Genomic DNA, 54,473 nt, shown 5'->3' with positions numbered 1-54,473 from the left:
GCGGAATGTTGGCGTCGATGGTTTTCGAGGTGAACGGCTGCAGGATGCCCATTTGCTCGGCCTGCCAGAGGTTGCCGACGTCGACGGTTCGCACATCCGTACCCTGCTGCTGACCTTCTTCTTCCGTCAGTTGCCGGAGCTGATCGAGCGCGGTTACATCTACATCGCTCAGCCGCCGCTGTACAAGGTCAAGAAAGGCAAGCAAGAGCAATACATCAAAGACGACGACGCCATGGAAGAGTACATGACGCAGTCGGCCCTGGAAGATGCGAGCCTGCACCTGAACGAAGAAGCCCCGGGCATCTCCGGTGAAGCGCTGGAACGTCTGGTGAATGACTTCCGCATGGTGATGAAGACCCTCAAGCGTCTGTCGCGCCTGTACCCACAGGAACTGACCGAGCACTTCATCTACTTGCCGGCTGTCAGCCTGGAAATGCTTGGCGACCACGCCAGGATGCAGGACTGGCTGGCCCAGTACGAAGTCCGTCTGCGCACCGTCGAGAAGTCGGGTCTGGTCTACAAGGCCAGCCTGCGTGAAGACCGTGAACGTGGCGTGTGGCTGCCCGAGGTCGAACTGATCTCCCACGGCCTGTCGAACTACGTCACCTTCAACCGCGACTTCTTCGGCAGCAACGACTACAAAACCGTCGTCACCCTCGGCGCTCAACTGAGCACTCTGCTCGACGAAGGCGCGTACATCCAGCGTGGCGAGCGCAAGAAGGCGGTCACCGAGTTCAAGGAAGCACTGGACTGGCTGATGGCGGAAAGCACCAAGCGCCACACCATTCAGCGATACAAAGGTCTGGGCGAAATGAACCCGGATCAGCTGTGGGAAACCACCATGGACCCAAGCGTGCGCCGTATGCTGAAAGTCACCATCGAAGACGCCATTGGCGCAGACCAGATCTTCAACACCCTGATGGGTGATGCGGTCGAACCTCGCCGTGACTTCATCGAGAGCAATGCGTTGGCGGTTTCGAACCTGGATTTCTGATCCCGGTTTGCGTCAAACAAAAAGGCCAACGCATTGCGTTGGCCTTTTTATTGGCAGATCAAAATGCGTTACTCAGACGCCGCAGATACACTCTCCAACCGATACCCATACCCATAAATCGTCAGCAACTGCCACCCTCGATCTGCCGTCAGCCCGAGCTTGTTGCGCAGCCGATAGATATGCGTATCCAATGGCCGCGACGACGCGATCTCCTCATGCGGCCAAAACCGCTCATACAGATAATCCCGCGACAACGGCCGGCCCAGATTGCTGAACAGGCATCGGGCCAGGCGATACTCGCGCTCGGTCATGACTATCGGTTTGCCCTCGCGGGTGACGGTCAGTTCGGCGTCATCGAAGGTCAGGTCATTGAAGGTCAGCATTTCCGTCGCGGCCGCACGTTGCTGGCTGTGCCGACGCAGCACGGCGGTAACCCGCGCCTTCAGCTCATTCGGTCGGAACGGTTTGCTCACATAATCATCGGCGCCCGCATTCAACGCCTGGACGATGTCGCTCTCGCCGTCGCGACTGGTGAGCATGATTGCCGCCGGTGGGGCTTCCATATGTTCGCGAGTCCAACGTAGCAGCGCCAGGCCGGTGAGGTCTGGGAGTTGCCAGTCGAGGATCAGCAGGTCGAAGGTTTCCCGGCGTAGCTGTCGCAGCAGGTCTTCACCGCGTTCGAAGCTGTGCAGTGACCACGGCTGTTCACCAGCATCGGCCATTTGCTGCAGGGTTTGCTCGACCCGGCGCAGTTCGGCGGGTTCGTCGTCCAGTATCGCAACGCGCATTCGCGGTGGTTCCTTGTTGCTGGGGCAGTTGGTGGACAACGATAGTCGCACGGCCTTCGCTGTGAAAGTAGGCGGCCCGCCGTTGGTCGACGTCCGCTATGATTCTCCGGGTCTACGTCTCAGACCTGTGGCCCATGAAACCATTCACCCTGCCCTGCCGTTTTTCCACATGAACAATAATCGTCGGCGCGAAAGCCGTGAACCCAGCCAGGTGCAGCGACTGTTTAGACAGTTGGTGCGCGAGTGGTTGTGGATAAGTCTGGTGCTGTTGCCGCTGACGGCATTGTTGTCCTATCGCGCGCAGATCAACCTGCACGATGCGACTCCCGCTATGGGCGCACTGTTGTCGGTTGTGCTGGTGGCCTGCATTCTCGGGCTGCTGCTCTGGCGTCCGCGTTGGGCGCTCTGGATAACGTTGGTCGGCATGGCGTGCGCACTGCTGACGAGTGCAGGATTGGCTGAGATACGCCGCTGGTGGTCGCCTACCCCGGCAGTGCTGGGGATGTTGTTCGGTTATTTGATCTGGAACTGGCGGCGCCTGAGCGTGGTGCTGACCTATTTCGGTTGGGAACTGGCGCGGCTCGACAGCGAACCGAAGGTATTCCCCGAACGTCGACGCTCGCAGTTTACCGGGGCTGACCGCCTGCAGGGCCAGATCATGGCGCTTGAGCAGGCCATGAGCCGTACCCGCGATACGCGGCGTTTTATCGCCGATGGCCTGGAATACCTGCCCGTGGCCACACTGATAAGTGATCCCAAAGGGCAGATCCTTCTGGGTAACCGCAAGGCTCGCGCATTATTCGATGATCCCTTGGTGGGCGACGATGTCCTTGGCCAACTTGCCCGTTTGGGCTATCCGGAATTATCAACAGCACAGCGCCCGCTATTATCCGCCCTTCCTCTTTTGGAGTTTCGCGATCATAAGGAACGCAGTCTGCGTCTGGAACGTGCTGCCCTGCTGCCGGTGGACGGTGACACGCCGATTGGTTGGCTGCTGAGCCTCACGGATCTGAGCGCTGAACGTGCGGCCGAGGAACAACGCAGCGTATTGCTGCGCTTTCTGTCCCACGACTTGCGCGCCCCGCACTCGGCGATCCTCGCTTTACTCGATGTTCACCGTCATCAGGCCGGGGCTGATGCGCCTTTGTTCAATCAGATTGAACGTCAGGTGCGCCGCGCGCTGGATCTGACCGACGGTTTTGTGCTGCTGGCGCGTGCAGAATCAGAGTCTTACCACTTTCAGCCGACGCTATTTGCGATGCTGGTACTCGACGTGATGGATCAGGCGTTGCCCATTGCCCAGCAAAAACGCATCGAACTGCTGAATGACATGGATGAGCAATCCCAGGAACACTTGATCAATGCTGACCAAGGCTTGCTGACACGCGCCCTGTTCAATTTGCTGGAGAACGCGATCAAGTACAGCCCGGCCGACACAACGATCACGCTGAACGTACGTTGCGACGAGGAATGGCTGCGCTGTGAACTGACTGACCAGGGCAAAGGCATCGCCGCCGAAGAATTACCCGACCTTTTCACCCAGTATCGGCGCTTTTCCTCCGCCCAAGGCATCGATGGCGTAGGTCTGGGCCTGTCGATGGTTAAAGCAGTGATTGATCACCATGGCGGTGTAATTGAATGCCGGAGCGTGGTCGATCAGGGCACCACGTTTGTGCTCGAATTACCGTTGATCGCCGAGTAAACGGGCACAAAAAAACCGGCTATATCAGCCGGTTTTTTTACTTCCGAAAAAAACTTATGCACCTTTTACGGCGTTTTATGAGCTTGAGAAATATATAGGTAAATCAATCACTTAATTTCAATATTCAAGCGTTTTCATCAAAACCGTACACAGGTTATCCACAAATTCTCAGACAACCACCTGATCACTTGCGGCAGGTGCCTGCGGGGCCGGCGGCAGCGAACCCATTTCGCGCTGAGTCTTTTCGTTCCAGGCTTGCACCCGGTCGTTCAACTCGGCAATGGCGCGCGGTCCTGTGCCTTCGGCGTACATCGGTTCGCCGATGACCACAGTGATCACGCCAGACTTCTTGCCCCAACCGATTTTCGGCCAGAACTTGCCGGCATTGTGTGCAATCGGCAGCACTGGAAGCGCCGCATTCACCGCCAACGCACTGCCACTGCGAGAGAACTTGCCGACAGTGCCAAACGGCACACGTGTGCCTTCCGGGAAGATCAGCACCCAAACGTTATCTTTGAGCAGTTCATCACCCTTGGCCGCGACTTGTTTCAGCGCCGCTTTCGGGTTGTCGCGATCAATCGCGATCGGCCGCAGCATGGCCATGGCCCAGCCGAAGAACGGCACATACAGCAGTTCGCGCTTGAGCACTTGGCTCAACGGCGAGAAATAAGCGGAGAGAAAAAACGTCTCCCAGGTGCTCTGGTGGTTCGATTGAATCACGCAGGGCCGGTCAGGCACGTTTTCCGCGCCTTTGACTTCGTAACGGATACCGAGGAACACCTTGGTCAACCACAAGGCGCAACGGCACCAGTACACGTTGATAAAACGATAACGCGCCTTGAACGGCAAAAACGGCGCGATAAAAAAACTCAAGCTGCACCACAGCAGGGAGGTGGTGCCCAGCAGCAGGTAAAAGAGAAAAATCCTGATGGCCCGCAGTATCGACATAGTGACGTTTACCGTTACGGGGCAATGCCCGACTGTTCAAGCGCACTCCCGATCAATCCCTGGTCAGGAACTTCAGAAGTACTCTAGTTGTGGATAAGTTCTGCGGCAATCGCCGCCAGATCGTCAAAAATCAGAGTGCCAACCGGCAGGGTTTTGCCCTGAGTCTTTGCGCCTTTTCCGGTCTTTACCAAAACTGGCTGTGAATCGACGGCTTTGGCGGCCTCCAGGTCACCAAGGCTGTCGCCGACGAACCAGACATTCGCAAGCGTGACGTTGTAATGCGCCGCGATGGTTTTCAACATCCCCGGTTTCGGCTTGCGACAATCGCAGCCTTCGTCCGGCCCATGCGGGCAATACACGATCAGCCCGACTTCACCGCCCTGCTCCGCCACCAGCTCGCGCAGGCGCGCGTGCATGGCATCCAGGGTGGCGAGGTCGTAATAGCCGCGAGCAATGCCCGACTGGTTGGTGGCCACCGCCACCGTCCAGCCGGCCTTGCTCAACTGCGCAATCGCTTCGATCGAGCCGGGCAACGGAATCCACTCCGCCACCGACTTGATGTAAGCGTCGGAGTCGTGATTGATCACTCCGTCCCGATCGAGAATCAGCAGTTTCAACAGCAATCCCTCAACCCAGCAGCGAAATGTCGGCAACACCGAGGAACAGACCACGCAGACGCGCGAGCAGCGCGTAACGGTTGGCCCGCACATTGGCGTCGTCGGCATTGACCATCACCGCGTCGAAGAACGCATCCACCGGCTCACGCAATGCCGCCAGGCGTGCCAGCGATTCGTTGTACTGACGCGCCGCGGCCATTGGCTGCACCGCTTGATCCGCTTGCTGGATCGCCGAGTACAGCGAGAACTCGTTGGCGTTGTCGAAGTACTTGGCTTGCACCTCGGTCGGTACCGCGCCTTCGAGTTTGCTCAACAGGTTCGACACACGCTTGTTCACCGCCGCCAGCGCTGCCGCTTCCGGCAGTTTGCGGAAGGCTTGCACCGCTTGCACACGCTGATCGAAATCCAGCGCCGAACCTGGCTTCAGGGCACGTACCGACAGGTAAGTGGCCACTTCGACGCCTTCGTCTTCGTAACGCGCACGCAGACGGTCGAAGATGAATTCCAGCACGGACTCGTTGAGGCCGGCAGCCTTGACCTTGGCACCGAACGCATTCACCGCGAATGCGACGGCGTCGTTCAGGTCGAGATCAAGTTTCTTCTCGATGAGGATACGCAGCACGCCGAGTGCCGCACGGCGCAGGGCATACGGGTCTTTGCTGCCGGTTGGCAGCATGCCGATACCGAAGATACCGACCAAGGTGTCGAGCTTGTCAGCGATCGCGACGGCCGCGCCGGTCAGGGTCGCCGGCAGTTCTGCACCGGCACCGCGTGGCATGTACTGCTCGTTCAGCGCCAGCGCGACGTCTTCCGGCTCGCCGTCATTGATGGCGTAGTAGTAGCCGGCGACACCTTGCATCTCCGGGAACTCGCCGACCATTTCGGTGGCCAGGTCGCACTTCGACAGCAGGCCAGCGCGAGCGGCCCACGAGGCGTTGCCGCCAATGCGTGCGGCGATGTACGCAGCCAGCTTGGAAACGCGCTCGGCCTTGTCGTAGACGCTGCCGAGTTTTTCCTGGAACACCACGTTCTTCAGGCGATCATTGAAGGCTTCGAGTTTCTGCTTCTTGTCTTGCTTGAAGAAGAACTCGGCGTCGGTCAGGCGTGGGCGAACCACTTTCTCGTTACCGGCGATGATCTGTTGCGGGTCTTTGCTTTCGATGTTGGCCACAGTAATGAAACGTGGCAGCAACTTGCCGTCGGCATCCAGCAGGCAGAAGTACTTCTGGTTGTCCTGCATGGTGGTGATCAGCGCTTCCTGCGGCACGTCGAGGAAGCGTTCCTCGAACGAGCACACCAGCGGCACCGGCCATTCAACCAGCGCGGTCACTTCGTCGAGCAATGCCGGCGGAACGATTGCCGTGCCTTCCTGACGGGTGGCCAGTTCTTCGGTGCGCTTGCTGATGATCTCGCGACGTTCGTTGGCGTCGGCCAGCACGTAAGCGCCACGCAGGTCGGCGAGGTAGCTCGACGGCGAACCGATGCGCACGCTTTGCGGGTGATGGAAGCGGTGACCACGGGAATCACGGCCAGCCTTTTGCGCGAGGATGGTGCAGTCGATGACCTGGTCACCGAGCAGCATCACCAGCCATTGGGTCGGACGCACGAACTCTTCCTTGCGCGCACCCCAACGCATGCGTTTCGGGATTGGCAGGTCGTTCAGCGAATCTTCGACGATGGTCGGCAGCAGGCTCGCAGTCGGTTTGCCGGCGATGCTTTGGCTGTAACGCAGTTTCGGGCCGCTCTGATCGATTTCGCTCAGATCAACGCCGCACTTCTTGGCGAAACCCAGCGCTGCTTGCGTTGGATTGCCTTCAGCGTCGAACGCCGCCTGACGTGGCGGGCCATCGAGGTTGATGCTGCGATCCGGCTGCTGGGTGGCCAGCGCGGTGATCAGCACAGCCAGACGACGCGGCGCGGCGTAGACGGTTTTGGTCTCGTAGCTCAGGCCAGCGGCTTGCAGGCCCTTGTCGATACCGGCGAGGAACGCCTCAGCCAAGGTGTTCAGGGCTTTCGGTGGCAGTTCTTCGGTGCCCAGTTCAACCAGAAAATCTTGCGCACTCATTGTGCAGCCTCCAGCTTGGCCAGTACTTCGTCACGCAGGTCCGGGGTCGCCATCGGGAAGCCCAGCTTGGCGCGTGCCAGCAGGTAGGCTTGCGCAACGGAACGCGCCAGGGTGCGTACGCGCAGAATGTATTGCTGACGTGCGGTCACCGAGATCGCCCGGCGCGCATCCAGCAGGTTGAAGGTGTGCGACGCCTTCAGGACCATTTCGTAGCTCGGCAACGGCAGCGGCTGATCAAGCTCGATCAGACGCTTGGCTTCGCCTTCATAGAAGTCGAACAGTTCGAACAGCTTGTCGACGTTGGCGTGTTCGAAGTTGTAAGTGGACTGCTCCACCTCGTTCTGGTGGAACACGTCGCCGTAGGTGACTTTGCCCATCGGGCCGTCAGCCCAGACCAGGTCGTAGACCGAATCCACGCCTTGCAGGTACATGGCCAGACGCTCGAGACCGTAAGTGATCTCGCCGGTCACCGGGTAGCACTCGATGCCGCCCGCCTGCTGGAAGTAAGTGAACTGAGTCACTTCCATGCCGTTCAGCCAGACTTCCCAGCCCAGACCCCAGGCGCCGAGGGTCGGCGATTCCCAGTTGTCTTCGACGAAGCGAATGTCGTGAACCAACGGGTCCAGGCCGACATGCTTGAGCGAGCCCAGGTACAGTTCCTGGAAGTTGTCCGGGTTCGGCTTCAGAACCACTTGGAACTGGTAGTAGTGCTGCAGACGGTTCGGGTTTTCGCCGTAACGGCCGTCAGTCGGACGGCGGCTTGGCTGCACGTAAGCGGCGTTCCAGGTTTCCGGGCCGATGGCACGGAGGAAGGTCGCGGTGTGGAAAGTGCCGGCGCCTACTTCCATATCGTAGGGCTGAAGTACCACGCAACCTTGCTCGGCCCAGTATTGCTGGAGCGCGAGGATCAAGTCTTGGAAGGTACGCACGGCTGGCGTAGGCTGGCTCACGAAATTCACCTGTTTCTTGGGCTGCGATTTAAAGAGCGGGAGTATACCCGATTCATTGCTGCGCACGCCCCCTGGAGCCTTATGCCACGCTGCTTTTGGTGTACCGAAGACCCGCTGTACATGGCTTATCACGACCAGGAGTGGGGCACGCCGCTACGCGATGCGCAGGGTTTGTTCGAGTTGCTTTTGCTCGAAGGGTTCCAGGCCGGGCTGTCGTGGATCACCGTGCTGCGTAAACGTGAGCGTTATCGCGAGGTGTTGTTCGGCTTCGATGTGCAGCGCGTGGCGCAGATGAGCGACGCCGAAATCGACGAATTGATGCTCGATCCGGGGATCATCCGCAACCGCCTCAAACTCAACGCCGCCCGGCGCAATGCCCAGGCCTGGCTGGCGCTGGAGGATCCGGTGGGGTTTCTTTGGTCGTTCGTGAATGACCAACCGATCATCAATCATTTCAAGGATCGCAGCGAAGTCCCGGCGATCACCCCCGAAGCGCTGGCGATGAGCAAAGGCCTGAAAAAGGCCGGGTTCACGTTCGTCGGACCGACCATTTGCTACGCGTTGATGCAAGCCTCCGGCATGGTCATGGACCACACCCGCGACTGCGACCGCTACGCGCAGCTCGTCAACGGCGGTTAGAATAGCCGCCTCGCGCACCGCACAAGATCAGGAGTGACCTGTGGAAAAGTTTAAAGGCGCCTTGCTGGTAGGCGCTCTGCGGCTGTTTGCCTTGCTGCCATGGCGGGCCGTGCAGGCCGTGGGTTCGGCGATCGGCTGGATCATGTGGAAAACCCCCAACCGCTCCCGCGACGTGGTGCGGATCAACCTCGCCAAATGTTTTCCACAGATGGATCCGGCCGAGCGTGAACGATTGGTCGGGCAGAGCCTGAAAGACATCGGCAAGTCGCTGACCGAAAGCGCCTGCGCGTGGATCTGGCCGGCGCAGCGTTCGATTGATCTGGTGCGCGAAGTCGAAGGCCTCGATGTGCTGAAAGACGCCTTGGCCTCGGGCAAAGGCGTGGTCGGCATCACCAGCCACCTCGGCAACTGGGAAGTGCTCAACCACTTCTATTGCAGCCAGTGCAAACCGATCATTTTCTACCGTCCGCCAAAGCTCAAGGCTGTGGATGAATTGCTGCGCAAACAGCGCGTGCAACTGGGCAACAAGGTCGCCGCCTCCACCAAGGAAGGCATCCTCAGCGTCATCAAGGAAGTGCGCAAGGGTGGTGCAGTGGGCATTCCCGCTGACCCGGAACCGGCCGAATCCGCCGGGATCTTCGTGCCGTTCTTCGCCACTCAAGCGCTGACCAGCAAATTCGTACCGAACATGTTGGCCGGTGGCAAAGCCGTCGGCGTGTTCCTGCATGCGCTGCGCTTGCCCGACGGTTCTGGCTACAAAGTGATCCTCGAAGCCGCGCCCGAAGCCATGTACAGCACCGACACCGCCGAATCCTGTGCGGCAATGAGCAAAGTCGTCGAACGCTACGTCGCCGCCTATCCAAGTCAGTACATGTGGAGCATGAAGCGCTTCAAGAAACGTCCACCGGGCGAAGAGCGCTGGTATTGAAATAATTGGCATGATCTGTGGATAACCTCACTGACAAGGTTATCCACAACCGTTCATCAAAGGGCGCAACAAGATGTCCGAACAACGCAAATCCTTCCGCATCAAAATCACCCACGACAGCTTCGGCGAATGCCTTGGGCAGACACGCAACCTGTCGCCTACCGGGGTGTTCGTGCAGCATCCGACCTTGGCATCGTTGCCCAAAGGCGCGGTGGTCTATGGCCAAGTGCAGGGTTTACCCACAGGCGCACCGAGCGTACGAATGGAAGTGGTGACGGTGGATGCCGACGGTATCGGTCTTCGTTACCTCTGAATCACTGCGCCTGACGATCGAGCTTCTTCAGAAATACCGTCATTTCCTTCTCGGCCTGCTTGTCGCCATGGGCACGGGCTGCTTCCAGACCTTGTTCCCACGCATTACGCGCGGCGGCGGTGTCGCCCAGCGCCAGCTGCGCCTTGCCCAACAATTTCCACGCCGCTGAATACTTCGGGTCGAAACCGACACAGCGCTGGAAATGCTCGGCGGCTTTGGCATTTTCGCCCAGATCCAGATAGCCCTTGCCCAGGCCGAAGCGCAGCAGAGAGTTATCCACACCCTTGGCGAGCATTTTTTCCAGGGATTCGAGCATTTTTTTGCACCCTCGCTTCAGTCTGATCGTTCCCACGCTCTGCGTGGGAACGCCTCAATGGACGCTCTGCGTCCGCTCTTGGGACGCAGAGCGTCCCGGGCTGCATTCCCACGCAGAGCGTGGGAACGATCAACCTCAGAAGAAGCTCAACCCCACATGAAACAGCTTCTCCACATCGCGAATATGCTTTTTATCCACAAGGAACAAAATCACATGGTCGCCCGCTTCGATCACCGTGTCGTCGTGGGCGATGATCACTTGTTCGTTGCGGATTACCGCACCGATCGTGGTGCCCGGTGGCAGTCCGATCTTTTCGATAGGCTTGCCGATGACCTTGCTCGACTTCGCATCACCATGAGCAATCGCCTCGATCGCTTCCGCCGCACCGCGACGCAATGAGTGCACGCTGACGATGTCGCCACGGCGCACGTGGGCCAGCAGGGTGCCGATGGTCGCCAGTTGCGGGCTGATGGCGATATCGATGTCGCCGCCCTGAATCAGGTCGACGTAGGCCGGGTTGTTGATGATCGTCATGACCTTCTTCGCCCCCAGACGTTTGGCCAGCAGCGACGACATGATGTTGGCTTCGTCATCGTTGGTCAGCGCGAGGAAGATGTCGGCATCGGCAATATTCTCTTCCAGCAGCAAATCGCGGTCGGACGCGCTGCCCTGCAAGACCACGGTGCTGTCGAGGGTGTCGGAAAGATAACGGCAACGCGCCGGGTTCATCTCGATGATCTTCACCTGATAACGGCTTTCGATGGCTTCGGCCAGCCGTTCACCGATCTGCCCGCCGCCAGCGATGACGATGCGTTTGTAGGTTTCGTCGAGACGGCGCATTTCGCTCATCACCGCACGAATGTTCTCGCGAGCGGCGATGAAGAAGACTTCGTCATCGGCCTCAATCACTGTATCGCCCTGCGGCAGGATCGGTCGGTCACGGCGGAAAATCGCCGCAACGCGGGTCTCGACATTCGGCATGTGTTCGCGCAACTGCCGCAGTTGCTGACCCACCAGCGGGCCGCCGTAATAGGCCCGTACCGCCACCAGTTGCGCCGCGCCTTCGGCGAAATCGATCACCTGCAAAGCGCCGGGATGCTGGATCAGGCGTTTGATGTAGTTGGTCACCACTTGCTCGGGGCTGATCAACACATCGACCGGAATCGCTTCGTTCTGGAACAGTTGTTCCTCGCGATTGAGGTAGGACGCTTCGCGCACCCGGGCGATTTTGGTCGGGGTGTGGAACAGCGTGTGGGCGACCTGGCAGGCGACCATGTTGGTTTCGTCGCTGTTGGTTACCGCGACCAGCATGTCGGCGTCGTCGGCACCGGCCTGACGCAGCACCGATGGCAGCGAGCCACGGCCCTGCACGGTGCGGATGTCGAGGCGGTCGCCGAGGTCGCGCAGGCGCTCGCCGTCGGTATCGACCACGGTGATGTCGTTGGCCTCGCTGGCCAAATGCTCGGCCAGCGAACCGCCGACCTGTCCCGCACCGAGGATGATGATTTTCATCCAGTCACTCCATTGAATCCGTTTAGCCGCGCGCGGCAGCGATCTTGATCAGCTTGGCGTAGTAGAACCCGTCATGCCCGCCCTGCTGGGCCAGCAGTTGGCGACCATGGGGCTGTTTGATTCCCGCCGTGGTGGCCAGATCCAGTTCGCGAGCGCCGGGCGTGCGCTCAAGGAACGCGGCGATGACTTCGGTGTTTTCGGTCGGCAGGGTCGAGCAGGTGGCGTAAAGCAGGATGCCGCCGACCTCGAGGGTTTTCCACATGGCGTCGAGCAACTCGCCTTGCAATTGCGCGAGGGCGACGATGTCGTCCGGCTGACGGGTCAGCTTGATGTCCGGGTGGCGGCGAATCACGCCAGTGGCCGAACACGGCGCGTCGAGCAGGATGCGCTGGAACGGTTTGCCGTCCCACCATTTCTCGGTGTCGCGCCCGTCGGCGGCGATCAGTTCGGCATTGAGGCCGAGGCGTTCAAGGTTTTCCTTCACGCGCACCAGACGCTTGGCTTCGAGGTCCACCGCCACCACGCCGGCCAGCGCCGATTCGGCTTCGAGGATGTGGCAGGTCTTGCCGCCGGGCGCGCAACAGGCGTCAAGCACGCGTTGGCCCGGCGCCAGATCGAGCAGGTCGGCGGCCAGTTGCGCGGCTTCATCCTGCACGCTGACCCAGCCTTCGGCGAAACCCGGCAGGCTGCGCACGTCGGCAGCGGCTTCGAGGATGATGCCGTCGCGGCTGTAAACGCAGGGCGTTGCGGCAATGCCCGCCTCGGTCAGCAGATCAAGGTAAGCGTCGCGGCTGTGATGGCGGCGATTAACCCGCAGGATCATCGGCGGATGCGCGTTGTTCGCTGCGCAGATGGCTTCCCACTGCTCAGGCCAGAACGCCTTGAGGGATTTTTGCAACCAGCGCGGGTGAGCAGTGCGCACCACCGGATCACGTTCCAGTTCGGCGAAAATCGTTTCGCTTTCGCGCTGGGCGTTGCGCAACACGGCGTTGAGCAGGCCCTTGGCCCAGGGTTTTTTCAGCTTGTCGGCGCAACCGACGGTTTCGCCGATGGCAGCGTGGGCTGGCACGCGGGTGTAGAGCAATTGGTAGAGACCGACCAGCAGCAGCGCTTCGACATCGGCGTCAGCAGCCTTGAACGGTTTCTGCAGCAGCTTCTCGGCCAGTGCCGAAAGACGTGGCTGCCAGCGCGCGGTGCCGAAGGCCAGATCCTGGGTGAAACCGCGATCGCGATCTTCGACCTTGTCCAGTTGCGTGGGCAGTGAGCTGTTCAACGAAGCTTTGCCGCTGAGGACGGCTGCGAGTGCCTTGGCGGCGGCCAGACGCGGGTTCATTGCGCGTCCACCGCTGCGCCGAGCACGGTGCCGACGGCGAACTTCTCACGACGGCTGTTGAACAGGTCGCTGAAGTTCAGCGCTTTGCCGCCGGGCAATTGCAGACGGGTCAGGCACAGCGCTTGTTCGCCGCAGGCGACGATCAGGCCGTCCTTGCTGGCGCTGAGGATTTCACCCGGCGCGCCTTTGCCGTCGGCGACTGTCGCCGCCAGCACTTTCAGTGCTTCACCGTTAAGTGTGCTGTGGGTGATCGGCCATGGGTTGAAGGCGCGCACCAGTCGCTCCAGCTCAACCGCCGGACGGCTCCAGTCGATGCGTGCTTCATCCTTGTTGAGTTTGTGCGCGTAGGTGGCGAGCTCATCGTTCTGCACTTCGCCTTCCAGCGTGCCTGCGGCCAGACCGGCAATCGCTTGCACTACGGCCGGCGGGCCCATCTCGGCGAGACGATCATGCAGGCTGCCGCCTGTGTCTTCACGGGTGATCGGCGTGACGACCTTGAGCAGCATCGGCCCTGTGTCGAGTCCGGCTTCCATGCGCATCACGGTTACGCCGCTTTCAGCATCACCATGTTCCACGGCGCGTTGAATCGGCGCCGCACCGCGCCAGCGTGGCAGCAACGACGCGTGACTGTTGATACAACCCAGACGCGGAATATCCAGCACCACTTGCGGCAGAATCAGGCCGTAGGCGACCACCACCAGCAAGTCCGGCTTCAGCGCGGCCAGTTCAGCCTGTGCATCGGCGTTGCGCAACGTCGGCGGCTGCAACACCTGGATATTGTTTTCCAGCGCGAGCTGTTTGACCGGGCTCGGCATCAGTTTTTGCCCGCGACCGGCCGGACGATCCGGTTGGGTGTAGACCGCAACGATCTCGTAAGGGCTGCTCAGCAGGGCCTTGAGGTGTTCGGCGGCGAATTCCGGGGTGCCGGCAAAAACGATGCGCAGTGGCTCAGTCATGAAGGGAATCTCTTAAAAAGAAAAAGGCTTGCCGCAGCAAGCCTTTGAAGGAGGGGCATCAAGCGTTCTGGCGGTGCTGCTTTTCCAGTTTCTTCTTGATCCGGTCGCGTTTGAGCGTGGACAGGTAATCGACGAACAATTTGCCGTTGAGGTGGTCGCATTCGTGCTGGATGCACACCGCGAGCAGGCCTTCGGCGATCAGTTCATAGGGCTTGCCGTCGCGGTCCAGCGCCTTGATCCTGACCTTTTGCGGGCGATCGACGTTTTCGTAGAAACCCGGCACCGACAGGCAGCCTTCCTGATATTGCTCCATTTCTTCGGTCAGCGATTCGAACTCGGGGTTGATGAACACCCGGGGTTCGGTGCGGTCTTCGGAAAGGTCCATCACGACGATACGTTTGTGCACGTTGACCTGGGTCGCGGCAAGGCCGATGCCCGGCGCTTCATACATTGTTTCAAACATGTCATCGACCAACTGACGCACTTCGTCGTCCACTACAGCCACAGGCTTGGCGATAGTGCGCAGACGCGGGTCCGGGAATTCGAGGATGTTTAAAATGGCCATAGGCTTTGATTGCTGCACACGTTGAGTAAAGTCGGGCGATGGCCTGGCAGGTCCGAAGATGCAGGCTACCGTTGTGAAGCGTAGCTTGTGCATTTTGCACAAGCGAGCCACGGGGGCTCTGACGGTTCACGCGAATGCACATGATAAAGGGATTCACTGCATGAGGAAAACACTACTCGCCCTGCTGCTGTTGGCTTCGGCCGGCGTGGCACAGGGGCAAGTGCAACTCAGGGATGGTTTTCCACAGCAATACACGGTGGTTTCGGGGGACACGCTCTGGGACATTTCCGGCAAATACCTGCGCGAGCCCTGGCAGTGGCCACAACTGTGGCGGGCCAATCCGCAAATCGAAAACCCCAACCTGATCTATCCCGGCGACACGCTGACGCTCAGCTACGTCAACGGCCAGCCACGCCTGATGCTCAATCGCGGTGAATCGCGCGGCACCATCAAGCTCTCGCCACGGATACGCACCAGCCCGGTGGCCGAGGCGATACCGAGCATTCCGCTGAAATCCATCAATAGCTTTCTGCTGAGTAACCGCATCGTCGACAAGGTCGAGGATTTCGACAAGGCACCGTACATCGTCGCCGGCGATGCCGAACGTGTGCTCAGCGGCACCGGTGACCGGATCTTCGCGCGTGGTCATTTTGATCCGGATCAGCCGGTCTACGGCATCTTCCGCCAGGGCAAGGTCTACACCGATCCGCAGACCAAGGAGTTTCTGGGGATCAACGCCGACGATATCGGTGGCGGTGAAATTGTCGCCACCGAAGGCGACGTCGCCACCCTCGCCCTGCAACGCACCACGCAGGAAGTGCGCCTCGGCGACCGCTTGTTCAGCGGCGAAGAGCGTTCGATCAATTCGACCTTCATGCCCAGCGCGCCAACGACCAACATCAACGGCGTGATCATCGATGTTCCGCGCGGTGTTACCCAGATTGGTGTGATGGACGTGGTCACGTTGAACAAAGGCAAGCGCGATGGTCTCGCCGAAGGTAACGTTTTGGTGGTGATGAAAACCGGCGAAACCGTGCGTGACCGCATTACCGGCCAGCCACTGAAAATTCCCGACGAACGCGCCGGGTTGCTGATGGTGTTCCGCACCTACGACAAACTCAGCTACGGCCTCGTTCTCAACGCTTCACGCTCGCTGGCGGTGCTCGACAAGGTGCGAAATCCGTAAGCTTGCTTCACAAGTTACCAACAGAGTTATCCACAGCTTGTTCCGAATGGTTCGGGGCTTGTAACGATCAAGGATGATCCATCATGTTGCCTGTCTGTACGCCGGTTTCGCCGGCGGAACTGGAAGCGCGTCTGCGCCTGCACCGCTTGCCGGATGTCGGCCCGAAGCGCTTCGCCAAATTGCTTGAAGCTTTCGGCTCGGCCTCCAAAGCCATCAGCGCTCCGGCCAGTGCCTGGCGCTCGTTGGGCTTGCCAGCAACGAGTGCCGAAGCGCGTCGTTGCCCTGAAGTGCGCGATGGCGCCAGCCACGCAATGCGCTGGCTAGAGCGTCCGGAGCATCATTTACTGATGTGGGATCAACCGGATTACCCGGCGCTGCTGGCGCAAATTCCGGATCCACCGCCGTTGCTGTTTGTCGCTGGCGACCCGCTGATTCTGGAGAAACCGCAACTGGCGATGGTCGGCAGCCGCCGCGCTTCGCGCCCGGGAATGGATACCGCGGCAGCGTTTTCGCGCTGCCTTGCCGGGGCTGGTTTTGTCATCACCAGTGGCTTGGCGCTGGGCATTGATGCCGCTGCGCATCAGGCGGCACTGGATGTCGGTGGCTTGACCGTCGGTGTGTTGGGTACCGGGCTGGAAAATTTTTATCCACAACGCAATCGACGCTTGGCTGACGCGATGATTGCGTCCGGCAGCGCGGTGCTTTCGGAGTTTCCGCTGGATACCGGGCCGACGGCGAGCAACTTCCCGCGTCGTAACCGGATCATCAGCGGATTGTCTCTGGGAGTGCTGGTGGTCGAGGCCAGCGTTGCCAGCGGTTCATTGATCACTGCGCGGCTGGCAGCCGAACAGGGACGCGAGGTGTATGCGATTCCCGGTTCGATTCATCACCCTGGCGCGCGCGGTTGTCACCAATTGATTCGCGACGGTGCGGTGTTGGTGGAAACCATCGAGCACATCCTCGAAGCCCTGCGTGGCTGGCAGCATTTGCCGTTGTCCGCAGACACCGCGAAAGTCGATCATCCATTGCTCATATTGCTGCACGCCGCGCCGCACACCAGCGAAGGATTGGCCGACAGTAGCGGTTGGGCGTTACCGAAAGTGCTGGCAGCCCTTACCGAACTGGAAATGGATGGCCGCGCGGTATGCGAAAACGGTCGCTGGTTGGCCAGGACACGCTAGGTTTTACAAGGAAGATCGGTAAACTGCGCGAAACCTGATTGCGGAGAGTTTTTTCATGGTCAACAGTTGGCGTGTGCAACAAGCCGCACGAGAGATTCGCGCCGGGGCGGTGATTGCCTATCCAACCGAAGCCGTCTGGGGGCTGGGTTGCGACCCGTGGAACGAAGAGGCCGTGGATCGGTTGCTGGCGATCAAGAATCGTTCGGTGGTCAAAGGGCTGATTCTGGTTGCCGACAACATTCGCCAGTTCGACTTCCTGTTCGAAGACTTCCCGCAAGAATGGATCGATCGTATGGCCAGCACCTGGCCAGGGCCGAACACATGGCTGGTGCCGCATCAGGGCTTGTTGCCGGAGTGGGTGACCGGCGTGCACGACACCGTGGCGTTGCGGGTCAGTGATCATCCGCAAGTGCGCGATCTGTGCTCGATGGTCGGGCCTTTGATTTCGACCTCGGCCAACCCCCAGGGTCGCCCGGCGGCGCGCACGCGATTGCGTGTCGAGCAATATTTCCGTGGGCAGATCGATCTGATACTGGGTGGGCAACTGGGTGGACGCAAGAACCCCAGCGTGATCCGTGATCTGGCGACCGGCAAAGTCATTCGTCCCGACTGATCCAGCGTCGATAATTTGTAACGTGAGTACTCCTCGCCTCGACGGCGAGGAGTACTACGCATGCCTGCGATTTATCCTGCAATGATGCTGCTTGTTGCGTCGGAAAAGTCGCCAACGGCCGGGATTAACTGAATTTTCCCACCTGATTCTCAGACCTCGTTTCGTGGCGGTATCGCCAAAAGCAACCATCCTTTCCCTGCACTCGGAACACTTCGATAAGTTAAGGTCTGCGGAGAAAGAATGGACACTACGGATTTGCAACTCAAGGATTACCTGCAGACGCTTCAGGTGACGTTGAACAGTCATCATGAGGGCTGTCGTATCGTGATGCTTGAAGCGGGGTCGGATACCCAAGTGTTCGATCGGTTTATCGATCGGCAATTTCGGCTTCGGCTGCAGCATTACATGCTGACGTCCAGGGCGCGGATGCTCGAAACGCAACTGGCGACAAGGTCGCGCAGTACCCACTTTCTGCTGTATCGGCACGAACAGCTGCTGGCGGTATTGAGGGCCACTCCGGCGCCGTTCGAGTGGGCATCGTTGGCGCGGCAACATGTTTCGCCCACGGTGGCGTTGTCACGCCATGTCGAACTCAGTCGCTTGATCTCGCAGGTGCCCAGCCAACAGCCCATTGCCGTCAACAGTCTGCTGGCGGCCGCTGCCGAGTGGGCGATAAAACAGGGCTATCAAGGTGTCACAGCGTTGTGCAGGGCATCGCAGCTGCGTCTGTACCAGCGTTTCGGTCTGATGCCGGTCGCCTCCAATCCCTTGCAGATTGAACATCGCGCACGCGGTGATTACTGGGTGTTGTCAGCCGAGTGGCGGCAAATCCTCGCAGCGGTTCAACAGCCTGACCACACGACTGTCGGCCACTGGGCGCAAAAACCGTCGGCGAGTCATCCGCCGAGGTTCTGAACGCGGCAGAAGCGTCCTGCCAGTCATGGCTGTGAAACCCTGACTGGCCGGATGCCGGGAGGTATCAGGGCAGCAGAACGGTGGAGCCGGTGGTGCGTCGCGCTGACAGTTCGGTTTGCGCCTTCGCCGCATCAGCCAGTGGATAACGCTGGCTGATATCCACCTTCAACTTGCCGCTGATGATCATCTCGAACAATTCATCGGCCATCCGCTGCAGGTTCTCGGCGTTGTTGGCGTAGGTCGCCAGCGTAGGTCGGGTCACATACAGCGAACCTTTGGCGGAGAGAATCCCCAGATTCACACCGTCCACCGCACCGGAGGCATTACCGAAGCTCACCACCAGCCCACGCGGCGACACGCTGTCGAGCGAAGTCAGCCAGGTGTCCTTGCCGACGCCGTCATAGACCACCGGGACTTTCTTGCCATCGGTCAATTCCAGCACGCGCTGGGCGACGTTTTCGTGGCTGTAATCGATCGTCGCCCACGCACCATTCGCCTTGGCCAGTTCGGCTTTCTCTTTGGAACTGACGGTGCCGATCAGCTTCACGCCCAATGCCTTGGCCCATTGGCAGGCCAGCGAACCGACGCCCCCGGCCGCTGCGTGGAACAGAATGGTTTCGCCACCCTTGAGCTCATAGGTCTGGCGCAGCAGGTATTGCACGGTCAGGCCTTTGAGCATGACCCCGGCAGCCGTTTCGAAACTGATTTCGTCGGGCAGGTGCACCAGATTGTCTTGGGGCAGCACGTGCAATTCGCTGTAAGCGCCCAACGGGCCGCTGCCATAGGCGACGCGATCACCGACCTTGAAGCGGGTGACGTTGCTGCCCACGGCATCGACGATGCCGGCACCTTCAGCGCCCAGGCCGGACGGCAAGGCTGGCGGCGCATACAGGCCGCTGCGGAAATAGGTATCGATGAAGTTCAGGCCGATGGCCTTGTTGGCCACGCGCACCTGCGTCGGGCCGGGCGCGGCGGGTTCGTAGTCAACATATTCGAGCACTTCGGGGCCGCCGTGGGCGCGGAACTGGATACGCTTTGCCATTTGCCTGCTCTCCTTGGGTCTTTTGTGAGCCCCCTATCCAACTCCCATGCTTGATCTTCGTCAACTGCGGCGCGCCAGTCTGCGGTGGTATGCTACGCGCCCATTTGCGGCGCCCGCCTGCGGGGCGCCGCCCGATTCAAGGTGAAGCCATGACGACCCGCACCGACGCCGTAAAGGCCTATCTGCTCGACCTGCAAGACCGCATCTGCGCGGCTCTCGAAACCGAGGACGGCGGCACGCGCTTCGTCGAAGACGCCTGGACCCGGCCCGCCGGCGGTGGCGGTCGCACCCGCGTGATCGAGAACGGCACGCTGATCGAAAAGGGCGGCGTCAACTTTTCCCACGTCTTTGGTAGCGGCCTGCCGCCTTCAGCCAGCGCCCATCGCCCGGAATTGGCCGGTCGCGGTTTCGAAGCGCTTGGCGTGTCGCTGGTGATCCACCCGCACAACCCGCATGTGCCGACGTCTCACGCCAACGTGCGCTTTTTCATTGCCGAGAAGGAAGGTGAAGAGCCGGTCTGGTGGTTCGGCGGCGGCTTCGACCTGACCCCGTACTACGGCAATGAAGAAGACTGCATCCACTGGCACCGCGTTGCCGAGCAGGCCTGCGCGCCATTCGGGTCGGACGTTTATCCGCGCTACAAGGCCTGGTGCGACACCTACTTCCACATCAAGCATCGCCACGAGCCGCGCGGCATCGGCGGCCTGTTTTTCGATGACTTGAACGAGTGGGACTTCGACACCAGCTTCGCTTTCATGCGCGCAATCGGCGACGCCTACATCGATGCGTATCTGCCGATTGTGCAGCGGCGCAAAAACGATGCGTTCACCGCTCAGCAGCGTGAGTTCCAGGAATTCCGCCGTGGCCGTTACGTCGAGTTCAACCTGGTTTACGACCGTGGCACGCTGTTCGGCCTGCAATCGGGCGGGCGAACCGAATCGATCCTGATGTCGCTGCCACCGCAAGTGCGCTGGGGCTATGACTGGAAGGCTGCGCCTGGCAGCGAAGAAGCACGCCTGACCGAGTACTTTTTGCAAGATCGCGACTGGCTGGCCCAGAACTGAGGATTTCTGATGGATCGTTACGTCGTTTTCGGTAACCCGATCGGCCACAGCAAATCGCCGATGATTCACCAACTGTTCGCCGAGCAGACTGGTCAGAGCCTCGACTACAGCACCCTGCTGGCGCCGCTTGATGATTTCGCTGGCTGCGCCACGGCGTTTTTCCAGGAAGGTCGCGGTGCCAACGTTACTGTGCCGTTCAAGGAAGACGCTTATCGTCTGGCCAACAGCCTGACCGCCCGCGCACAAAGGGCCGGTGCGGTGAATACCTTGAGCAAACTGGCGAACGGCTCGCTGCTCGGTGACAACACCGACGGCGCCGGACTGGTGCGTGATCTGTCGGTGAATGCCGGCTTCAGCCTGACCGGCAAACGCATCCTGCTGCTCGGTGCCGGTGGCGCGGTGCGTGGGGCGTTGGAGCCGTTGCTGGCGGAAAAGCCCGCGTCGGTGATCATCGCCAATCGCACGGTGGACAAGGCTGAGTTGCTGGCGGAGTTGTTCTGCGATCTGGGACCGGTGTCGGCCAGTGGTTTCGACTGGTTGCGCGAGCCGGTGGACGTGATCATCAACGCCACATCGGCCAGCCTGACCGGCGATGTGCCGCCGATTGCGCCTAGCTTGATCGAACCGGGCAAGACCCTGTGCTACGACATGATGTACGGCAAAGAGCCGACGGCGTTCTGCCGTTGGGCCAGTGAGCACGGCGCGACGGTGTCGATGGATGGCTTGGGGATGCTGGCGGAGCAAGCGGCTGAGGCGTTCTTTTTGTGGCGCGGTGTGCGTCCCGACACGGCGCCAGTACTGGCCGAACTGCGCCGCCTACTGGCCCTTTAAAAGCATCGCTGGCAAGCCAGCTCCCACAAGGATCACCTAAATCCCTGTGGGAGCTGGCTTGCCAGCGATTGAAGTCGACACCGGTTTCAGATCAATCCTCAAACCGGATCGGACATTTCTCCGGCCCTTCAAGCTTGCGCAACTCCTCCACCACCTGCGGCCGCGCTCGGCGCAAGGTCAAACTGCGATTCTGGCGCAACAACCGCCGCGCCTCCTGATGCAGCATCTCCACGCCCGAATAATCGATGAAGTTGATCTGCTGCGCCTCGATCACCACCCGCGCGCCGTGCATCCGTTGCAGGCGCACCTGAAGGTAATGGCTGGCACCGAAAAAGATCGAACCACCGACGCGCAACACATCGTCCTCACCATCGCGCCAATGCTGCACACGCGGTTGCGAGGTGCGCTTGAGGTAGAAGAACAGCGAGGCCAGCACGCCGGCATAAATCGCCGTCTGCAACTCCAGCAGCAACGTTGCCAGACACGTCAGGGCCATGACCACGAACTCGGCCCGACTGACTCGCAGCAATGAGCGAATGCCGCGATGATCCACCAAGCCCCAAGCGATCAGCAGAATGCTCCCGGCCATCGCCGGGATCGGTATGTGCGCAATCAGCCCGGCGCCGAAAATCGCAAACAACGCCACCCAGATCGCCGAAAAAATCCCGGCCAGCGGCGAGCAGGCGCCCGCCTCATAACTCAGTCCCGAGCGAGTAAACGAGCCTGCCGACAATGATCCGGAAAAAAACGCGCCGACGATATTCGACAGACCCTGCGCGCGGACTTCCTGATTGGCATCGAGCAATTGCTGCGAACGTGCGGAAATCGAGCGTGCGATCGAAAGACTGGTGACCAGCCCGAGCATGCCCACCGCCACGGCGCTCGGCAGCAGGCGCAGGATCAAATCCAGATCCAGCGGCAACGCACTGAACGGCGGCAACCGTCCGATAAACGCGCTGACCAGATGCACGTGGCCGAACATCGCCGGCCACCGCCATACCAGCAGACTGGCCAATACGAGGGTTATCAATAGCGTCGGCCAGCGCGGCAGCAATTGTTTCAGGACGATGCCGACCACCACCGTGGCCACGCCGAGCACCAGCGAAGGTTTATCCACAGCCCTTAGGTGTTGCAGCAAATCCATCAGACTCGCCAGCGCCGTGGCTTTGGCCGGCAATTCCAGGCCCAGCAGATTCGGCAATTGCCCGATGGCTATCACCACCGCCGCGCCGAGGGTGAACCCCAGCACCACCGAATGCGAAACGAAGTTCACCAGCGCACCGAAACGCAGCAGGCCGAGCAGCCATTGGAAAATCCCGGCAAGAAAGGTCAGCAACAAGATCAGGGTGATGTAGTCCTGCGAGGCTGGCACGGCCAAGGGACTGACGCTGGCGTACAGCACAATCGAAATCGCCGCCGTCGGGCCGCAGATCAGATGCCACGATGACCCCCACAAGCAGGCGATCAACACCGGGATGATCGCAGCGTAGAGGCCATATTCAGGTGGGAGCCCGGCGATCAGCGCGTAGGCAATCGATTGGGGTAAGGCGAGAATCGCACCGCTGAGGCCGACGATCAGATCCCGTCCGACGCTGGCGCGGGTTTGCCGCGGTAGCCAGGTGAGGAAGGGGAAGAGAGAGTGGCGGCTGGGGAAGGCCATGGGTCCTCGCGGTTGGGGTTTTATTCAAGGTTATCAGGGTGTCAGGGAAAGGGCCCTCACCCTAGCCCTCTCCCGGAGGGAGAGGGAACTGACCGTGGTCAATGAGGGAGGTACGCCGACCTGAGATATCCAGTCGAACTCAGGTTCTGAACAGCATAAAGATCGGCTCCCTTTCCCCCTCGCCCCCGGGGGGAGAGGGCTGGGGTGAGGGGGCAAAAATCTCAAGCCGAGCACAAATCCAGCAACCCCACGATCAAAGCTTCGCTTTCACCGCTGGCAACGCATCCTTGCCATCTACGGTCTTCACGCCATCGAGCCACTTATCCAATACCGCCGGATTCGCCTTGATCCACGCCTTCGACGCCTCGGCATTAGTGACCTTCTTGTTCACCACCTCAGCCATGATGCTGTTCTCCATCTCCTGCGTGAACGAAAGATTAGTCAGCAATTTACCCACATTCGGACACGCCTCGGCGTAACCCTTGCGCGTCAGCGTAAACACGCTGCCGGTGTCGCCAAAGTACTTCTCGCCACCCTTCAGGTAATGCATCTTCAACTGCACGTTCATCGGATGCGGCGTCCAGCCGAGGAAGGTGACGAATTTCTGTTTCTTCACCGCCCGCGACACTTCCGCCAGCATCGCCTGTTCGCTGGACTCGATCAGCTTCCACTGGCCCATGTCGAAGTCGTTCTTCTTGATGATCTCCTGCAGCGAGATATTCGCTGGCGCGCCGGAGCCGATGCCGTAGATCTTCTTGTCGAACTTGTCGGCGTATTTGTTCAGGTCGGCAAAGTTATGCACACCCGCGTCCCACACATAGTCAGGGACGGCGAGGGTGAACTCAGTGCCGTCGAGGTTCTTCGCCAGCTGCGTGACATCGCCGGTGGCGACGAACTTGTCGTAGAAGCCCTGCTGCGCCGGCATCCAGTTACCGAGGAAGACATCCACCTGGCCATCCTTCAACCCGCCAAAAGTAATCGGCACCGCGAGGGTGTCGACCTTGGCCTTATAGCCCATGCCGTCCAGCAGAAACCCGGTGATCGCATTGGTCGCGGCGATGTCGCTCCAGCCCGGGTCGGCCATCTTCACCGTGTCGCAACTTTGCTCGGCGAACGCCGAAGCGCTGCTCAGCGCGAGCAGGCCGACGGTCACTGCTGTGGATAACTTACGCATGGACTTCCCCTTAACATTATTGGTTTTGGCAGGGTTGTGGATAACGGGCTTTGCGCTCCAGATCATCGAGGTCGATGTGGTTGCGCATGTACTGCTGACTGGCGTCCACCAGTGGCTGGTGATCCCAGCTCTTCAGCTTGCCGATGGTCAGTGCGTCGGCAACAAAACGGCGGCGGCGCTGGCTGGCGAGGACGTCGCGGTGGATGGCCGGAATGTCCCACTTGGCTCGCGCTTCGGCGAGAAAATCGTCGAATAGCGGGCGATGCTGCGGCGAATGGCTGAGTTCTTCCCGTTCACGCGGATCGTTGTCTACGTCGAAGAGTAGGCAAGGGTCGCTTTCACTGTAGATAAATTTGTAGGCGCCGCGACGGATCATCATTAATGGGCTGACGGTGCCTTCGGCCATGTATTCGCCGAACACCTCGTCATGACCACCCTGCCCTTGCAGATGCGACACCAGAGACCGGCCATCCAGAGGCAGGCCCGGCTCCAGGATGCCGCCAGCCAGTTCAACAAAGGTTGGCAATAGGTCAGCGGTCGATACAGCAGCGCTGACGCGCCCGGCAGTGAATTGGCCTGGAGCACTTATCAACAGGGGCACGCGGGCCGCCATTTCGTACCAATGCATTTTGTACCAGAGACCCTTTTCGCCGAGCATGTCGCCGTGGTCACCGGAGAAGACAATAATGGTGTCGTCGATCAGTCCGGTTTCTTCGAGGGTTTGCAGAAGTTTGCCGACGTTGGCGTCGATATAGCTGCATGCACCGAAGTACGCACGGCGCGCATCGCGAATCTTATCCACAGGCAGTGGCTTATCCCACAGGTCGTAAACCTTGAGCAGGCGCTGCGAGTGCGGATCGAGTTCGTGTTGATCCGGGGTTGTCGGAAGCGGGATATCGGCATCGTCGTACAAATCCCAGAACGCCTTGGGAATGGTGTACGGATCGTGTGGGTGAGTCATCGATACGGTCAGGCAGAATGGCTGGTCGCCATCCTCGCGAATGTGATCGAACAGGTATTGCTGCGCCTTGAACACCACCTCTTCGTCGAAATCGAGCTGGTTGGTGCGCACACACGGACCGGCCTGCAGCACCGAAGACATATTGTGATACCAGGTCGGACGCACGTCCGGCTCGTCCCAGTTCACCGCCCAACCGTAATCGGCCGGGTAGATATCGCTGGTCAGACGCTCTTCATAGCCGTGCAATTGATCCGGGCCGCAGAAGTGCATCTTGCCGGACAGTGCGGTGCGGTAGCCGAGGCGGCGCAGGTAGTGAGCGTAGGTGGGAACATCGGCAGGGAAGTCGGCAGCGTTGTCATAGGCGCCGATCTTGCTCGGCAACTGGCCGCTGACCAGGGTAAACCGCGACGGCGCGCACAACGGGCTGTTGCAGTAAGCGGCGTCGAACACCACGCCTTGGGCGGCGAGGCGGGAAAGATTCGGCAGTTTGATCGGCGAAGGGCCGTAGAAAGGCAACATTGGCGCGGCCATCTGATCGGCCATGATAAAAAGAATATTCTTGCGCTTCATGTGATCGCGGCATTCCATAGTGAATATTTATGCGACTTTGCTGCGATCGAGCATGGAGTCCATGCTCTGTCGGGTAAAGCCCGCGCCGGGCAATGACTAGGATAAGCACAGCTTATGTATGAAGCCTTGGGTGATCTGTCCCTCGACCTGTTGCGCGCCTTTGAGGCGGCCGCTCGCCAGCGCAGTTTTACCGCGGCAGCGGTTGAACTGGGCACCACGCAACCAGCGATCAGTCAGCAGATCAAACGGCTGGAAGACCAGCTTGGCACGCGGCTATTTGATCGCATCTATCGTGGGATTGAATTGACCGAGGTTGGCGCGATCCTGTTCGAGCAAGTTACGCTAGGTTTGCAGAATATCGACGCTGGATTGAGCGCGATCAGCGCACAACAGCAACATGAGGTTCTGCAAGTTGCCACCGATTTTGCCTTCGCTGCTTATTGGCTGATGCCTCGTCTGCATCGTTTTCATGAGGCCAATCCGCAGGTCGACGTCAGCCTGGTGACCAGTGAACGCAACCACAACATGCTGCGTACCGATATCGACGTGGCGATCCTGTTTGGCGACGGGCGTTTCAAGCAGGGCGAAAGTCATTGGTTGTTTAGTGAAGAAGTGTTCCCGGTGTGCAGTCCACAATTGCTCAAGGAGCGCGCCCTGCCCTTGCCGGCTCAGGCGTTGCTGGAGTTTCCATTGCTGCATCTGCGCGGGGAAAACAGCAGCAACTGGTTTGACTGGAGTGGTCTGTTCCGCGAGTTGGGCATCACCACGCCACCAGCGCCGGGGCAACTGCGCTTCGACAATTACACGCTGTTGATCCAAGCGGCGATAGGCGGCCAAGGCGTGGCGATTGGCTGGCGGCACCTTGTGGATAACTTGCTGAGTCAGGGGTTGCTGTGCCGACCCATTGCCGAAACGACCCTGTCGCGCCTTGGTTATTACGTAGTGCTGCCGCAACGCAAACGGCGGAGTGCGTTGATTCAACAGTTTGTCGATTGGCTGATGGCGGAACAGGCGAGCAGCGCAAAATCCCTCAATGGACTCGCGTTGCCTTCCATCGCCGTATAGCCGCCTATTCGCTGGCCGCCACAAAACTCACATGCTGGCCCACATGCAAATTCAACCGCAGCTCATCAGCAATGCCCACCGCCACGCGATTCAAGCGCTCCAGCGGTTCAGCCAGACCTGGCTCCAGATTGCCGCCGACTTGGCTGAAATGCTCAATGGTCAGCCCGGCCACGCCATGGGGCGCATTGACAAGCGTCCAGTGCAGCGGGCTGCTTTGCACGGCTTCGCGAATTTCTTCGGCAGCATGACGTTGCAGGTGATCGTCGACATCCGACTCATCAAGGACGGCAAAATCTCCCACCAGAAACAACCGCGACACATTGGCCGCTTGCAGCCCATCGACCAATGCGTCGACGGCCAGTACCTGTTCGACCGGTCCCAGCACAACGGACCGTTCAACGTGATCGCTACTGAACGGCAACCCCGGCGCATCCAACAAACAGATGACCACCGAACTGCCGGCCACACTCTGGTTGACCCGTTCCGAGTCGAACAAATCGCCCGTTTTGGTGCGCAACCCTGGACGCGGCGCCAGTGCGGTCAAATCGTCGAGAATGGCGATGACTTCGTGCTGACGACGCAGCAATTCAGCCATCAACGCGCTGCCCAGGCTACTCATGGCACCATAGAGCACCACTTTTACCGCCGGGGTTTCGGCATTTTTCATGGCTGATCCCTTTTCTTATCCCTTGTATTGCGTGTGACATACGGGCAACGCCGAGGGTTCGAACCGATTCAGAGGCTTTCCGATGCAAGCGATCAAGGGTTATCACGCCCATGTCTATTTCGACGCCAAGACCATCGAGCAGGCGCGCGCCTTGTGCGAGCAGGCCGCGCAACTGTTTCCGTTGAAGATGGGCCGCGTTCACGAGCGCCCGGTCGGGCCGCATCCGGACTGGAGTTGCCAATTGGCCTTCGGCCCCGAGTTGATTACTGATGTGCTGCCATGGCTGGCGCTGAACCGCAAAGGCTTGGTGGTGTTTTTGCACCCGGACACTGGCGATGACTTGCTCGATCATACGGAGCACGCGATCTGGATGGGCGGGATCCGAACGCTGGATCTGTCTATTTTTTGATCAAATCGTTTCTTCTGCCTCGCCTGGCAGATGCTCGTCCAGATGCAGCCAGGGCAATTGGTTGTCGGTCCAGATATGCCGTTCGGCCGGCGCCAGTTCCGGGTGATCCAGTGTGGCAATGGTCACGTCGATACTGTCGGGACTGAGCAATGTCACCAACGCCAGTTGCGCGCCGCACTGCGGACAGAAGTACCGCGCGCAACTCTGCGACGAGTCATAACGCGATGGCGTGCCTGCCAGCCATTGGAAATCTGCTGCCGGGAGGGTGATCCACGTCGTGACAATCCCGCCGCTGACCTTTCGGCAAATCGAGCAATGGCAATGGGCGATGTCCTGCAACGCCCCGCTGAACTGATAACGAATGTGTCCGCAATGGCAGCCGCCTCTTTGCATTTCGCTCATGGTCAAAGCCCTCTTTCCCGTGTTCATTGACTCTGGTTCGCATCCGACGGCCGGTTGACCGTTCACCCAAAGCTTTCTTCAGCGAAAGGTAGCTGAAAGCTTCCGCGATTAGGATCGCCTCCACTTCCGGCAACAGACCGGTTGGCCAATGCGTGTGATACCTCGCACGAACGGCCCAATTAACAACAACAATGGTGATTCTGATGTCCTCTGTAGCCCGCCTCCTCGCTCTGACTCCGCCCGTACGTCTCGTGCTTCCCGTTCTGCGCTGATCCGACCCGATCCGCTCACTCAACTAGCCGCGCTACGCCTGGAGTATTCCCATGCTGACTTTCCTTGGCTTCGCCATGGTCATCACGTTCATGTTCCTGATCATGACCAAGCGCCTGTCCGCGCTGATCGCGCTGATCATCATCCCGATTGTCTTCGCCCTGTTCGGTGGTTTCGCGCCGAAGATCGGTCCGATGATGCTCGAAGGCATCACCAAGCTCGCGCCAACTGGCGTGATGCTGATGTTCGCCATTCTCTATTTCGCCTTGATGATCGACTCCGGCCTGTTCGACCCGGCCGTGCGCAAGATCCTCAAACTGGTCAAGGGCGACCCGCTGAAGGTTTCGGTCGGCACCGCCGTACTGGCGCTCGTCGTTTCCCTCGATGGTGACGGCGCGACCACTTACATGATCTGCGTGGCCGCCATGCTGCCGCTGTACAGCCGCATCGGCATGAGCCCGCGAATCATGGCCGGCCTGATCATTCTCGCCGGCGGCGTGATGAACATGACGCCGTGGGGCGGCCCGACGGCCCGTGCCGCGAGTGCGTTGCATGTCGACCCGTCGGACATTTTTGTGCCGATGATCCCGGCCATGGCTGCCGGTGTCGTTGCGATTCTGCTGATTGCCTACTTCTACGGTAAACGTGAGCGTGCGCGTCTCGGTGAACTGCACCTGGCCGGTGACGAGATCGACCACAGCGAAATCAGCGTCTCGCAATTCCCGGATGCGCGTCGTCCGAAGTTGATCTGGTTCAACGGCGCGTTGACCTTCGGCCTGATGTGCACCCTGATCGCCGGCCTGCTGCCATTGCCGGTGCTGTTCATGGTCGCGTTCAGTATCGCCATGATCGTCAACTACCCTTGCCTGCAGATGCAGAAGGATCGCGTCGCGGCTCACGCCGGTAGCGTGCTGGCAGTGGTCGGGCTGATCTTTGCGGCGGGTATCTTCACCGGTATCCTGAGCGGCACCGGCATGGTCGATGCGATGTCGAAGAGCCTGTTGGCAGTGATTCCGGATTTCCTCGGCCCGTACCTGGCCGTGATCACGGCGCTGGTGAGCATGCCGTTCACCTTCTTCATGTCCAACGATGCGTTCTACTATGGCGTGTTGCCGGTGTTGGCCGAAGCCGCCAGCCACTACGGGATCACTGCAGTGGAAATGGCCCGTGCCTCGATCGTCGGTCAGCCCGTCCACTTGCTGAGCCCGTTGGTGCCGTCGACCTACTTGTTGGTGGCCCTGGCCGGTATTGATTTCGGTGATCACCAGCGTTTCACCCTGAAATGGGCGATCCTGGTGTGTATCTGCATCCTGATTGCTGCACTGCTGTTGGGGACTTTCCCGGTGTTCAGCACTCTATAAGCCCAAGACTCACCGTTTCGGGTCCTGGCTTCGCGGTTTGAAGCCCGGACCTTTTTCGGTTTAACAATCGCTCAAAGGAATACACATGGAATGGCTGACCAACCCCGAAATCTGGGTTGCCTTCTTCACCCTGACCGCCCTGGAAATCGTCCTCGGCATCGATAACATCATCATGATTTCGATCCTGGTCAGCCGCATGCCCAAACACATGCAGCAGCGCACCCGGATCTTCGGTCTTGGCCTGGCCATGATCACCCGCATCCTGTTGCTGCTGTCGATCACCTGGGTCATGCGCCTCACCGCCGACCTGTTCGAAGTGTTCGGCCAGGGCATTTCCGGTCGCGACCTGATCCTGTTCTTCGGTGGCCTGTTCCTGCTGTGGAAGAGCTCGCAAGAGATGTACCACGCGCTGGAAGGCGAAGACGAGAGCGACGATACCCCCGGCGGCAAGGGCGGCAACTTCCTCTACACCATCATCCAGATCGCGATCATCGACATCGTCTTCTCGCTGGACTCGGTGATCACTGCCGTGGGCATGGTGTCCCACGTGCCGGTGATGGTCGCGGCGATTGTCGTGGCGGTGCTGGTGATGATGCTGGCGTCAGGCAAGATCAGCGAGTTCATCGACAAGCACCCGTCGCTGAAGATGCTGGCGCTGTCGTTCCTGCTGGTGGTCGGTACCGTGCTGATTGCCGAGTCGTTCGACGTGCATGTGCCGAAGGGCTACGTCTACTTCGCCATGGCGTTCTCGCTGGCGGTAGAGGCGATCAACATCAAGTTGCGCGGCGCGATGGCCAAGAAAAAACAGCAGCAAGACCCGGTGAAACTGCGCAAGGACATCCCGGGCCAGTAACCCGGTAGTCCAGACGCACGCAATACCCCCTGTGGGAGCGAGCTTGCTCGCGAAGGCTTCGTGTCAGTCGACAGAAATGTTGGCTGGCCCACCGCTTTCGCGAGCAAGCTCGCTCCCACATTTGTTTTGGGCAACAAACAGAACCATGTCGGATTCGGGTGGGTGAATGAACCCATTTTCATGACACTTTTGTTTCAATCCACACTTTAGCTGTGCAATGCTGGCGCCCAGTCCGTTAGCCAACTACAGCTTAAGTATCAAAAACGTAGAAACCGCGCGGTACCGTCAACTTGCCTCTCTGAGGCACTGCTATTACAGGGGGTCTGCATGCTCACCCTGCTCAATCTGCTTTCCGCCGTCGCCCTGCTGATCTGGGGCACGCACATCGTCCGAACCGGCATCCTGCGGGTGTACGGCACCAACCTGCGCCATGTGATTGGCCAGAACATGTCCAAGCGCTGGCTCGCCTTTGTCGCCGGCATCGTCGTGACCGCGATGGTGCAGAGCAGCAATGCCACGGCCATGCTTGTCACTTCATTTGTCGGCCAGGGGTTGATGGCGCTGACCCCGGCGCTGGCGACCATGCTCGGCGCCGACGTCGGTACCGCGCTGATGGCGCGGGTGCTGACGTTCGACCTGTCGTGGCTGTCGCCGCTGCTGATTTTCCTCGGGGTGATTTTCTTTCTGTCGCGCAAACAGACGCGGCTTGGGCAGATGGGCCGGGTGTCCATCGGTCTCGGGCTGATCATTCTCGCGCTGCAATTGATCGTTGAGGCTGCTGCGCCAATCACCCACGCTCAAGGCGTAAAGGTGATTTTCGCCTCGCTGACCGGCGACATCCTCCTCGACGCCTTGGTTGGCGCCTTGTTCGCGATGATTTCCTATTCCAGCCTCGCCGCCGTGCTGCTCACTGCGACCCTCGCCGGCGCCAGTGTGATCAGTCTGCCGGTGGCGATCGGTCTGGTGATCGGCGCCAACATCGGCAGCGGCGTGCTGGCGTTCATGAGCACCAGCATGCAGAACGCCGCCGGCCGGCAAGTGGCGCTGGGTAGCCTGTTGTACAAACTGATCGGCCTGTTGCTGATCATCCCGGTGCTCGACCCGCTGGTGCACTGGATCGACAGCCTCGATTTCAGCCCGCAGGAAATGGTCATCGGCTTCCACCTCCTCTACAACACCGCGCGTTGCCTGATTCTGCTGCCGAGCGTCGGCCCGATGGCGCGACTCTGCGCGTGGTTGCTGCCGGAACGCCCGGAGGTCAACGGTACGGCCAAGCCGCGTCACCTCGACGCGACGGCACTGGTCACGCCGAGTCTGGCGCTGGCCAACGCCGCGCGGGAAACCCTGCGCATGGGTGATCTGCTGGAGAACATGCTCGACGCCACCCTCGATGTGCTGCGCGGCAAGCAGACTGCCGTCACTCAGGAAATACGCCGGCTGACCGACGACATCGAATCACTGTACAGCGCGATCAAGCTGTACCTGGCGCAGATGCCCCGCGAAGACCTCGGCGAGCAGGACAGTCGGCGCTGGGCGGAGATCATCGAGCTGGCGATCAACCTCAAACTGGCTGCCGACCTGATCGAACGCATGCTGCGCAAGATCCAGCAGCAGAAGACCTCGCAGCGCCGCTCGTTTTCCGAGGAAGGTTTGGAGGATCTGGCGGGATTGCAGCAGCAATTGATCTCTAACCTGCGCCTGGGCCTTTCGGTGTTCCTCAGTGGTGACCGCGAAAGTGCCCGGCAGTTGTTGCGCGAGAAGCGCCGCTTTCGCGCGCAGGAACGCCGATTGGCCCACGCGCATGTCAGCCGTTTGCAACGCAAGATCGTGCAGAGTATCGAGACCAGTTCGCTGCACCTGGAGTTGATTGCCGACATGAAGCGGCTCAATTCGCTGTTTTGCGGCAGTGCGTATGTGGTGCTGGAAACGGCGGATACCGGGGCGCTGGAGTCGGATGATATGGCCGACATTACGCATTCGCCTTGAACGACTGGAGCTGGGTTTAGTCAGTTACATTGATTCAGCCTTCAGGCCGCTATCGCGAGCAGGCTCACTCCTACAGGGGGACGCATTCCAAATGTAGGAGTGAGCCTGCTCGCGATGGGTCCCTGACTGACGACACGGATCTCCAAATCAGCCGTATGGAAGCCTGTTATGCGTTGCCTGTTGTTCGCCTGTCTGTTGCTCGGTTCTCTGCCCGCCTTTGCCCTGGATCGTTTTCAGGTCGAAGGCTATGCGCTGCCCAACGGCTTGCAGTTGCTGCTCAAACCCGGCACCGAGCGTGGGCATGTGGCGATCCGGCTGGTGGTCGGCGTCGGCCTCGATGATTTCGATTGCGATGAGAAAGAGCTGCCGCACCTGCTTGAACACTTGTTGTTCAGCGGTATCGATGCCACTGGCGAAGGGGGGCTGGAAGAGCGCATGCAAGCGCTGGGCGGCGACTGGAACGCGTTCACCAGCAATGCCGACACCACGTTCGTCATCGAGGCCCCAGCGAAAAATCAGCGCAAAGTGCTCGACCTGTTGCTCGACCTGCTGACGCAAACGCGCATCGACGACAACGCGATCAATGCGGCCAAACGTGTGGTCGAGCGCGAGGACGGCGGCCATTACACGCGTCTGCAACGCTTTCTCGACCGCCAGGATCTCGGCCACACTGCGAGCAATCAACTCGCTGTCGAGCTGGGCCTGAAATGCCCGCAACGCGCCGAGGTCGGTCACCTGACTCAGGAACAACTGGAGAAGGTGCGCAAGGCCTGGTACGCACCGAACAACATGACGCTGATCGTCGTCGGTGAACTCGACAAACTGCTGCCGGCTTATCTGGAGCGCACTTGGGGCGCGCTCGAAGCGGTTGAGCCGAGCGAGCACCGTGCACTGCCGGACATCAGCACCAGCGCTGCCCATGAGCGCACCCTCACCCGTGGCTTTATCGGCGACAGTGCCAAGCTGCACTGGCTGGTGCCGGAACCGGTGATCGATGATCAATACGATCAGACCTTCGACATTCTCAAGGATTACCTCGACTGGGCGCTGTACCGACAGATTCGCCTCAATCACGGCTTGTCGTATGGACCTTGGGCCGAGCGTGAAGTGTTTGGCGGTGTCGGTTTCATGAGCCTGAATGCCGATCTGGATCGCGACGATGTCGACGAAGCCATACAAGTGCTGGAAGACCTCAAGGCTGACCTGCTGAAAAACGGTCTCGATCCTGGCACGTTCGCGCGAATCAAGCAGGCGGCCATAGCCCATCAGGCCTGGGCGGTGCAAGGCAACAGTGCGATGGCGGATTATTACTGGAGCGCCCTCGGCGATTACGAGGACGGCCGTTTCGCCAACCCGGCGCGGGAGCTGCAAGGCGTGACCCTGGAAGCCGCGAACAAGGCCATGCGCGAGTTGCTGTTGCAGCCGGGGTATCTGCGGATCGAGAAGCCGTTGCTCAGTGATGATCAGGTGTTGTGGTTGAGTGCAGGTGGGTTGGGCCTGGTGTTGTTGGTCCTGATCGGCTGGCGTGTGCACCGCAAGCGGGTTTGAAGATCAAAAGATCGCAGCCTGCGGCAGCTCATACAGGGGATTGCGTTCCAAATGTAGGAGCTGCCGAAGGCTGCGATCTTTTGAGGTCCTGAAATGCACCGAATAAGTGACCGGCAGCCTCGCCACAGCGCCCAGCGGGCGCTACTCTGTCGAGGTTTTTCCTATTCAGTTGTGAACCGCCCAAATGCCGAAAATACAGCTCCTGATCCAGCGCATTCTCGAACTGATGAAGCGCTATCCCGGGGTCATTGCCCTTGGCGGTTTCATCTCCGGGGTCGGCAGTTTCATCATGGTCGACCGTCAGCAGGGTCTGGCGAGCTGGATCACCGTGATCATGCTGCTCAGCTGGATCTGGCTGATGCTGGAAAACACCCTCACCGGCCTCTTCACCCGCGTGTTCAAACGCGAGATTCCCCAGCCGCTGCTGCGCTATGCAACGCAGATGATCCATCAGGAAAGCCTGTTTTTCGTCCTGCCGTTCTTCTTCATCACCACGACGTGGAACAGCGGCCAGTTGTTCTTCACCGGCCTGCTCAGCGTCGCGGCGCTGATCTCGATCGTCGATCCGCTCTATTACAAATGGCTGGCGCCACGGCGCTGGGCGTTTCTCGCGCTGCACACCCTGACCCTGTTCGCCGCCCTGCTCACCGCGTTGCCGGTGATCATGCACCTGACCACGGCGCAGAGCTTCAAGTGGGCGCTGGGGATTGCCGTGCTGTTGTCGTTCCCGAGCCTGGCGTCGATCTTCCCGATCCGCACGGTGCGTAATGCCCTGGCGATTCTGTGCATCACCGTCGGCATTGGCGGTGTCGGTTGGGCACTGCGGTCGTGGGTACCGCCGGCGACACTGTGGATGACCGACGTGGCGATCAGCACGCAACTGCAGGATCGCACCCCCGGTGACAGCCTCGATGAAGTCAGCGCCGAGCAGATCCGCAACGGCGGGCTCTACGCCTACACTGCGATCAACGCGCCACGCGGGCTGGATGAGCGGATTTACCACGTCTGGCAATTCAACGGCAAAGAGGTCGACCGCATCGCCCTCGACATCCACGGCGGGCGCAAGGAAGGCTACCGCGCGTGGACGCACAAACAGAATTTCCCCGGCAACCCGGCGGGCAAGTGGCAGGTGCGGGTGCTGACCGAGGATGGTCAGGTGATCGGCGTGCTGCGTTTCGAAATCACAGACAGCACAGCGATCAAAGAAAAGTAATCCGGTTCGTGCTATTACGTATGCCAGCGTATTTAGCCGAATAGCACGGAGCTTATGACCAGCAGCTCGATCAGCGGTAATGCCCAACTGGACACGTCGATAACCCCTGCTCGCCTGCGGGTTACGGGGGACTGGACGCTTGCCCATTACGCCGAGCTCAAGCAACTGAGCGAAAAGCTCCACGGCCAGTACGATGCCAACACCCCGATTGATCTGAATAGCCTCGGAGCCCTCGACACGGCCGGCGCGTCGTTGCTGGTCGAACTGCTGGGTTCCGAGCGCCTCGGCAAATCCGCCGAACACCCCGATTGCACCCTGACCTCCGCCGACCGCGCGCTGCTGCAAACCGTGTATTGCTCGATGACCGACTTCTGCGTGCCGATCAAGGAACCGGAAATCAGCGTCAGCGTGCAATTGCTCACGCGCATCGGCCGCGCCGTCGACACCGTTTGGCAAGACACCCTGCAATTGCTCGGCTTCGTCGGCCTGATCATGGAAACCATCGCTCGCAGCCTGTTCCGGCCCAAGCGCTGGCGCATTACGCCGATGATCGCGCACATCGAACAGACCGGCCTCGACGCCGCGCCGATCGTGGCGCTGCTGACCTTTCTGGTCGGCGCGGTGGTGGCGTTTCTCGGCGCGACGGTACTGGCCAGTTTCGGCGCGACGATTTTTACCGTGGACCTGGTGGGCTTCTCGTTTCTGCGTGAATTCGGTGTACTGCTCACGGCGATCCTGATGGCCGGCCGCACCGCGAGTGCCTTCACCGCGCAAATCGGCTCGATGAAGGCCAACGAAGAAATCGACGCGATCCGCACCCTCGGCCTCGACCCGATGGAGCTGTTGGTGGTGCCGCGCGTGCTGGCGATGCTGGTGGCGCTGCCGATGTTGACGTTTCTCGCCATGCTCTGCGGGATCATCGGTGGCGGCGTGGTCTGTGCGGTGTCGCTGGATATCTCGCCGGCGATGTTTTTGACGCTGTTGCAGTCGGACATCGGCGTTCAGCACTTTCTGGTCGGCTTGGTGAAGGCGCCGATCTTCGCCTTCATCATCGCCGCGATTGGTTGCCTGGAAGGCTTCAAGGTCAGCGGCAGCGCCGAATCGGTCGGCGCGCACACCACGTCTGCCGTGGTGCAATCGATTTTCGTGGTGATCGTGCTCGACGCGGTCGCCGCGCTGTTCTTCATGGAGATGGGCTGGTGAGTCGTCTACCCCGCGCGCCCTCGGAGGCGGTGATCGAAGTCCGTGGCCTGTGCAATCGCTTCGGCAGCCAGAGCGTGCACGAGAACCTCGACCTGGATTTGTACAAAGGCGAAATCCTCGCCGTGGTCGGCGGCTCCGGCAGTGGCAAATCGGTGCTGTTGCGCAGCATTGTCGGGTTGCGCCGGCCCAGCGAAGGCATGGTCAAAGTGTTCGGCAAGAACCTGCCGAGCCTGTCCGAGCATGAGCGCTCGCTGGTCGAGCGGCGTTTTGGCGTGCTGTTCCAGAAAGGCGCGCTGTTCTCCTCGCTGACGGTCACCGAGAACGTCGCTCTGCCCCTCATCGAACACGCCGGCCTCAGCCGCAACGACGCCGAGCACCTGGCGGCGGTGAAGCTGGCGCTGGCCGGGTTGCCGCTGTCGGCGGCTGACAAATACCCGGCGTCGCTCTCTGGCGGCATGATCAAACGTGCCGCGCTGGCGCGGGCTTTGGCGCTGGATCCGGACATTCTGTTTCTCGATGAACCCACTGCCGGCCTCGATCCAATTGGCGCAGCGCAGTTCGATCAATTGATCCTGACCCTGCGCGATGCGCTCGGCCTCAGCGTGTTTCTGGTAACCCACGACCTCGACACGCTCTACACCATCACCGACCGCGTGGCGGTGCTGGCGCAGAAGAAAGTGCTGGTCGCAGGACCCATCGACGTCGTCTCGGAAACCGACGACGCGTGGATTCACGAATACTTCCACGGCCCGCGCGGCCGCTCGGCGCTGGACGCCGCCAAATTGCTCAACGAGGTCTGACATGGAAACCCGAGCGCATCATGTGTTGATCGGTCTGTTCACCGTGATTGTGGTGGCAGGCGCACTGCTCTTCGGTCTGTTCCTGGCCAAGTCCAGTGTCGATACCGAGTTCAAGGACTACGAGATTGTCTTCAGCGAAGCGGTCAGCGGTCTGTCCAAGGGCAGCCCGGTGCAGTACAGCGGGATCAAGGTTGGCGATGTGATCAACCTGCGCCTTGACCCAAAAGATCCACGGCGGGTGCTGGCGCGGATTCGTCTGGCCGGTGATACGCCGGTGAAGGAAGACACCCAGGCCAAACTGGCGCTGGCCGGGATCACGGGGACGTCGATTATCCAGCTCAGCGGCGGTACGCCCGAGAGCCCGAAACTGCGTGGGCATGACGGTAATCTGCCGACCATCGTTGCATCGCCCTCGCCTATTTCGCGCTTGCTCAATGACTCCAACGATTTGATGACCGGGATCACCGCGCTGCTGCAGAACGCCAATCAGATGTTCTCTGCCGAGAACGTCGAGCGCGTCAGCAAGACCCTCGCCCATCTGGAGCAAACCACTGGCACCATCAACGATCAGCGCGGCGACATCAAACAGGCCATGCAGCAACTGGCGACCGTCGGCAAACAGGCCGGCAGCATGCTCGAACAGACGTCGCTGCTGATGCGCAATGCCAACGGCTTGATCAACGATCAGGGTAAACAGGCGCTGGGCAGCGCCGAGCAAGCGATGAAGTCGCTGGAGCAAAGCACCACCACCATCAGCACCTTGCTCAGCAAAAATGAAAACTCCCTCGATAACGGCATGCAGGGCCTCAATGGCCTGGCCCCGGCGATCCGTGAGCTGCGTGAGACGCTGACCTCGCTGCGGGCCATCTCGCAACGCCTTGAGGCCAACCCCAGCGGCTACTTGCTGGGCCGTGACAAGAACAAGGAATTCACGCCATGAAGCTGACTCGACTTGCCCTCCTCGCCGGCTTCACACTGATCAGCGCCTGCTCGATTCTGCCCAAGTCCGAGCCGTCTGATGTCTACCGTCTGCCGACTGCTCAGGCGCCCGCCTCGGCCAGTTCGGCGGCGACTCAGTCCTGGTCGTTGCGACTGAACAAGTTGCAGGCCAGTGAAGCGTTGAACCGGCCGACGATTGCGGTGATTCCGCAGGGTGATGTGATCAGCAGCTACAAAGGCTCGCGCTGGAGCGACCCGGCGCCAGTGCTGGTGCGTAATCGTCTGTTGGACGGCTTTCAGCGCGATGGCCGGGTGACGTTGCTCAGTACCGATGACAGCAACTTTGCTGCGGATCTGGAACTGGGTGGGAGTTTGCAGGCGTTTCAGACCGAGTATCAGGGCACGCAGGCCAGCGTTGTGGTGCGGGTCGATGCGTTGCTCGTGCGCGGTTATGACCAGCGGATTCTGGCCAGTCGGCGCTTTGAGGAGCGTCAGCCACTGAGTGATGTGCAGGTGCCGGCGGTGGTGGCCGGGTTTGGTCAGGCCAGTGATCGCCTGACCGCCAAAGTCGTGGCCTGGGCCGTCGATCAAGGCCAGCATTTGGCTCCGGTTAAACCCTGAAATCGCCAAGATCGCAGCCTTCGGCAGCTCCTACAGAGGTATGCATAACCCTGTAGGAGCTGCCGAAGGCTGCGATCTTTTGCTTCAACCAAAGAACCAGTAGCAGACGGTGATCGCGCCAACCACACCAGCAAACTCCGCCAGCAACGCACAGCCAACAGCGTGCCGCGCCCGCTGAATCCCCACCGCGCCGAAGTACACCGCCAGCACATAGAACGTCGTCTCGGTACTGCCCTGCACCGTCGCCGCGACCAGCGCCGGGAAGCTGTCGACGCCCGAGGTCTGCATCGTCTCGATCAACATCGCCCGCGCCGCGCTGCCGGAGAACGGTTTGACCATCGCTGTCGGCAGCGCATCGACAAAGCGCGTGTCCCAACCGGCCCACTCGACCAGATGGCGAATGCCGTCGAGCCCGAAGTCCAGCGCTCCGGAGGCACGCAGTACGCCGACCGCACAAAGCATCGCGACCAAATACGGCAGCAGATTTTTCGCGACATCGAAGCCCTCTTTGGCGCCTTCAACGAACGCCTCATAGACCTTGACCTTCTTTAGCGCGCCGATCAGCAAGAACAGCATGATCAACCCGAACAGCGTGAGATTTCCGAGGATCGACGACAATCCAGCCAAAGCCGTTGCCGAAAGCGTACCCAGCAATGCCATGAATCCACCGAGGAGCAACGCGCCGGGAATCAGATAGGCCAACACCACCGGATCCCAGATCCGCAGCCGTTGCATGAACGCCACCGAGAGGAAGCCGACAATCGTCGAGCAACTGGTCGCCAGCAGAATTGGCAGGAACACCAGCGTCGGGTCCGGCGCGCCTTGCTGGGCGCGGTACATGAAGATTGTCACCGGCAGCAGGGTCAGGGAGGAGGCGTTGAGCACCAGGAAGAGGATTTGCGCGTTGCTGGCGATGGTGGCACTGGGGTTGAGCTCCTGCAGCGCCTTCATGGCTTTCAGGCCGATCGGCGTCGCGGCGTTGTCGAGGCCCAGACCGTTGGCAGCGAAGTTCAGCGTAATCAGGCCAAGGGCAGGGTGACCGGCCGGGACTTCCGGCATCAGCCGCAGGAACAGCGGGCCGAGGACCTTGGCCAGCCATTCGACGATCCCGGCTTTCTCGGCAATACGCAGGAAGCCCAGCCACAGCGTGAGGGTGCCGAACAGCAGCACCATGACTTCGACCGAGAGCTTGGCCATGGCGAAAATGCTTTCCACCATCGCCGCAAAGATCCCGGCGTTGCCGCCGATCAGCCACTGCGCCAGCGCCGACACGGCTGCCACGATGAAAAAGCCAAGCCACAGGCCATTAAGCATCAGTCAAATCCCCCGAAGAATGCCGCGAATGATAGCGGGGTCGCCAGAAACGACAAACCCCGGATTTCTCCGGGGTTCGTCTGGATCTGCCGCCCCCAATTTACCGGGCGACTTCAATCTCCTGTAGGAGCTGCCGAAGGCTGCGATCTGTTGATCTTGCCTTTAAAAACAGAATCAAAAGATCGCAGCCTGCGGCAGCTCCTACAGGGGTGCGTCAGTTCTTCGAGATTTCGCCTGCTGGCAGTTTTTCCTTGCTGCGCCAGTGCGGCAGGGAGTTCCAGTAGCGCTCGCCTTTGGCGTCGTCGTACATGCCTTCCCAGCGCGAGATAACCAGTACGGCCAGCGCGTTACCAATCACGTTCAGTGCGGTACGGGCCATGTCCATGACGCGGTCGACACCGGCGATGAACGCCAGGCCTTCCAGCGGAATACCAACGCTGCCCAAAGTGGCCAGCAGCACCACGAAGGACACACCTGGTACACCGGCGATGCCTTTGGAGGTGACCATCAGGGTCAGGACCAGCAGCAGTTGCTGGCTGATCGACAGGTCGATGCCGTACAGCTGCGCAATGAAGATTGCCGCGATCGACTGATACAGGGTCGAACCGTCGAGGTTGAACGAGTAACCGGTCGGTACCACGAAGCTGCAGATGGCTTTCGGTGCGCCGTAGGCTTCCATCTTCTCGATCACGCGCGGCAGCACGGTTTCCGACGAAGCGGTGGAATAGGCCAGGACCAGCTCATCCTTGAAGATGCGCATCAGCTTGAACACCGAGAAACCGAACATCTTGGCGATCAGGCCCAGCACCACGAAGGCGAAGAAGGCGATGGCGAAGTAAACCAGGATGACCAGTTTGGCCAGCGGCACCAGCGAGGCGAAGCCGAAGTTGGCCACCGTCACCGCGATCAGTGCGAATACGCCGATCGGCGCATAGTTCATGATCATGTGGGTGACTTTGAACATGCTTTCCGAGACGCCCTGGAACATCTTCACCAGCGGCTCGCGCAGGTCCGACTGCAGGCTCGACAGACCGAGACCGAACAGCACGGAGAAGAAGATGATCGGCAGCATTTCGCCGCGAGCCATGGCCGCGAAGATATTCGACGGGATCAGGTTGAGGATGGTCTCGATGAACGCGTGTTCATGCTGTACTTCGGCAGCGGTCGCCTGGTACTTGGAGATGTCCACCGTGCCCAGCGTGCTCATGTCGATGCCGGCACCCGGATGGAACAGGTTGGCCAGCAGCAGGCCGACGACGATGGCGATGGTGGTGACGATTTCAAAATAGATGATCGTCTTCAGGCCGATACGCCCAAGCTTCTTGGCGTCGCCCACGCCGGCAATGCCGACAATCAGGGAAGAGATGACGATCGGGATCACGATCATCTTGATCAGACGGATAAAGATATCGCCTGCCGGTTGCAGGACGTTGCTGATCCACCAGGCCTTCTCGGCACTGAAATGGTTGAGCAACGCACCAATTGCAATACCCAAAACCAGACCGATGAGGATCTGCCAGGCGAGGCTAATTTTTGCCTTCTTCATTATCTTTACCCTTACTTGCGTTTGACTCAGGCACATGCAGGAACTGGAACGCTCTTTAGCGGAAAAGTCTGTGCATCTGCCTCCGTATAAGGTGCCCCGAAGCGCGTGATTACGGCTCTTCGGCAGGCGAAAAAAGGCGCAACTATTCCGATGCAAGGTTGCGCCGTCTAATGCCGTAAACGCCTACCCTATGCCGAATCGGCATGAGCTTTTTTAAATGAAACTGGCGTCCCAACCGGTTCGATTGTGACATTTCGGCCGGCATAAGTGCCGTGAACCGGCCATCACAGCGTAGGTTGGTTATTTTTTAAACGAGAAAAATCGACGAAAAATTTAGGAAAAAGCCTACGCACGAAGACTAGAAGTCCTCTTGTTTAACAGGTCTCTTTGTCGATATACGGTCGCCAGGAAACACCGCGTAATGTTTTTGCGCGCAGTGTCAGCGATAAAAAGGATGAGCTGGGCGCTCTGGATCAATGTTTTGCGTGTTTGAAAGCCCAGCGCAAGTCCGTCGAGCCACCGTGGGTCGGCGAACCTGCGGCGCAGCTTTTACCCTGACCCGGCCCTTGCGCAGGCACTCCCTGTACCCGTAGGTCACTCCGACCCTGCAACAGTCAGAACGTCCCGGCCCCTTGGTCATACGCCTGCCTTCCTCAGGTGGGCGCAATGGAGGGCAGCAGGGCGCTGCCCTCATGTTCAAATCAGTACCACTTAGGATCTTTCTTCAGGGTTTCCATCAAAAGATCCTGCATGCCCTGATCGGGTTTGCCGAGGAAGCGGTAGGTGGCATGTCGCGTTGGCGACTTGTCGGCCGGCAGTCCTTCGGGCACATCGACGAGCATGGCGTAAGCGTCTTTCTTGTCGAAACTGAACGCGACGATCAAGCGGTGGTTCAGGCACTTGTCTGCGGATTCGCAGAGTGGGCCGACCAGATACTTGTCGCCATCTTCAGTCACGGCGTTCATCTGCTGGTCCGGCGTGCCGGACAGGTTCATCACCCATTCCGGCAGGCGTTCTTCCTTCTTCACCACGCCTTCCCAGGTTTCGCGATATTGCGGGTCGGAACTCAACAGTTCGTTGACCCGCGCCTGGCCATCGTTGGCCGCCATCGCCATGGCACTACCGCCCAGAAGCAGGGCGGCTGCCAGTGTCTTTAAAACAGTCATCGTTAACCTCGGCCGCGACGGCCAAAGAAGAAGGAAGCGATGAACATCACCAGGAACACGACAAAGAGAATCTTGGCGATACCCGTGGCGGTGCCCGCGATACCACCGAAGCCCAATACTGCAGCGATGATGGCAATGATCAAGAATGTAATTGCCCAGCTCAACATGGTGATTCTCCTTACTTCTCTATTTAGGGGTGTTGCATGTCCCGGCGCTGCGCGCCCGAATTCGTTTGCTCTGTTAGAAAACCCAACGTTCTTCACGTGGCAGTTGATCCATTGGCTGTGCCTGATCGACATCCATCATGCGCATCGAGGCGCTTTCGGCCTGACTGCTGCTGACGGCGCTGAAGTGCGTTTGCGTGTTGTGCTGGATCGAGATCAGCGGCTCGACCTGCTGGCTGTTTTCCCAGCTCAGGTATTGCTGGCAAGCGATCAGGGTGATCAGCAGCGCCAATACGCCAAACAGACCTTGCTGGATGTGCAGTGGCGAGATACGCACGTGGGCGGCACGTTGGCGAGTCATCCTGGGTTCCTCACTCTTATTCGGTTGGGGCAGTTCATGTTCTGCCCGGGCTGAAGGAGGTATTGCAGCCTGCATGCCAGTTTTTTAATTGAAAAATATTCAATAAAATCAATAAGTTATACGCGTGATAAAAAACGTTTGCGACGCATCCTGCACGATGGGGCATCTGAGATCGTGCGCAATGCACGATTTTTTCGTAGGAGATTTCATTCTTATGGAATTGAGAGCAGGGCGCAGATGTCAGAAAAGTACGCAGGGAATCCCCTGCAAATCGGCAATTGTTTAAAAAACCAACAAAATCAACGTATTGGCTGTAAAGGCAGGAGAGAGCTACCCTCCTATGGCTGGCATCGTTCAGAATCAACCATGCAACTTGCCCGATTTTTCCGGGACTAACCCAAGACCAATCACTATGGAGCGTAGGAAAAATGGAATCTGCCACTGAGCATCAAGGCCGCATTCTGCTGGTGGACGACGAATCCGCCATCCTGCGTACCTTCCGTTATTGCCTCGAAGATGAAGGTTATACGGTCGCCACAGCCAACAGCGCGGCTCAGGCCGACGCCTTGCTGCAACGGCAGGTCTTCGACCTGTGCTTCCTCGATCTGCGTCTGGGCGAAGACAACGGTCTCGACGTACTGGCGCAAATGCGCATTCAGGCGCCGTGGATGCGCGTGGTTATCGTCACCGCGCATTCGGCTGTCGATACCGCCGTCGATGCGATCCAGGCAGGCGCGGCCGACTATCTGGTGAAACCGTGCAGCCCGGATCAGTTGCGTCTGGCCACCGCCAAGCAGCTGGAAGTGCGCCAACTGTCAGCGCGCCTCGAAGCCCTTGAAGGCGAGATTCGCAAACCGAAGGACGGTCTCGATTCCCACAGCCCGGCGATGAAAGTGGTACTGGAAACTGCACGTCAGGTCGCCGGCACCGACGCGAACATTCTTATCCTCGGCGAGTCCGGCACCGGTAAAGGTGAGCTGGCCCGAGCGATTCACGGCTGGAGCAAGCGTGAGAAGAAATCCTGCGTGACCATCAATTGCCCGTCGCTGACGGCGGAATTGATGGAAAGCGAATTGTTTGGCCACAGTCGCGGTGCGTTTACCGGCGCCAGCGAAAGTACTTTGGGTCGAGTCAATCAGGCCGACGGCGGCACGCTGTTTCTCGACGAGATCGGCGATTTTCCTCTGACATTGCAGCCAAAATTGCTACGTTTCATTCAAGATAAGGAATACGAGCGGGTAGGGGATCCGGTCACACGTCGCGCCGATGTGCGCATCCTTGCTGCGACTAACCTCAATCTGGAAGACATGGTCCGTGACGGTCGTTTCCGTGAAGACCTGCTGTATCGCCTGAATGTCATCACCCTGCATCTGCCGCCGCTGCGCGAGCGTGCCGAGGACATTCTGACCCTGGCCGACCGCTTCCTCGCCCGTTTCGTCAAAGAATATGCGCGCCCGGCACGGGGCTTCAGCGACGAGGCTCGCGAGGCGCTGTTGGGCTATCGCTGGCCGGGCAACATTCGCGAGTTGCGTAACGTGGTTGAGCGGGCAAGCATCATCTGCCCGCAGGAACGTGTGGAAATCAGCCACCTCGGCATGGCCGAGCAACCGGCCAACAACGCACCTCGAGTCGGTGCGGCATTGAGCCTCGACGAATTGGAGAAAGCCCACATCGGCGCGGTACTCGCCACCGCCGGCACGCTGGATCAAGCGGCGAAAACCCTTGGCATCGACGCTTCGACCCTGTATCGCAAGCGCAAGCAGTACAACCTGTGAGCGCCCGACGATGAAACTGGCGATGAAGTTGCGGACCCGTTTGTTCTTGAGCATTTCCGCACTGATCACCGTGGCCTTGCTCGGGCTGCTGCTCGGGCTGGTCAGCGTGATGCAGATGGCCGGCACGCAAGAAGCCTTGGTGCGCAGCAACTTCGTCACTCTGGATCTGGGGCTCAAGTTGCGGCAGACGCTGGGTGATCAACTGATCATCATGCTCGCGGAAAAGCCTGATCCCGTGGCGTTCGAAGCATCGAAACAGCATTACTTCGAGTTGCTGGACCAAGGCATCGCCCAAGAGCAAGAGGGCGATGGCCGGCTCTACGGCTTCAGTCGGGCAAAAGCGGATTATCTGAGCTTCCTGGAAGCTTTCGATCTGTCCCGTGACCCGGCCAGCTCGATGAGCAGCAGCGCTGACTTCCGGGAGCGCTTCAACACATTGCGTAACGGCCTGATCGCCGAGCACAAGCATGCGCTGGACAACATCAATGCGGTACAGCATGAGGCGCGCGACCGCGCCTTGTTGATCGCCGGCCTGCTGGGGTTTGTCGGGCTGGCGGTGTTGATCATCGGGTTTATCACGGCCCACGGGATTGCCCGGCGTTTCGGCGCGCCGATCGAGGCGCTGGCGCAAGCGGCGGACAATATCGGCCAAGGCAATTTTGAAGTGACCCTGCCGATTTCCTCGGCGATGGAAATGAACCAGTTGACCAAACGCTTCGGCCTGATGGCTGAGGCGCTTCGCGAGCACCAGGCGACCAACGTTGATGAATTGCTCGCTGGCCAGCAACGCTTGCAAGCGGTGCTCGACAGCATCGATGACGGCTTGCTGATGATCGATCGCCAGGGGCATCTGGAGCACCTCAACCCAGTGGCCCAGCGACAGTTGGGCTGGGAAGATGATCGTCTCGGTCAAGGGTTGGGCACGGCGCTGGAGCGGCCAGAGCTGGATGCGCAGCTGCAACTGGTGCTGCGCGGCGGCACTCTGGAGCGGGCGCCGGAAGACTTGAGCATTGAGGTCGACGGCGAATCACGCCTGCTGACCTACAGCCTGACCCCGGTCAGCCACACCCAGGGACATATCCTCGGCGCGGTGATGGTGCTGCACGATGTCACCGAGCAACGCGCCTTCGAACGGGTGCGCAGTGAGTTCGTCTTGCGCGCTTCCCATGAGCTGCGCACCCCCGTCACCGGCATGCACATGGCGTTCGGCCTGTTCCGTGAGCGCGCGAAGTTTCCGGCGGAGTCCCGCGAGGCGGATCTGCTCGACACCGTCAATGAGGAAATGCAGCGCCTGATGCAGTTGATCAATGATTTGCTCAACTTCTCGCGTTATCAGAATGGCCTGCAGAAACTCACCCTGGCGCCGTGCTCCATCGAAGATTTGCTGGAGCAGGCGCAATTGCGTTTTGCCGATTCGGCGGCGGCCAAGGGCATCGCCCTGAATGTCGAAGTGCAGGGGCCGTTGCCACGTTTGCAAGCCGATCAGGCGCAACTTGATCGCGTGCTTGATAACCTGATCGACAACGCCCTGCGCCATACGGCCCGTGAAGGCCAGATTCGCTTGCAGGCGCGCCGTCACGGTGAGCGCGTGATCATCAGCGTCGAAGACAATGGCGAAGGCATCGCCTACGGCCAGCAAGGGCGAATTTTCGAACCGTTTGTGCAGGTCGGGCGCAAGAAGGGCGGGGCCGGACTGGGTCTGGCGCTGTGCAAGGAAATCGTCCAGTTGCATGGCGGGAGGATGGGCGTTTATTCGCGGCCGGGGCAGGGCACGCAGTTCTATATGGCGCTCGCTGTTTAGGCTTCGTCGTCCATCCGCCGCGCGGCGAGGCGTCGCCCGCGAGTGATCAGCTCAATGAACTGTACTGCGCTCAGGGCATGGGCGAACAACCAGCCCTGGCCGAACTTGACGCCTTCGCTACTGAGCAACTCAGCCTGCGATTCCAGCTCGATGCCTTCGGCAATCACCTTCAGATCGAGTGCCTGCGCCATATGAATGATGTGCGGGGCGACGCCGCTGCTGGCGGCGTCATGGCCCAGTGCGTCGATAAACGCTTTGTCGATCTTCAGGCAGTCCACCGGCAGGGTTTGCAGGTAGGCGAGGCTGCAATAGCCGGTGCCGAAATCGTCGATCAGCACCTGATGGCCGACATCGCGCAAGGCTTGCAGGTTTTCCCGCGCCACCACCACATCAATCAAACCGCGCTCGGTGACTTCGAAGGCAATCTGCCGCGCGGCCACGCGATGGAGCGTGAGCAAACGCGCCATGACCTGGCCGATGCGCGGCACCATCACGTCGCAGGCTGCAAGATTGACCGAGATGTACAGCTGCGGATTGGCGCGCAGCAGCTGACCCAGTTGCTCCAGCAAGCGCTGCAAGACGAAGTCGGTCATCTGGCGGATCTGCCCGGTGTTTTCCGCCATGGGGATAAACAGGTCCGGACTGGTCAGTGTGCCGTCCGGGCGACGCCAGCGTAGCAAGGCCTCGGCGCCGACGCAGTTGCGGCTGTCGAGATCGAAGATCGGCTGATAGAGCACCTGCAGCTCGCCGCGCCGGATCGCACCGTGCAGCTCGGCATCCAGTGACTGACGCTGGCGCACCAGCAGGAAAACGAAGAAGCCCAGGAAGGCGCCAAGCAGCATGCACACCGGGATCATCCACCACCAGATAGCAGGAATGTGCATGCCGGTTCGGGGTGTGATCAGGACCAACTGATATTCCGGATTATCGGTGGGCATGCGGTAGATCAGCCGGGTTTGCGTGACTTGCAAGGCATCGCGGCTTTTCGGTGGCCAGTGTTCCGTGGGCGGCCAGTCTTGCGCCATGCCGAGCACCGGGATGGCCCGGGTGCCGTGATCGAGTACCACCAGCAGGCTGCTGCCGGGCGACAGATCAACCATGTCGGTCAGGTGCCCGCGCGAGGTGGCCACGCGGAAATTGCCGCGCCCGAGCATCAGCGCCGCGCGGTTTTCATCCGGTTCAGTGGTGGTATTCAGCCAATAGCTGTAGGTCGGGCCTTTGATATCTGGCGCGCGGACCACTGACAGGCCTTCCTGGCGCGGACGGTTAGAGCAGATCCGCGAGGCGTCCATATAAGCCGCTTCGTAGACGAAGCGATAGTTGAAGGTGACTTGTTGCAAGGTGGCGATCATTTCATCGTCACAACTGCGCAAAGGCTGGGCTTCGAGGTCGTCGAGGCTTTCGCGCAACTGGCCGAACAATTGCTCGAGGCGGGCGAGGAAACGCTCGCCTTGCGCGTTCATTTCCTGGCTTTCGCTTTGCTCGACCTGACGCATCGCCACGAACATACCGCCGGCGATCAGCAGGCAGGCACTGAGGACAGCCGCGATCATCGCCAAAAACCAAGGGCGATAAAACCAGCTACGCAGCGTCTCTCGGGTAGCAACCATCATGGAATATCCGAAGAATTACCAATGAGTTATAGCTGCTGATTGCAATTTCGCCCTGACCGTCGGGCGGGCGTCATTATTTTGTCTGATTGAGTACCAGCAACAGCGCCGCCGTTTGCGCATCCGGAGTGCCGTCAAAACGTGAAGGACGGAAGTGCATCTGGAATGCGGCGAGAACATGGCGCGTGGCGACGTCCAGCTCGCCGGTCTGCGGCGTGTCGTAACCCAAATGCGCCAATTGCGCCTGGAACCAGCTGATGCTCGGCAGTTCGTTGCTGTTGAACAGCATCTGCTGACGCGCAACCGCCTGTTCGTTCGGCCAAATGCCCAAGCCCTCGGCAGCGAGACGTTTCCACGGGAACAACGGTCCCGGATCAAGCTTGCGCAGCGGCGCGATGTCGCTATGGCCGATGATGTGGCGCGGGCTGATGCCGTTGCGCTTGCTGATGTCCTTGAGCAGGACGATCAACGATTGGATCTGCGCCTCGCTGTACGGATACCACAGGCGCCCGGTCGGCGTGTCCTTGAAACCTGGATTGACGATTTCAATGCCGATCGAGCTGGAGTTGAGCCAGGTGCGGCCCTGCCATTGGCTTTCGCCGGCGTGCCAGGCGCGCTGGTTTTCGTCCATCAGCTTGTAAACGGTGCCGCCCTTGTCGTCGCCGATCAGGTAATGGCTGCTGACCTCGCCGTGGGTCAGCAATTGCAGCGAGCGCTCCAGCGAGGCCGACGTGTAATGAACGATGACGAACTGGATACGGCTGTCGTAATTGGCCGAAGGATGGCTGGTGTCATAACGCGGGCTGCTGGAACAACCGGCCAGAACGAGCAGCGACGCGAGGAGGGCAAAGAATTTCATGGCAGAAGGCAGTACACGCAAGACAGTAATGCAACAGTGTAACGTACTGCCTTGCGTCTCGACGGTCAGCGGGCGGAATTAAACAAAATGGAACAATTTGCTCAGCCCAGCTCGACCCGGTTGCGTCCTGCATTTTTTGCGCGGTAAAGCGCCTGATCGGCTCTTTTCAACACCAGATCACTGTGTTCTCCCGCACGAAATGTTGCCAGCCCCATGGAAATGGTGATCGTCACCCGCTCGCCCTTGAAGTGAAAAGGGCAGGCTTCGATCGCAGCGCGCAGCGTTTCCAAGAGCTTGGTGCCAACCGCAGGCGGGGTGGCCGGCAATAGCAAGACGAACTCCTCACCACCGAAACGGGCTATGAAGTCAGATCCGCGCAGGCGTTTGCGCAGCACCGTGGCAATGATTTTCAGCACCTTGTCGCCGGCCAGATGGCCGTAGTTGTCGTTGATGCGTTTGAAGTGATCGAGGTCGAGCATGGCCAGGCTCAGCGTGTTGCCGTGCTGCTGCCACTGCTTGATTTCATGCTCGAGGCGCTCGCTCCACGCGGCGCGGTTGGGCAGGCCGGTGAGTGGATCGATCAAGGCTTTCTGGCGCTGTTCTTCGAGGTGCTCGCGGAATCCCTGGGCTTCCTGCTCCATATGCGCCACGCGCTCGGACAGACCTTTGAGTCGCGCAGCCACTTCCTGCTCGCGGGCGTCGCGCTGCTTCTGGTGCTGATCCATGGTGCCGATCAAGCCTTCGAGATGGTTCTCCAGCACTTGCTTGAGGTCATCCAGATCGGCGGCTTCCTGGACGCTGGTCTGCAAGCCGTCGACTTGCTCGCGGATCTGCGTGTCCATGGCCCGCGCCGCCGAACTGTTGTCGGCATGGCCTTCACTGGCAGCTTGCAGATTGCTCTGGAACGCTTCGAGGCGTTCGTTGAGTTGCTGCAGATAAGCTTCGAATTCGTGCTGGCCGCTGTCGGTAATCGCCAGCATCAATGTTGCAAGATCGTCGAGGATCGGGATCAGTTCGTACCAGTTCAAACCATGTTTGAGCCGTTCGCGCATGGCTTCGGCTTGGGGGCGGTGGCGCTCCGGCAGGGTCAGGTCGTCGAGGAGACCGATCAGAGTGTCTTCGATGTGCTTGGCCACCGAGCTGTAGGACGGCTCCGGGGAATCCGGCAGGGCGAACAGGATGTCGTGCTCGGATTGATCCGGGTCGATGGCGGCCAGCGCCTGCGCGATGGGTTCAGGCAGCGGCAGGCTATCGAGGATCAGTGGCGATGGATCACCAGGGTGAATCAGTTCATCAGGATTGATGGCGGTAAGCGTGATTGGAGTCTGAGCGGGAGCCGGGGCGAAAACAGGCTCCGGTTCGAAGCGCTCTGCCTGAGGCTCAATCGGATCACTCCTGCCTTCGCTGCTGACCGTGGGTGGCTCGAAGGCAACCACTTCTGCCGATTCCAGTTGCGTCTGCGCGTCTGGCATTGTTGTTTCGACAGGCGCCACGGCTTCGATGGTAGTAGCTGCCATCACGGGTTCAATCGTCGCGACAGGGGCGGGCTGTGCGGTTTCTGGTGCGGGTGACGGTGCGGTAAGCGGTTGCAGCGGCGGCGCGACTTGAGGCGGCGCGGGTGATTCTGTCGCTGGGACTTCTTCGCTGTCGCGGCTTCCGAACAAACGCTGCAACAGACCCGGACGCCCCGGCTCTGCCGGAGCGTCCAACTGACTCAATGCCTTACCCTGCAAGCCGCTGAGTTCACTCAGCAGCAAGGGCATTTCCCGCGCCGAACCAACACGGCTATCCAGTTGTTTGGCGAACTTCTTCAAGGGCTGAGCGACTTCACGCGGCAGCGGCAACGCCTGCAACTGGGTAACCAGCGATGTCAGCGCGGTGCTGACCTGATCGATGCGGGTTTCGCGGCGTTGCTCGGAATCAAGCACGGCTTTTTCCAGGCGCGGCAGCAGGGCGGCGAGACCGGCGTCCATGTCATCGGTGCGCACCACGTCGCGCATCTCTTTCATGCACTGATCAACGACTTTATCGGTGCCTTCAGCGGCCAGCGTGCTGCGCACCAGGCCGCGACGCAGCAAGTCGAGCCTGGCGGCCCATCGCCGTTCAAGCTTGTCCTGTTGTTCGATGCTTTTGAGGTACTTCTCTTTCCAGCGCTGGGCGTCGTCGCTCATTCAGGGGTTCCGCGAGGGGCAGGACTCAACGCGGGCAATGCATCGGCCGTGAGCGAACCCGGCAGACGAATCTCTACCGCGACCGGCAGGTGATCGGAAATCGGTTGGGCCAGCACTTCGACCTTTTCCAGGGTCAGGGTCGGGCTGAGCAAAATATGATCAAGGCAACGCTGCGGGCGCCAGCTGGGGAAAGTCGCTTCCACTTGCGGGGCCAGCAGGCCGAGATCGCGTAACGGAGAATGTTGTAGCAGATCGCTGGCATGGGTGTTCATGTCGCCCATCAACACTTGGTGTTTATAGCCACCGATCAGCTCACGAATATAGGCCAGTTGCAGGCTGCGGGTTCGCGCGCCAAGGGCCAGGTGCATCATCACCACCACCAGCGCTTCCGGACCTTCGCCGAAACGCAGCAGAATCGCGCCACGACCTTTCGGGCCGGGCAGCGGGTGATCTTCAATCGCCGACGGTTTCAGACGACTGAGCACACCATTGCTGTGCTGAGCGAGTCGGCCGAGGTTGCGATTGAGTTGTTGATACCAGTAGGGGAAGGCGCCGAGTTGGGCTAGATGTTCCACCTGATTGACGTAGCCTGAACGGAGGCTGCCGCCATCAGCCTCCTGCAGGGCGACCAGATCGAAGTCGCCGAGCAGGTCGCCGATCTTTTGCAGATTGCCTGAGCGGCCGTTGTGCGGCAGCAGGTGCTGCCAGCTACGGGTCAGGTAATGCCGATAGCGCTCGGTGCTGATGCCGACCTGGATATTGAAACTGAGCAGACGCAGACGCTGGTCTGCGGGCAGGCCCGTGGACTCCAGGTGATGCTCGTTGACCTGCGGATCATGCAGGCCAACGATGCGTTCAGACTTCCAGCGGCGCATGGCGGTAGCCGCGCTTAGTTGGCTGCAGCCTTGGTGGTTGCCGCTCGCTCTTTGGCGACGAGTTGGTCAGCCAGTTTCAGCGCTTGCTCGGCACCGCCGGCAGAGCCGATGTCAAAACGGTACTTGCCGTTGACGATCATGGTTGGCACGCCAGTGATTTCATACTTCTTGGCCAGTTCGCGAGCTTTTACGATCTGACCTTTGATGGCGAACGAGTCGAAAGTGGCGAGGAACTTGTCCTTGTCCACGCCTTGAGTGGCGAGGAAGTCAGCCATGTCGTTCTTGTCGGTCAGCTTCTTGTGTTCTTTCTGGATTGCGTTGAACACAGCGTTGTGAACCTTGTGCTCGACGCCCATGGCTTCGAGGGTCAGGAACATCTGGCCGTGAGCGTCCCATGGGCCGCCGAACATGGCCGGGATACGCACGAAATTAACGTCGGAGGGCAGTTTCTCGACCCACGGGTTGATCACCGGCTCAAACGCGTAGCAATGCGGGCAGCCGTACCAGAACAGCTCGACCACTTCGATCTTGCCAGGCTCTGCCACCGGTACCGGGTTAGCCAATTCGACATAAGGTGCGGCAGGGGCTTCGGCGGCTTGAGCGGTGACGCCGAACAGGCTGGCAGCGACGAGGGCGGCGCTGATGATCAGATTACGCATGCTTTACTCCTGGACAATTTGGGTCGCCTCGCGCGACCTGTTTTCAGACAGATCCTGGCGGGCATGAGTTCTGTAGTGTAACGGCAGCGGCCACAAAAAAGGGCGGCCAAAGCCACCCTTTTTATACTTGCTGCGACGGATTAATCGAGCGTTAACATTGCAGGAGATGTCCATCCCCTGCATGGCTCGATCCGTGGCGCTTAGTGCAGACCTTGAATGTAGCTGGCGACTGCCGCGATGTCTTCGTCGCTCAGGCGTTTGGCGATGGTCTGCATGGTCATGGTGTCGCCGTCGTTGGTGCGGCCGCCTTCTTCCTTGCGGAAATCGGTCAGTTGCTTGGTGATGTATTGAGCGTGTTGGCCACCCAGGTGCGGGAAGCCGGCCGCGGCGTTGCCGGCGCCATTCGGCGAGTGGCAACCGGTGCAGGCTGGCAGGCCCTTGGCGAGGTTGCCGCCACGGAACAGGGCTTCACCGCGTGCGACGATCTTCGGATCGGCGGCGCCGACGCTGCCTTTCTGGCTGGCGAAGTAGGCGGCGATGTCGGCCAGGTCCTGATCGCTCAGGTTGGTCAGCAATCCGGTCATCTCCAGTACAGTGCGCTTGCCTGATTTGATGTCGTGCAACTGCTTGGTCAGGTAGCGTTCACCTTGACCGGCCAGTTTCGGAAAGTTTGGCGCCATGCTGTTCCCGTCCGGGCCATGGCAGGCTCCACATACAGCGGCTTTTGCCTGGCCCGCTGCGGCATCACCGGCAGCATGAGCGAAGCCTGAAATTCCCACGGTCAACAGCAGACTCACGATCAATTTGTTCATCAGCTAATCCAACTACGGCTAAGGGTTAAGTTATGGACCGGGTTTACTCGCTCATCCAAAGGATGATGGCTTGGTAATCCTCGGCACTGCAGTCCATGCACAAACCACGCGGCGGCATCGCCAGCACACCCAGCCACGGCACCTCACTCAACTGTTTAATCAATTGCGCCGGATGACCCAACCCGGAAGGCTCGATGAAC

50 protein-coding genes and 2 pseudogenes are annotated in these 54,473 nt (G+C 59.9%); 24 read left to right on the top strand and 28 right to left on the bottom strand.

Translation table 11 applies throughout. From position 1 onward, the window contains the following. A pseudogene (gene gyrB / locus ACIF4X_RS22790) lies at positions 1–994 on the top strand (DNA gyrase subunit B); the annotation flags it as partial. Positions 995–1,062: 68 nt separating this feature from the next. Here gyrB and ACIF4X_RS22785 read toward each other — a convergent pair. Next, on the bottom strand, positions 1,063–1,782 hold the full coding sequence (locus ACIF4X_RS22785) for a response regulator transcription factor (RefSeq protein ID WP_397483825.1): 720 nt from the start codon (positions 1,780–1,782) through the stop codon (positions 1,063–1,065). A 169-nt stretch (positions 1,783–1,951) separates the two neighbouring features. On the opposite strand from ACIF4X_RS22785, the gene ACIF4X_RS22780 reads away from it, so the two are divergent. Then, a complete protein-coding gene (locus ACIF4X_RS22780; RefSeq protein WP_397483824.1) occupies positions 1,952–3,484 on the top strand; it encodes an ATP-binding protein in 1,533 nt (510 codons plus the stop codon). 168 nt (positions 3,485–3,652) lie between these two features. Here ACIF4X_RS22780 and ACIF4X_RS22775 read toward each other — a convergent pair whose 3' ends face one another. The 4 genes from ACIF4X_RS22775 to glyQ all read right to left on the bottom strand — a co-directional run bounded on the left by ACIF4X_RS22775 (position 3,653) and on the right by glyQ (position 8,064). Continuing rightward, a complete protein-coding gene (locus ACIF4X_RS22775; RefSeq protein ID WP_397483823.1) occupies positions 3,653–4,432 on the bottom strand; it encodes a lysophospholipid acyltransferase family protein in 780 nt (259 codons plus the stop codon). Between the two features lie 83 nt (positions 4,433–4,515). Next, positions 4,516–5,055 (bottom strand): D-glycero-beta-D-manno-heptose 1,7-bisphosphate 7-phosphatase, encoded by a 540-nt coding sequence (gmhB, locus tag ACIF4X_RS22770; RefSeq protein ID WP_397483822.1) that lies wholly within the window; start codon positions 5,053–5,055, stop codon positions 4,516–4,518. Positions 5,056–5,059: 4 nt separating this feature from the next. Then, entirely contained in the window at positions 5,060–7,114 is a 2,055-nt protein-coding gene (glyS, locus tag ACIF4X_RS22765; protein WP_397483821.1) for a glycine--tRNA ligase subunit beta, read from the bottom strand. Continuing rightward, positions 7,111–8,064 carry a glycine--tRNA ligase subunit alpha gene (glyQ, locus tag ACIF4X_RS22760; protein ID WP_034152298.1) on the bottom strand — a complete coding sequence of 318 codons (954 nt, stop codon included), beginning with the start codon at positions 8,062–8,064 and terminating at the stop codon, positions 7,111–7,113. The genes glyS and glyQ overlap by 4 nt, the downstream gene beginning before the upstream one ends. An 81-nt stretch (positions 8,065–8,145) precedes the next feature. Between glyQ and ACIF4X_RS22755 the strand changes: the two genes are divergently transcribed. From ACIF4X_RS22755 to ACIF4X_RS22745, 3 genes are all read left to right on the top strand, one after another. Beyond that, a complete protein-coding gene (locus ACIF4X_RS22755; protein ID WP_397483820.1) occupies positions 8,146–8,703 on the top strand; it encodes a DNA-3-methyladenine glycosylase I in 558 nt (185 codons plus the stop codon). 40 nt (positions 8,704–8,743) lie between these two features. After that, positions 8,744–9,631, top strand: a complete 888-nt coding sequence (locus ACIF4X_RS22750) for a lysophospholipid acyltransferase (protein ID WP_008084359.1) — start codon at positions 8,744–8,746, stop codon at positions 9,629–9,631. 73 nt (positions 9,632–9,704) lie between these two features. Continuing rightward, positions 9,705–9,944 carry a PilZ domain-containing protein gene (locus ACIF4X_RS22745; protein WP_397483819.1) on the top strand — a complete coding sequence of 80 codons (240 nt, stop codon included), beginning with the start codon at positions 9,705–9,707 and terminating at the stop codon, positions 9,942–9,944. Position 9,945: 1 nt separating this feature from the next. Here the strand turns inward: ACIF4X_RS22745 and ACIF4X_RS22740 are convergent, their stop codons facing one another. The 5 genes from ACIF4X_RS22740 to def all read right to left on the bottom strand — a co-directional run bounded on the left by ACIF4X_RS22740 (position 9,946) and on the right by def (position 14,626). Next, the gene (locus ACIF4X_RS22740) at positions 9,946–10,260 is read right to left on the bottom strand and encodes a tetratricopeptide repeat protein (protein ID WP_397483818.1); all 315 of its coding nucleotides are present in this window, start codon (positions 10,258–10,260) and stop codon (positions 9,946–9,948) included. 135 nt (positions 10,261–10,395) lie between these two features. Then, complete coding sequence (gene trkA / locus ACIF4X_RS22735) at positions 10,396–11,772, bottom strand: Trk system potassium transporter TrkA (protein ID WP_064389689.1); 1,377 nt, start codon at positions 11,770–11,772, stop codon at positions 10,396–10,398. 22 nt (positions 11,773–11,794) lie between these two features. Next, complete coding sequence (rsmB, locus tag ACIF4X_RS22730) at positions 11,795–13,105, bottom strand: 16S rRNA (cytosine(967)-C(5))-methyltransferase RsmB (RefSeq protein ID WP_397483817.1); 1,311 nt, start codon at positions 13,103–13,105, stop codon at positions 11,795–11,797. Further along, a complete protein-coding gene (gene fmt, locus ACIF4X_RS22725) occupies positions 13,102–14,061 on the bottom strand; it encodes a methionyl-tRNA formyltransferase (RefSeq protein ID WP_397483816.1) in 960 nt (319 codons plus the stop codon). Before fmt ends, rsmB begins: the two co-directional genes overlap by 4 nt. Before the next feature lie 58 nt (positions 14,062–14,119). Beyond that, positions 14,120–14,626, bottom strand: a complete 507-nt coding sequence (def, locus tag ACIF4X_RS22720; RefSeq protein WP_122855361.1) for a peptide deformylase — start codon at positions 14,624–14,626, stop codon at positions 14,120–14,122. A 160-nt stretch (positions 14,627–14,786) separates the two neighbouring features. On the opposite strand from def, the gene ACIF4X_RS22715 reads away from it, so the two are divergent. The 4 genes from ACIF4X_RS22715 (at position 14,787) to ACIF4X_RS22700 (ending at position 18,521) form a co-directional block, all read left to right on the top strand. After that, on the top strand, positions 14,787–15,812 hold the full coding sequence (locus tag ACIF4X_RS22715) for a LysM peptidoglycan-binding domain-containing protein (RefSeq protein WP_397483815.1): 1,026 nt from the start codon (positions 14,787–14,789) through the stop codon (positions 15,810–15,812). 80 nt (positions 15,813–15,892) lie between these two features. Beyond that, complete coding sequence (gene dprA, locus ACIF4X_RS22710; protein ID WP_397483827.1) at positions 15,893–16,993, top strand: DNA-processing protein DprA; 1,101 nt, start codon at positions 15,893–15,895, stop codon at positions 16,991–16,993. A 55-nt stretch (positions 16,994–17,048) separates the two neighbouring features. Continuing rightward, positions 17,049–17,606 carry an L-threonylcarbamoyladenylate synthase gene (locus ACIF4X_RS22705; protein WP_038359601.1) on the top strand — a complete coding sequence of 186 codons (558 nt, stop codon included), beginning with the start codon at positions 17,049–17,051 and terminating at the stop codon, positions 17,604–17,606. A 240-nt stretch (positions 17,607–17,846) separates the two neighbouring features. After that, complete coding sequence (locus tag ACIF4X_RS22700; RefSeq protein ID WP_397483814.1) at positions 17,847–18,521, top strand: hypothetical protein; 675 nt, start codon at positions 17,847–17,849, stop codon at positions 18,519–18,521. Positions 18,522–18,585: 64 nt separating this feature from the next. On the opposite strand, the gene ACIF4X_RS22695 is transcribed toward ACIF4X_RS22700, so the two are convergent. Beyond that, on the bottom strand, positions 18,586–19,563 hold the full coding sequence (locus ACIF4X_RS22695; protein WP_397483813.1) for an NADPH:quinone reductase: 978 nt from the start codon (positions 19,561–19,563) through the stop codon (positions 18,586–18,588). A gap of 149 nt (positions 19,564–19,712) precedes the next feature. On the opposite strand from ACIF4X_RS22695, the gene hemF reads away from it, so the two are divergent. After that, the gene (hemF, locus tag ACIF4X_RS22690; protein WP_397483812.1) at positions 19,713–20,627 is read left to right on the top strand and encodes an oxygen-dependent coproporphyrinogen oxidase; all 915 of its coding nucleotides are present in this window, start codon (positions 19,713–19,715) and stop codon (positions 20,625–20,627) included. A 9-nt stretch (positions 20,628–20,636) separates the two neighbouring features. Next, the gene (aroE, locus tag ACIF4X_RS22685) at positions 20,637–21,458 is read left to right on the top strand and encodes a shikimate dehydrogenase (protein ID WP_397483811.1); all 822 of its coding nucleotides are present in this window, start codon (positions 20,637–20,639) and stop codon (positions 21,456–21,458) included. Positions 21,459–21,549: 91 nt separating this feature from the next. Here the strand turns inward: aroE and ACIF4X_RS22680 are convergent, their stop codons facing one another. From ACIF4X_RS22680 to betC, 3 genes are all read right to left on the bottom strand, one after another. After that, positions 21,550–23,118: a SulP family inorganic anion transporter gene (locus ACIF4X_RS22680; RefSeq protein ID WP_397483810.1), complete on the bottom strand. Its 1,569-nt coding sequence runs from the start codon at positions 23,116–23,118 to the stop codon at positions 21,550–21,552. Positions 23,119–23,371: 253 nt separating this feature from the next. After that, positions 23,372–24,292: a choline ABC transporter substrate-binding protein gene (gene choX / locus ACIF4X_RS22675; RefSeq protein WP_397483809.1), complete on the bottom strand. Its 921-nt coding sequence runs from the start codon at positions 24,290–24,292 to the stop codon at positions 23,372–23,374. A 16-nt stretch (positions 24,293–24,308) separates the two neighbouring features. Beyond that, on the bottom strand, positions 24,309–25,823 hold the full coding sequence (gene betC / locus ACIF4X_RS22670) for a choline-sulfatase (RefSeq protein ID WP_397483808.1): 1,515 nt from the start codon (positions 25,821–25,823) through the stop codon (positions 24,309–24,311). Between the two features lie 114 nt (positions 25,824–25,937). Here betC and ACIF4X_RS22665 point away from each other — a divergent pair, with 114 nt between their 5' ends. Further along, on the top strand, positions 25,938–26,888 hold the full coding sequence (locus ACIF4X_RS22665; protein ID WP_397483807.1) for a choline sulfate utilization transcriptional regulator: 951 nt from the start codon (positions 25,938–25,940) through the stop codon (positions 26,886–26,888). A gap of 4 nt (positions 26,889–26,892) precedes the next feature. On the opposite strand, the gene ACIF4X_RS22660 is transcribed toward ACIF4X_RS22665, so the two are convergent. Further along, a complete protein-coding gene (locus ACIF4X_RS22660; protein ID WP_397483806.1) occupies positions 26,893–27,555 on the bottom strand; it encodes an NAD(P)-dependent oxidoreductase in 663 nt (220 codons plus the stop codon). Between the two features lie 82 nt (positions 27,556–27,637). Here ACIF4X_RS22660 and ACIF4X_RS22655 point away from each other — a divergent pair, with 82 nt between their 5' ends. Continuing rightward, a complete protein-coding gene (locus ACIF4X_RS22655) occupies positions 27,638–27,964 on the top strand; it encodes a DOPA 4,5-dioxygenase family protein (protein ID WP_397483805.1) in 327 nt (108 codons plus the stop codon). Here ACIF4X_RS22655 and ACIF4X_RS22650 read toward each other — a convergent pair whose 3' ends face one another. Beyond that, positions 27,965–28,366, bottom strand: a complete 402-nt coding sequence (locus tag ACIF4X_RS22650) for a GFA family protein (protein ID WP_397483804.1) — start codon at positions 28,364–28,366, stop codon at positions 27,965–27,967. 323 nt (positions 28,367–28,689) lie between these two features. On the opposite strand from ACIF4X_RS22650, the gene ACIF4X_RS22645 reads away from it, so the two are divergent. From ACIF4X_RS22645 to ACIF4X_RS22605, 9 genes are all read left to right on the top strand, one after another. Beyond that, a complete protein-coding gene (locus tag ACIF4X_RS22645; RefSeq protein ID WP_034152221.1) occupies positions 28,690–29,997 on the top strand; it encodes a CitMHS family transporter in 1,308 nt (435 codons plus the stop codon). 85 nt (positions 29,998–30,082) lie between these two features. Continuing rightward, positions 30,083–30,850 (top strand): TerC family protein, encoded by a 768-nt coding sequence (locus ACIF4X_RS22640; RefSeq protein WP_034152222.1) that lies wholly within the window; start codon positions 30,083–30,085, stop codon positions 30,848–30,850. Positions 30,851–31,177: 327 nt separating this feature from the next. After that, positions 31,178–32,836: a Na/Pi cotransporter family protein gene (locus tag ACIF4X_RS22635; RefSeq protein ID WP_397483803.1), complete on the top strand. Its 1,659-nt coding sequence runs from the start codon at positions 31,178–31,180 to the stop codon at positions 32,834–32,836. 168 nt (positions 32,837–33,004) lie between these two features. After that, positions 33,005–34,384, top strand: coding sequence for a M16 family metallopeptidase (locus ACIF4X_RS22630; protein WP_397483802.1), 1,380 nt, complete (start codon positions 33,005–33,007; stop codon positions 34,382–34,384). Positions 34,385–34,568: 184 nt separating this feature from the next. Beyond that, on the top strand, positions 34,569–35,597 hold the full coding sequence (locus tag ACIF4X_RS22625) for a DUF5924 family protein (RefSeq protein ID WP_397483801.1): 1,029 nt from the start codon (positions 34,569–34,571) through the stop codon (positions 35,595–35,597). A 54-nt stretch (positions 35,598–35,651) separates the two neighbouring features. Beyond that, positions 35,652–36,800, top strand: coding sequence for an ABC transporter permease (locus tag ACIF4X_RS22620; RefSeq protein ID WP_034152225.1), 1,149 nt, complete (start codon positions 35,652–35,654; stop codon positions 36,798–36,800). Next, positions 36,797–37,600, top strand: a complete 804-nt coding sequence (locus ACIF4X_RS22615; protein WP_007911797.1) for an ABC transporter ATP-binding protein — start codon at positions 36,797–36,799, stop codon at positions 37,598–37,600. The genes ACIF4X_RS22620 and ACIF4X_RS22615 overlap by 4 nt, the downstream gene beginning before the upstream one ends. A gap of 1 nt (position 37,601) precedes the next feature. Further along, positions 37,602–38,540: an MlaD family protein gene (locus ACIF4X_RS22610; RefSeq protein ID WP_016986431.1), complete on the top strand. Its 939-nt coding sequence runs from the start codon at positions 37,602–37,604 to the stop codon at positions 38,538–38,540. Further along, complete coding sequence (locus tag ACIF4X_RS22605) at positions 38,537–39,160, top strand: ABC-type transport auxiliary lipoprotein family protein (protein WP_397483800.1); 624 nt, start codon at positions 38,537–38,539, stop codon at positions 39,158–39,160. Before ACIF4X_RS22610 ends, ACIF4X_RS22605 begins: the two co-directional genes overlap by 4 nt. Before the next feature lie 84 nt (positions 39,161–39,244). Here the strand turns inward: ACIF4X_RS22605 and ACIF4X_RS22600 are convergent, their stop codons facing one another. The 5 genes from ACIF4X_RS22600 to ACIF4X_RS22580 form a co-directional block, all read right to left on the bottom strand. Then, positions 39,245–40,474 carry a nucleoside recognition domain-containing protein gene (locus ACIF4X_RS22600; protein WP_397483799.1) on the bottom strand — a complete coding sequence of 410 codons (1,230 nt, stop codon included), beginning with the start codon at positions 40,472–40,474 and terminating at the stop codon, positions 39,245–39,247. 214 nt (positions 40,475–40,688) lie between these two features. After that, positions 40,689–42,020 (bottom strand): glutamate/aspartate:proton symporter GltP, encoded by a 1,332-nt coding sequence (gltP, locus tag ACIF4X_RS22595; RefSeq protein WP_397483798.1) that lies wholly within the window; start codon positions 42,018–42,020, stop codon positions 40,689–40,691. Between the two features lie 701 nt (positions 42,021–42,721). Continuing rightward, complete coding sequence (locus ACIF4X_RS22590; protein WP_397483797.1) at positions 42,722–43,186, bottom strand: inhibitor of vertebrate lysozyme family protein; 465 nt, start codon at positions 43,184–43,186, stop codon at positions 42,722–42,724. 2 nt (positions 43,187–43,188) lie between these two features. Further along, entirely contained in the window at positions 43,189–43,353 is a 165-nt protein-coding gene (locus ACIF4X_RS22585; RefSeq protein WP_003177151.1) for a DUF1328 domain-containing protein, read from the bottom strand. 73 nt (positions 43,354–43,426) lie between these two features. Beyond that, entirely contained in the window at positions 43,427–43,711 is a 285-nt protein-coding gene (locus ACIF4X_RS22580; protein WP_397483796.1) for a hypothetical protein, read from the bottom strand. A 428-nt stretch (positions 43,712–44,139) separates the two neighbouring features. On the opposite strand from ACIF4X_RS22580, the gene algB reads away from it, so the two are divergent. Together algB and ACIF4X_RS22570 are read left to right on the top strand one after the other, a co-directional pair. Beyond that, a complete protein-coding gene (gene algB, locus ACIF4X_RS22575; RefSeq protein ID WP_007954049.1) occupies positions 44,140–45,486 on the top strand; it encodes a sigma-54-dependent response regulator transcription factor AlgB in 1,347 nt (448 codons plus the stop codon). A gap of 10 nt (positions 45,487–45,496) precedes the next feature. Further along, positions 45,497–47,287, top strand: coding sequence for an ATP-binding protein (locus ACIF4X_RS22570; protein ID WP_397483795.1), 1,791 nt, complete (start codon positions 45,497–45,499; stop codon positions 47,285–47,287). Here the strand turns inward: ACIF4X_RS22570 and ACIF4X_RS22565 are convergent. The 7 genes and pseudogenes from ACIF4X_RS22565 to ACIF4X_RS22535 all read right to left on the bottom strand — a co-directional run. Then, the gene (locus ACIF4X_RS22565) at positions 47,284–48,897 is read right to left on the bottom strand and encodes an EAL domain-containing protein (protein WP_397483826.1); all 1,614 of its coding nucleotides are present in this window, start codon (positions 48,895–48,897) and stop codon (positions 47,284–47,286) included. The two genes, ACIF4X_RS22570 and ACIF4X_RS22565, sit on opposite strands and share 4 nt — an antisense overlap. A 76-nt stretch (positions 48,898–48,973) precedes the next feature. Further along, the gene (locus tag ACIF4X_RS22560; protein ID WP_397483794.1) at positions 48,974–49,756 is read right to left on the bottom strand and encodes an N-acetylmuramoyl-L-alanine amidase; all 783 of its coding nucleotides are present in this window, start codon (positions 49,754–49,756) and stop codon (positions 48,974–48,976) included. Between the two features lie 101 nt (positions 49,757–49,857). Further along, on the bottom strand, positions 49,858–51,927 hold the full coding sequence (locus ACIF4X_RS22555; RefSeq protein WP_397483793.1) for a diguanylate cyclase: 2,070 nt from the start codon (positions 51,925–51,927) through the stop codon (positions 49,858–49,860). Next, a complete protein-coding gene (locus tag ACIF4X_RS22550; protein ID WP_007911779.1) occupies positions 51,924–52,802 on the bottom strand; it encodes an endonuclease/exonuclease/phosphatase family protein in 879 nt (292 codons plus the stop codon). The genes ACIF4X_RS22555 and ACIF4X_RS22550 overlap by 4 nt, the downstream gene beginning before the upstream one ends. 14 nt (positions 52,803–52,816) lie before the next feature. Then, positions 52,817–53,461, bottom strand: coding sequence for a thiol:disulfide interchange protein DsbA/DsbL (locus ACIF4X_RS22545; RefSeq protein WP_397483792.1), 645 nt, complete (start codon positions 53,459–53,461; stop codon positions 52,817–52,819). 200 nt (positions 53,462–53,661) lie between these two features. Next, on the bottom strand, positions 53,662–54,273 hold the full coding sequence (locus ACIF4X_RS22540) for a c-type cytochrome (RefSeq protein WP_397483791.1): 612 nt from the start codon (positions 54,271–54,273) through the stop codon (positions 53,662–53,664). A 43-nt stretch (positions 54,274–54,316) separates the two neighbouring features. After that, positions 54,317–54,403: pseudogene (locus tag ACIF4X_RS22535) on the bottom strand (cytochrome c5 family protein); the annotation flags it as partial. Positions 54,404–54,473: the final 70 nt, after the last annotated feature.

The sequence above is a fragment of the Pseudomonas sp. NPDC085632 genome (genome assembly GCF_044541255.1).
In the GTDB taxonomy this organism is placed as follows: Bacteria; Pseudomonadota; Gammaproteobacteria; order Pseudomonadales; family Pseudomonadaceae; genus Aquipseudomonas.
The sequence above is the reverse complement of the archived record's forward strand: the minus strand, read 5'-3'. Positions and strand labels throughout refer to the sequence as shown.

What these genes read in the sequence shown, in the direction of transcription:
- ACIF4X_RS22580 (WP_397483796.1), bottom strand. Translation starts at nt 43,711, where the DNA reads ATGACTCGCCAACGTGCCGCCCACGTGCGTATCTCGCCACTGCACATC.
- ACIF4X_RS22545 (WP_397483792.1), bottom strand. Translation starts at nt 53,461, where the DNA reads ATGCGTAATCTGATCATCAGCGCCGCCCTCGTCGCTGCCAGCCTGTTC.
- ACIF4X_RS22625 (WP_397483801.1), top strand. Translation starts at nt 34,569, where the DNA reads ATGCCGAAAATACAGCTCCTGATCCAGCGCATTCTCGAACTGATGAAG.
- ACIF4X_RS22715 (WP_397483815.1), top strand. Translation starts at nt 14,787, where the DNA reads ATGAGGAAAACACTACTCGCCCTGCTGCTGTTGGCTTCGGCCGGCGTG.
- ACIF4X_RS22570 (WP_397483795.1), top strand. Translation starts at nt 45,497, where the DNA reads ATGAAACTGGCGATGAAGTTGCGGACCCGTTTGTTCTTGAGCATTTCC.
- ACIF4X_RS22635 (WP_397483803.1), top strand. Translation starts at nt 31,178, where the DNA reads ATGCTCACCCTGCTCAATCTGCTTTCCGCCGTCGCCCTGCTGATCTGG.
- ACIF4X_RS22700 (WP_397483814.1), top strand. Translation starts at nt 17,847, where the DNA reads ATGGACACTACGGATTTGCAACTCAAGGATTACCTGCAGACGCTTCAG.
- ACIF4X_RS22650 (WP_397483804.1), bottom strand. Translation starts at nt 28,366, where the DNA reads ATGAGCGAAATGCAAAGAGGCGGCTGCCATTGCGGACACATTCGTTAT.
- ACIF4X_RS22680 (WP_397483810.1), bottom strand. Translation starts at nt 23,118, where the DNA reads ATGGCCTTCCCCAGCCGCCACTCTCTCTTCCCCTTCCTCACCTGGCTA.
- ACIF4X_RS22740 (WP_397483818.1), bottom strand. Translation starts at nt 10,260, where the DNA reads ATGCTCGAATCCCTGGAAAAAATGCTCGCCAAGGGTGTGGATAACTCT.
- ACIF4X_RS22620 (WP_034152225.1), top strand. Translation starts at nt 35,652, where the DNA reads ATGACCAGCAGCTCGATCAGCGGTAATGCCCAACTGGACACGTCGATA.
- choX (WP_397483809.1), bottom strand. Translation starts at nt 24,292, where the DNA reads ATGCGTAAGTTATCCACAGCAGTGACCGTCGGCCTGCTCGCGCTGAGC.
- ACIF4X_RS22565 (WP_397483826.1), bottom strand. Translation starts at nt 48,897, where the DNA reads ATGGTTGCTACCCGAGAGACGCTGCGTAGCTGGTTTTATCGCCCTTGG.
- ACIF4X_RS22600 (WP_397483799.1), bottom strand. Translation starts at nt 40,474, where the DNA reads ATGCTTAATGGCCTGTGGCTTGGCTTTTTCATCGTGGCAGCCGTGTCG.
- trkA (WP_064389689.1), bottom strand. Translation starts at nt 11,772, where the DNA reads ATGAAAATCATCATCCTCGGTGCGGGACAGGTCGGCGGTTCGCTGGCC.
- ACIF4X_RS22645 (WP_034152221.1), top strand. Translation starts at nt 28,690, where the DNA reads ATGCTGACTTTCCTTGGCTTCGCCATGGTCATCACGTTCATGTTCCTG.
- ACIF4X_RS22695 (WP_397483813.1), bottom strand. Translation starts at nt 19,563, where the DNA reads ATGGCAAAGCGTATCCAGTTCCGCGCCCACGGCGGCCCCGAAGTGCTC.
- ACIF4X_RS22780 (WP_397483824.1), top strand. Translation starts at nt 1,952, where the DNA reads ATGAACAATAATCGTCGGCGCGAAAGCCGTGAACCCAGCCAGGTGCAG.
- ACIF4X_RS22540 (WP_397483791.1), bottom strand. Translation starts at nt 54,273, where the DNA reads ATGAACAAATTGATCGTGAGTCTGCTGTTGACCGTGGGAATTTCAGGC.
- ACIF4X_RS22630 (WP_397483802.1), top strand. Translation starts at nt 33,005, where the DNA reads ATGCGTTGCCTGTTGTTCGCCTGTCTGTTGCTCGGTTCTCTGCCCGCC.
- aroE (WP_397483811.1), top strand. Translation starts at nt 20,637, where the DNA reads ATGGATCGTTACGTCGTTTTCGGTAACCCGATCGGCCACAGCAAATCG.
- ACIF4X_RS22660 (WP_397483806.1), bottom strand. Translation starts at nt 27,555, where the DNA reads ATGAAAAATGCCGAAACCCCGGCGGTAAAAGTGGTGCTCTATGGTGCC.
- betC (WP_397483808.1), bottom strand. Translation starts at nt 25,823, where the DNA reads ATGAAGCGCAAGAATATTCTTTTTATCATGGCCGATCAGATGGCCGCG.
- ACIF4X_RS22665 (WP_397483807.1), top strand. Translation starts at nt 25,938, where the DNA reads ATGTATGAAGCCTTGGGTGATCTGTCCCTCGACCTGTTGCGCGCCTTT.
- ACIF4X_RS22605 (WP_397483800.1), top strand. Translation starts at nt 38,537, where the DNA reads ATGAAGCTGACTCGACTTGCCCTCCTCGCCGGCTTCACACTGATCAGC.
- ACIF4X_RS22755 (WP_397483820.1), top strand. Translation starts at nt 8,146, where the DNA reads ATGCCACGCTGCTTTTGGTGTACCGAAGACCCGCTGTACATGGCTTAT.
- fmt (WP_397483816.1), bottom strand. Translation starts at nt 14,061, where the DNA reads ATGACTGAGCCACTGCGCATCGTTTTTGCCGGCACCCCGGAATTCGCC.
- algB (WP_007954049.1), top strand. Translation starts at nt 44,140, where the DNA reads ATGGAATCTGCCACTGAGCATCAAGGCCGCATTCTGCTGGTGGACGAC.
- ACIF4X_RS22590 (WP_397483797.1), bottom strand. Translation starts at nt 43,186, where the DNA reads ATGACTGTTTTAAAGACACTGGCAGCCGCCCTGCTTCTGGGCGGTAGT.
- ACIF4X_RS22585 (WP_003177151.1), bottom strand. Translation starts at nt 43,353, where the DNA reads ATGTTGAGCTGGGCAATTACATTCTTGATCATTGCCATCATCGCTGCA.
- rsmB (WP_397483817.1), bottom strand. Translation starts at nt 13,105, where the DNA reads ATGAACCCGCGTCTGGCCGCCGCCAAGGCACTCGCAGCCGTCCTCAGC.
- ACIF4X_RS22610 (WP_016986431.1), top strand. Translation starts at nt 37,602, where the DNA reads ATGGAAACCCGAGCGCATCATGTGTTGATCGGTCTGTTCACCGTGATT.
- ACIF4X_RS22550 (WP_007911779.1), bottom strand. Translation starts at nt 52,802, where the DNA reads ATGCGCCGCTGGAAGTCTGAACGCATCGTTGGCCTGCATGATCCGCAG.
- ACIF4X_RS22775 (WP_397483823.1), bottom strand. Translation starts at nt 4,432, where the DNA reads ATGTCGATACTGCGGGCCATCAGGATTTTTCTCTTTTACCTGCTGCTG.
- ACIF4X_RS22640 (WP_034152222.1), top strand. Translation starts at nt 30,083, where the DNA reads ATGGAATGGCTGACCAACCCCGAAATCTGGGTTGCCTTCTTCACCCTG.
- ACIF4X_RS22785 (WP_397483825.1), bottom strand. Translation starts at nt 1,782, where the DNA reads ATGCGCGTTGCGATACTGGACGACGAACCCGCCGAACTGCGCCGGGTC.
- ACIF4X_RS22705 (WP_038359601.1), top strand. Translation starts at nt 17,049, where the DNA reads ATGGTCAACAGTTGGCGTGTGCAACAAGCCGCACGAGAGATTCGCGCC.
- gltP (WP_397483798.1), bottom strand. Translation starts at nt 42,020, where the DNA reads ATGAAGAAGGCAAAAATTAGCCTCGCCTGGCAGATCCTCATCGGTCTG.
- def (WP_122855361.1), bottom strand. Translation starts at nt 14,626, where the DNA reads ATGGCCATTTTAAACATCCTCGAATTCCCGGACCCGCGTCTGCGCACT.
- glyS (WP_397483821.1), bottom strand. Translation starts at nt 7,114, where the DNA reads ATGAGTGCGCAAGATTTTCTGGTTGAACTGGGCACCGAAGAACTGCCA.
- ACIF4X_RS22655 (WP_397483805.1), top strand. Translation starts at nt 27,638, where the DNA reads ATGCAAGCGATCAAGGGTTATCACGCCCATGTCTATTTCGACGCCAAG.
- ACIF4X_RS22745 (WP_397483819.1), top strand. Translation starts at nt 9,705, where the DNA reads ATGTCCGAACAACGCAAATCCTTCCGCATCAAAATCACCCACGACAGC.
- hemF (WP_397483812.1), top strand. Translation starts at nt 19,713, where the DNA reads ATGACGACCCGCACCGACGCCGTAAAGGCCTATCTGCTCGACCTGCAA.
- ACIF4X_RS22555 (WP_397483793.1), bottom strand. Translation starts at nt 51,927, where the DNA reads ATGAGCGACGACGCCCAGCGCTGGAAAGAGAAGTACCTCAAAAGCATC.
- ACIF4X_RS22560 (WP_397483794.1), bottom strand. Translation starts at nt 49,756, where the DNA reads ATGAAATTCTTTGCCCTCCTCGCGTCGCTGCTCGTTCTGGCCGGTTGT.